54 protein-coding genes (2 of these 54 running past the window's edge) are annotated in these 54,975 nt (G+C 70.2%); 28 read left to right on the top strand and 26 right to left on the bottom strand.

Annotated features, from left to right (window positions below; all coding sequences use genetic code 11):
- A protein-coding gene (locus tag PQI07_RS33855) for a UDP-glucose dehydrogenase family protein (RefSeq protein ID WP_274929048.1) crosses the window boundary here: on the bottom strand, positions 1–1,061 show its 5' portion. 283 nt of this gene lie to the left of the window's left edge; only the first 1,061 of its 1,344 coding nucleotides appear in the window; the start codon lies at positions 1,059–1,061; its stop codon lies off the left edge, out of view.
- A 311-nt stretch (positions 1,062–1,372) separates the two neighbouring features.
- Between PQI07_RS33855 and argB the strand changes: the two genes are divergently transcribed.
- From argB to rplS, 3 genes are all read left to right on the top strand, one after another.
- On the top strand, positions 1,373–2,266 hold the full coding sequence (argB, locus tag PQI07_RS33850; protein ID WP_043351054.1) for an acetylglutamate kinase: 894 nt from the start codon (positions 1,373–1,375) through the stop codon (positions 2,264–2,266).
- Positions 2,267–2,454: 188 nt separating this feature from the next.
- Positions 2,455–3,216 (top strand): pyrimidine 5'-nucleotidase, encoded by a 762-nt coding sequence (locus tag PQI07_RS33845; protein WP_043756067.1) that lies wholly within the window; start codon positions 2,455–2,457, stop codon positions 3,214–3,216.
- 131 nt (positions 3,217–3,347) lie between these two features.
- Positions 3,348–3,749 (top strand): 50S ribosomal protein L19, encoded by a 402-nt coding sequence (gene rplS / locus PQI07_RS33840; RefSeq protein WP_043351057.1) that lies wholly within the window; start codon positions 3,348–3,350, stop codon positions 3,747–3,749.
- Positions 3,750–3,864: 115 nt separating this feature from the next.
- On the opposite strand, the gene PQI07_RS33835 is transcribed toward rplS, so the two are convergent.
- The 3 genes from PQI07_RS33835 to PQI07_RS33825 form a co-directional block, all read right to left on the bottom strand.
- Positions 3,865–5,457: a methyl-accepting chemotaxis protein gene (locus PQI07_RS33835; protein WP_274929047.1), complete on the bottom strand. Its 1,593-nt coding sequence runs from the start codon at positions 5,455–5,457 to the stop codon at positions 3,865–3,867.
- 490 nt (positions 5,458–5,947) lie between these two features.
- Positions 5,948–6,331, bottom strand: coding sequence for a RidA family protein (locus PQI07_RS33830; protein WP_043353789.1), 384 nt, complete (start codon positions 6,329–6,331; stop codon positions 5,948–5,950).
- Complete coding sequence (locus PQI07_RS33825) at positions 6,328–7,542, bottom strand: lytic murein transglycosylase (protein ID WP_091955384.1); 1,215 nt, start codon at positions 7,540–7,542, stop codon at positions 6,328–6,330. Before PQI07_RS33825 ends, PQI07_RS33830 begins: the two co-directional genes overlap by 4 nt.
- A gap of 171 nt (positions 7,543–7,713) precedes the next feature.
- Between PQI07_RS33825 and PQI07_RS33820 the strand changes: the two genes are divergently transcribed.
- Positions 7,714–8,055, top strand: a complete 342-nt coding sequence (locus tag PQI07_RS33820; RefSeq protein WP_078947260.1) for a carboxymuconolactone decarboxylase family protein — start codon at positions 7,714–7,716, stop codon at positions 8,053–8,055.
- Between the two features lie 50 nt (positions 8,056–8,105).
- On the opposite strand, the gene PQI07_RS33815 is transcribed toward PQI07_RS33820, so the two are convergent.
- Complete coding sequence (locus tag PQI07_RS33815; protein WP_274929046.1) at positions 8,106–8,759, bottom strand: TetR/AcrR family transcriptional regulator; 654 nt, start codon at positions 8,757–8,759, stop codon at positions 8,106–8,108.
- A gap of 95 nt (positions 8,760–8,854) precedes the next feature.
- On the opposite strand from PQI07_RS33815, the gene PQI07_RS33810 reads away from it, so the two are divergent.
- Positions 8,855–9,526, top strand: a complete 672-nt coding sequence (locus PQI07_RS33810) for an O-methyltransferase (RefSeq protein ID WP_274929045.1) — start codon at positions 8,855–8,857, stop codon at positions 9,524–9,526.
- A gap of 73 nt (positions 9,527–9,599) precedes the next feature.
- On the opposite strand, the gene leuD is transcribed toward PQI07_RS33810, so the two are convergent.
- Both leuD and PQI07_RS33800 read right to left on the bottom strand, forming a co-directional pair.
- A complete protein-coding gene (leuD, locus tag PQI07_RS33805; protein WP_043350546.1) occupies positions 9,600–10,202 on the bottom strand; it encodes a 3-isopropylmalate dehydratase small subunit in 603 nt (200 codons plus the stop codon).
- A 69-nt stretch (positions 10,203–10,271) separates the two neighbouring features.
- Complete coding sequence (locus PQI07_RS33800) at positions 10,272–11,003, bottom strand: HisA/HisF-related TIM barrel protein (RefSeq protein ID WP_274929044.1); 732 nt, start codon at positions 11,001–11,003, stop codon at positions 10,272–10,274.
- 9 nt (positions 11,004–11,012) lie between these two features.
- On the opposite strand from PQI07_RS33800, the gene PQI07_RS33795 reads away from it, so the two are divergent.
- Genes PQI07_RS33795 through PQI07_RS33780 form a run of 4 tightly spaced genes read left to right on the top strand, consistent with a single transcriptional unit; the run spans position 11,013 to position 13,720 of the window.
- Entirely contained in the window at positions 11,013–12,062 is a 1,050-nt protein-coding gene (locus PQI07_RS33795) for a hydantoinase/oxoprolinase family protein (RefSeq protein ID WP_274929043.1), read from the top strand.
- Positions 12,059–12,259, top strand: a complete 201-nt coding sequence (locus PQI07_RS33790) for a hypothetical protein (protein ID WP_043350558.1) — start codon at positions 12,059–12,061, stop codon at positions 12,257–12,259. The genes PQI07_RS33795 and PQI07_RS33790 overlap by 4 nt, the downstream gene beginning before the upstream one ends.
- A 23-nt stretch (positions 12,260–12,282) precedes the next feature.
- Positions 12,283–13,065, top strand: a complete 783-nt coding sequence (locus PQI07_RS33785) for a hypothetical protein (protein WP_274929042.1) — start codon at positions 12,283–12,285, stop codon at positions 13,063–13,065.
- A gap of 34 nt (positions 13,066–13,099) precedes the next feature.
- The gene (locus tag PQI07_RS33780; protein WP_053610576.1) at positions 13,100–13,720 is read left to right on the top strand and encodes a GNAT family N-acetyltransferase; all 621 of its coding nucleotides are present in this window, start codon (positions 13,100–13,102) and stop codon (positions 13,718–13,720) included.
- A gap of 78 nt (positions 13,721–13,798) precedes the next feature.
- Here the strand turns inward: PQI07_RS33780 and hpnH are convergent, their stop codons facing one another.
- Positions 13,799–14,962 carry an adenosyl-hopene transferase HpnH gene (hpnH, locus tag PQI07_RS33775; RefSeq protein ID WP_043386340.1) on the bottom strand — a complete coding sequence of 388 codons (1,164 nt, stop codon included), beginning with the start codon at positions 14,960–14,962 and terminating at the stop codon, positions 13,799–13,801.
- 620 nt (positions 14,963–15,582) lie between these two features.
- Here hpnH and PQI07_RS33770 point away from each other — a divergent pair.
- On the top strand, positions 15,583–18,249 hold the full coding sequence (locus PQI07_RS33770) for an MMPL family transporter (protein WP_043386381.1): 2,667 nt from the start codon (positions 15,583–15,585) through the stop codon (positions 18,247–18,249).
- Positions 18,250–18,297: 48 nt separating this feature from the next.
- On the opposite strand, the gene PQI07_RS33765 is transcribed toward PQI07_RS33770, so the two are convergent.
- The 6 genes from PQI07_RS33765 to PQI07_RS33740 all read right to left on the bottom strand — a co-directional run bounded on the left by PQI07_RS33765 (position 18,298) and on the right by PQI07_RS33740 (position 24,712).
- A complete protein-coding gene (locus PQI07_RS33765; RefSeq protein WP_274929041.1) occupies positions 18,298–19,173 on the bottom strand; it encodes a bifunctional helix-turn-helix transcriptional regulator/GNAT family N-acetyltransferase in 876 nt (291 codons plus the stop codon).
- Positions 19,174–19,205: 32 nt separating this feature from the next.
- A complete protein-coding gene (gene hpnK / locus PQI07_RS33760) occupies positions 19,206–20,048 on the bottom strand; it encodes a hopanoid biosynthesis-associated protein HpnK (RefSeq protein ID WP_274929040.1) in 843 nt (280 codons plus the stop codon).
- Between the two features lie 120 nt (positions 20,049–20,168).
- Positions 20,169–21,602 (bottom strand): hopanoid biosynthesis associated radical SAM protein HpnJ, encoded by a 1,434-nt coding sequence (hpnJ, locus tag PQI07_RS33755; protein ID WP_043386333.1) that lies wholly within the window; start codon positions 21,600–21,602, stop codon positions 20,169–20,171.
- A 57-nt stretch (positions 21,603–21,659) separates the two neighbouring features.
- Positions 21,660–22,868: a bacteriohopanetetrol glucosamine biosynthesis glycosyltransferase HpnI gene (gene hpnI, locus PQI07_RS33750; RefSeq protein ID WP_274929039.1), complete on the bottom strand. Its 1,209-nt coding sequence runs from the start codon at positions 22,866–22,868 to the stop codon at positions 21,660–21,662.
- An 87-nt stretch (positions 22,869–22,955) separates the two neighbouring features.
- Positions 22,956–23,609 carry an MlaC/ttg2D family ABC transporter substrate-binding protein gene (locus PQI07_RS33745; protein WP_043350575.1) on the bottom strand — a complete coding sequence of 218 codons (654 nt, stop codon included), beginning with the start codon at positions 23,607–23,609 and terminating at the stop codon, positions 22,956–22,958.
- The gene (locus tag PQI07_RS33740) at positions 23,600–24,712 is read right to left on the bottom strand and encodes a flippase-like domain-containing protein (protein WP_043350577.1); all 1,113 of its coding nucleotides are present in this window, start codon (positions 24,710–24,712) and stop codon (positions 23,600–23,602) included. The genes PQI07_RS33745 and PQI07_RS33740 overlap by 10 nt, the downstream gene beginning before the upstream one ends.
- A gap of 209 nt (positions 24,713–24,921) precedes the next feature.
- On the opposite strand from PQI07_RS33740, the gene PQI07_RS33735 reads away from it, so the two are divergent.
- Positions 24,922–26,097 (top strand): amidinotransferase, encoded by a 1,176-nt coding sequence (locus PQI07_RS33735; protein ID WP_043350578.1) that lies wholly within the window; start codon positions 24,922–24,924, stop codon positions 26,095–26,097.
- Positions 26,098–26,285: 188 nt separating this feature from the next.
- Here the strand turns inward: PQI07_RS33735 and PQI07_RS33730 are convergent, their stop codons facing one another.
- Complete coding sequence (locus tag PQI07_RS33730; RefSeq protein WP_274929038.1) at positions 26,286–27,296, bottom strand: alpha/beta fold hydrolase; 1,011 nt, start codon at positions 27,294–27,296, stop codon at positions 26,286–26,288.
- A 173-nt stretch (positions 27,297–27,469) separates the two neighbouring features.
- Between PQI07_RS33730 and PQI07_RS33725 the strand changes: the two genes are divergently transcribed.
- A complete protein-coding gene (locus tag PQI07_RS33725; protein ID WP_274929037.1) occupies positions 27,470–27,958 on the top strand; it encodes a hypothetical protein in 489 nt (162 codons plus the stop codon).
- Between the two features lie 10 nt (positions 27,959–27,968).
- Positions 27,969–28,823 (top strand): 3-deoxy-8-phosphooctulonate synthase, encoded by an 855-nt coding sequence (gene kdsA / locus PQI07_RS33720; protein WP_274929036.1) that lies wholly within the window; start codon positions 27,969–27,971, stop codon positions 28,821–28,823.
- Between the two features lie 5 nt (positions 28,824–28,828).
- Here kdsA and PQI07_RS33715 read toward each other — a convergent pair whose 3' ends face one another.
- Entirely contained in the window at positions 28,829–29,503 is a 675-nt protein-coding gene (locus tag PQI07_RS33715) for a class I SAM-dependent methyltransferase (protein WP_274929035.1), read from the bottom strand.
- A gap of 327 nt (positions 29,504–29,830) precedes the next feature.
- On the opposite strand from PQI07_RS33715, the gene PQI07_RS33710 reads away from it, so the two are divergent.
- The gene (locus PQI07_RS33710) at positions 29,831–30,172 is read left to right on the top strand and encodes a hypothetical protein (RefSeq protein ID WP_043386320.1); all 342 of its coding nucleotides are present in this window, start codon (positions 29,831–29,833) and stop codon (positions 30,170–30,172) included.
- A 64-nt stretch (positions 30,173–30,236) separates the two neighbouring features.
- Here PQI07_RS33710 and queF read toward each other — a convergent pair whose 3' ends face one another.
- Positions 30,237–30,689: a preQ(1) synthase gene (gene queF / locus PQI07_RS33705; RefSeq protein ID WP_043386379.1), complete on the bottom strand. Its 453-nt coding sequence runs from the start codon at positions 30,687–30,689 to the stop codon at positions 30,237–30,239.
- 194 nt (positions 30,690–30,883) lie between these two features.
- Here queF and eno point away from each other — a divergent pair, with 194 nt between their 5' ends.
- Together eno and PQI07_RS33695 are read left to right on the top strand one after the other, a co-directional pair.
- Complete coding sequence (gene eno, locus PQI07_RS33700) at positions 30,884–32,173, top strand: phosphopyruvate hydratase (protein ID WP_043356273.1); 1,290 nt, start codon at positions 30,884–30,886, stop codon at positions 32,171–32,173.
- The gene (locus PQI07_RS33695; protein WP_274929154.1) at positions 32,170–32,574 is read left to right on the top strand and encodes a DUF3574 domain-containing protein; all 405 of its coding nucleotides are present in this window, start codon (positions 32,170–32,172) and stop codon (positions 32,572–32,574) included. Before eno ends, PQI07_RS33695 begins: the two co-directional genes overlap by 4 nt.
- Positions 32,575–32,630: 56 nt before the next feature.
- Here the strand turns inward: PQI07_RS33695 and PQI07_RS33690 are convergent, their stop codons facing one another.
- Positions 32,631–33,833, bottom strand: a complete 1,203-nt coding sequence (locus PQI07_RS33690; protein WP_274929034.1) for an adenylate/guanylate cyclase domain-containing protein — start codon at positions 33,831–33,833, stop codon at positions 32,631–32,633.
- Positions 33,834–33,928: 95 nt separating this feature from the next.
- On the opposite strand from PQI07_RS33690, the gene PQI07_RS33685 reads away from it, so the two are divergent.
- The 7 genes from PQI07_RS33685 (at position 33,929) to lpdA (ending at position 40,807) form a co-directional block, all read left to right on the top strand.
- A complete protein-coding gene (locus tag PQI07_RS33685) occupies positions 33,929–34,240 on the top strand; it encodes an FtsB family cell division protein (RefSeq protein WP_043356265.1) in 312 nt (103 codons plus the stop codon).
- 137 nt (positions 34,241–34,377) lie between these two features.
- Positions 34,378–35,451, top strand: coding sequence for a pyruvate dehydrogenase (acetyl-transferring) E1 component subunit alpha (pdhA, locus tag PQI07_RS33680; RefSeq protein ID WP_043356263.1), 1,074 nt, complete (start codon positions 34,378–34,380; stop codon positions 35,449–35,451).
- Between the two features lie 58 nt (positions 35,452–35,509).
- The gene (locus PQI07_RS33675; RefSeq protein WP_043356260.1) at positions 35,510–36,952 is read left to right on the top strand and encodes a pyruvate dehydrogenase complex E1 component subunit beta; all 1,443 of its coding nucleotides are present in this window, start codon (positions 35,510–35,512) and stop codon (positions 36,950–36,952) included.
- Positions 36,953–37,022: 70 nt separating this feature from the next.
- Positions 37,023–37,310 (top strand): DUF5076 domain-containing protein, encoded by a 288-nt coding sequence (locus PQI07_RS33670; protein ID WP_043356258.1) that lies wholly within the window; start codon positions 37,023–37,025, stop codon positions 37,308–37,310.
- A 15-nt stretch (positions 37,311–37,325) separates the two neighbouring features.
- Entirely contained in the window at positions 37,326–37,919 is a 594-nt protein-coding gene (locus tag PQI07_RS33665) for a Uma2 family endonuclease (protein ID WP_274929033.1), read from the top strand.
- A 4-nt stretch (positions 37,920–37,923) separates the two neighbouring features.
- On the top strand, positions 37,924–39,354 hold the full coding sequence (locus PQI07_RS33660) for a pyruvate dehydrogenase complex dihydrolipoamide acetyltransferase (RefSeq protein ID WP_274929032.1): 1,431 nt from the start codon (positions 37,924–37,926) through the stop codon (positions 39,352–39,354).
- Between the two features lie 13 nt (positions 39,355–39,367).
- On the top strand, positions 39,368–40,807 hold the full coding sequence (lpdA, locus tag PQI07_RS33655; protein WP_043756104.1) for a dihydrolipoyl dehydrogenase: 1,440 nt from the start codon (positions 39,368–39,370) through the stop codon (positions 40,805–40,807).
- Positions 40,808–40,879: 72 nt separating this feature from the next.
- Here the strand turns inward: lpdA and PQI07_RS33650 are convergent, their stop codons facing one another.
- Positions 40,880–41,083 (bottom strand): hypothetical protein, encoded by a 204-nt coding sequence (locus PQI07_RS33650; protein ID WP_043356243.1) that lies wholly within the window; start codon positions 41,081–41,083, stop codon positions 40,880–40,882.
- A gap of 133 nt (positions 41,084–41,216) precedes the next feature.
- A complete protein-coding gene (locus PQI07_RS33645) occupies positions 41,217–41,435 on the bottom strand; it encodes a hypothetical protein (protein ID WP_274929031.1) in 219 nt (72 codons plus the stop codon).
- Between the two features lie 209 nt (positions 41,436–41,644).
- Here PQI07_RS33645 and PQI07_RS33640 point away from each other — a divergent pair, with 209 nt between their 5' ends.
- Together PQI07_RS33640 and PQI07_RS33635 are read left to right on the top strand one after the other, a co-directional pair.
- Positions 41,645–42,661 (top strand): threo-3-hydroxy-L-aspartate ammonia-lyase, encoded by a 1,017-nt coding sequence (locus PQI07_RS33640; protein ID WP_043386375.1) that lies wholly within the window; start codon positions 41,645–41,647, stop codon positions 42,659–42,661.
- A gap of 122 nt (positions 42,662–42,783) precedes the next feature.
- Positions 42,784–43,161: a HesB/IscA family protein gene (locus PQI07_RS33635; RefSeq protein WP_043356239.1), complete on the top strand. Its 378-nt coding sequence runs from the start codon at positions 42,784–42,786 to the stop codon at positions 43,159–43,161.
- A 112-nt stretch (positions 43,162–43,273) separates the two neighbouring features.
- Here the strand turns inward: PQI07_RS33635 and PQI07_RS33630 are convergent, their stop codons facing one another.
- From PQI07_RS33630 to PQI07_RS33620, 3 genes are all read right to left on the bottom strand, one after another.
- Positions 43,274–44,332 carry a GGDEF domain-containing protein gene (locus tag PQI07_RS33630; protein WP_043356236.1) on the bottom strand — a complete coding sequence of 353 codons (1,059 nt, stop codon included), beginning with the start codon at positions 44,330–44,332 and terminating at the stop codon, positions 43,274–43,276.
- Positions 44,333–44,433: 101 nt separating this feature from the next.
- The gene (locus PQI07_RS33625) at positions 44,434–46,014 is read right to left on the bottom strand and encodes a DEAD/DEAH box helicase (RefSeq protein WP_274929030.1); all 1,581 of its coding nucleotides are present in this window, start codon (positions 46,012–46,014) and stop codon (positions 44,434–44,436) included.
- Between the two features lie 209 nt (positions 46,015–46,223).
- Entirely contained in the window at positions 46,224–46,451 is a 228-nt protein-coding gene (locus tag PQI07_RS33620; protein WP_274929029.1) for a hypothetical protein, read from the bottom strand.
- Positions 46,452–47,074: 623 nt separating this feature from the next.
- Here PQI07_RS33620 and PQI07_RS33615 point away from each other — a divergent pair.
- Positions 47,075–47,941, top strand: a complete 867-nt coding sequence (locus PQI07_RS33615) for an outer membrane protein (protein WP_043349412.1) — start codon at positions 47,075–47,077, stop codon at positions 47,939–47,941.
- Positions 47,942–48,169: 228 nt separating this feature from the next.
- A complete protein-coding gene (locus tag PQI07_RS33610; RefSeq protein WP_043349409.1) occupies positions 48,170–48,661 on the top strand; it encodes a PRC-barrel domain-containing protein in 492 nt (163 codons plus the stop codon).
- Positions 48,662–48,706: 45 nt separating this feature from the next.
- Here the strand turns inward: PQI07_RS33610 and parE are convergent, their stop codons facing one another.
- Complete coding sequence (gene parE / locus PQI07_RS33605; protein ID WP_043349421.1) at positions 48,707–50,779, bottom strand: DNA topoisomerase IV subunit B; 2,073 nt, start codon at positions 50,777–50,779, stop codon at positions 48,707–48,709.
- Positions 50,780–51,135: 356 nt separating this feature from the next.
- Here parE and PQI07_RS33600 point away from each other — a divergent pair, with 356 nt between their 5' ends.
- Entirely contained in the window at positions 51,136–51,324 is a 189-nt protein-coding gene (locus PQI07_RS33600) for a hypothetical protein (protein ID WP_043349406.1), read from the top strand.
- A 180-nt stretch (positions 51,325–51,504) separates the two neighbouring features.
- On the opposite strand, the gene topA is transcribed toward PQI07_RS33600, so the two are convergent.
- Together topA and PQI07_RS33590 are read right to left on the bottom strand one after the other, a co-directional pair.
- Entirely contained in the window at positions 51,505–54,189 is a 2,685-nt protein-coding gene (gene topA, locus PQI07_RS33595; protein ID WP_043387664.1) for a type I DNA topoisomerase, read from the bottom strand.
- A gap of 205 nt (positions 54,190–54,394) precedes the next feature.
- Positions 54,395–54,975, bottom strand: the 3' portion of a protein-coding gene (locus PQI07_RS33590; RefSeq protein WP_274929028.1) for a molybdopterin-dependent oxidoreductase. The gene runs 367 nt beyond the window's last position; only the last 581 of its 948 coding nucleotides appear in the window; the start codon falls outside the window, past its right edge — the gene reads right to left on this strand; its stop codon occupies positions 54,395–54,397.

Raw genomic sequence — 54,975 nt, 5'->3', positions numbered from 1 at the left:
GGATCGTAGGCGCGCACCTTCGCCCCCGCATCCTGAAGCCCGGCGACGATCGCCAGCGAGGGCGCATCGCGCATGTCGTCGGTGTTCGGCTTGAAGGTCAGGCCGAGCAGCGCCACCGTCTTGCCCCGCACGCTGCCGCCGCAGGCCTTGATCACCTTGCGGGCCATGGCGCGCTTGCGCTGGTCGTTGACCGCCACCACCGTCTCGACCATCCGCAGCGGCGTGCCGGCATCCTGGGCGGTCTTGACCAGCGCCAGCGTGTCCTTGGGAAAGCACGAGCCGCCGTAGCCCGGCCCGGCATGCAGGAACTTCGACCCGATCCGGTTGTCCAACCCGATGCCGCGGGCCACCGCCTGAACGTCGGCGCCGACCGCTTCGCACAGGTCCGCGATCTCGTTGATGAAGGTGATCTTGGCCGCCAGGAACGCGTTCGCCGCGTATTTGGTCAGTTCGGCGGTGCGCCGCGCGGTGACCATGATCGGGGCCTGATTGAGATAGAGCGGCCGGTAGACCTCGCGCATCACGGCCTCTGCCCGCGCCTCCTCGGCGCCGACCACGATGCGGTCGGGACGCTTGAAGTCGGCGATGGCCGCGCCCTCGCGCAGGAACTCGGGATTGGACACCACCGCGACGTCCGCGTCGGCATTGGTCTCGCGGATGATGCGCTCGACCTCGTCGCCGGTGCCCACCGGCACGGTCGACTTCGTCACCACCACGGTGAAGCCCGACAGCGCCCCGGCGATCTCCCGGGCGGCATCGAACACGAAGCTCAGGTCGGCGAAACCGTCGCCGCGGCGGGACGGCGTGCCCACCGCGATGAACACCGCGTCGGCCTCGGCCACGGCCTCCCGCATCGATGTGCTGAATGCGAGCCGGCCCTGGCGGACATTCTCGGTCACCAGCGCGTCGAGGCCGGGCTCGTAGATCGGCATGCGGCCGGCATTCAGGCTCGCGATCTTGTCGGGATCCCGGTCGATGCAGACGACCGCGTGGCCGAAATCGGCAAGGCATGCTCCGGAGACCAGGCCGACATACCCGGCCCCAATCATCGCAATCCGCATCGGGCCCTCCCGGCAGCTCGCCCAGCGGCTTGCTGCGATGCAACATGATCCCGGCCGCCAGACGATGCAAGCCGGGCCAGCCTGGATCCGGTCCAGTCTGTCACGGGAATGCAACACCCGCGAAGGATGACTGTAGTTTGACAGCCACCGGGGCGCCGTGCGCCGGCGGCCGGGCCGCGCGCCGCCGATCCGCGAATGGAGGCGGGGCGGCTTCGCAGCGCGGACGGCTTCCTGTAGAAGCGCCACCGCCCGAAGGGGAGGCCGCAGATCCGCCCCCGAGGACCCGACCCAAGGATCGGCGAAGGACCGCGATGACCGAATTGCCCAACGTGCACGTGCGTGCCGAGGTCCTGGCTCAGGCGCTGCCCCACATGCAGCGCTACGACCAGGAGATCGTGGTCATCAAGTACGGCGGCCATGCCATGGGCGACCGGGCCGCGGCCGAGGATTTCGCCGAGGACATCGTCCTCCTGGAACAGTCCGGGCTGAAGCCGATCGTCGTGCACGGCGGCGGGCCGCAGATCGGCAAGATGCTCGACCGGCTCGGCATCCAGTCTGAGTTCCGCGGCGGCCTGCGCGTCACCGACGAGGCCACCGTCGAGGTGGTCGAGATGGTCCTGGCGGGCCTGATCAACAAGCAGATCGTCGGCTGGATCTCCGCCGAGGGCGGCCGGGCGGTCGGCCTGTGCGGCAAGGACGGCAACATGGTCCGGGCCAAGCGGGCCATGAAGACCGTCGTCGATCCCGAGAGCCACGTGGAGCAGACCGTCGATCTAGGCCTCGTCGGCGAGCCGGATCACGTCGAGCGCGGCGTCCTCGACGCGGTGCTGAAGGCCGAGCTGATCCCGGTCCTGGCGCCCGTCGCCTACGGCGCTGACGGCCAGACCTACAACGTCAACGCCGACACCTTCGCGGGGGCGATCGCCGGGGCGCTTCGGGCCAAGCGCCTGCTGCTGCTCACGGACGTGCCGGGCGTGCTCGACAAGGACAAGAAGCTGATCCCGGAACTCACCGTCGAGGATTGCCGGCGCCTGATCGCGGACGGCACCATCACGGGCGGGATGATCCCGAAGATCGAGACCTGCATGTATGCGCTCGAGCGCGGTGTCGAGGCGGTGGTCATCCTCGACGGCAAGGTCAACCATGCGGTGCTCCTTGAGCTGTTCACCGATTACGGCGCCGGCACCCTGATCCGTCGGGGCTAAGAATCGGACCGACCCGCACCGCGCCGCCTCCCGGCGCGGTGCCGCCCGCATCGGTGGCGGCAACATCTGCGCCCGCCGCGCATTGTCGTACCCCGCCCACAGGACCAGCCCCGGACAAGCATCAAACTTGCGAGCTTGACCGTTCCGGTCCACAGATTCCGTGGGTATCAGCAACCTGAGGGGTTCCGGTGCACCACCCCGGCAAAGCCCAGTTCACCACCCCCGCGGCGCGCGGCTTCGCCGACGTCGACACCTGGGTGTTCGACCTCGACAATACCCTTTACCCGAGCGATGCCGCGGTCTGGCCTAAGGTCGACGAGCGCATCACCCTTTACGTGATGCAGCTCTACGGACTCGACGGGATCTCGGCGCGCGCGCTGCAGAAGCATTTCTATCACCGCTACGGCACGACGCTGTCGGCGCTGATGGTGGAGGCGGGCGTCGATCCCCACGATTTCCTCGACTTCGCCCACGACATCGACCACTCGTCGATCAAGCTCGACAAGAGCCTCGGCGACGCGATCGAGCGGCTGCCCGGGCGGAAGCTGATCCTGACCAACGGGTCGCGCCGGCACGCCGAGACCGTCGCCGCCAAGCTCGGCATCCTCGATCATTTCGAGGACGTGTTCGACATCGCCGCCGCCGACTTCGTCCCGAAGCCAGAACGCACGACTTACGAGCGGTTCCTGGAGAAGCACGCCGTCGAGCCGACCCGCGCGGCCCTGTTCGAGGACATCGCCCGGAACCTCGCGGTGCCGCACGACCTCGGCATGGCCACCGTGCTGGTGGTGCCGAGGGTCACCGATCCCTACCGCGAGGCCTTCGAGCAGGAGGCCGTGCGCGAGCCGCATATCGATCACATCACGGACGACCTCGCCGCCTTCCTGGCCGCCTGCGTGCTGCCCGAGGCCAAGGCGGAGCGAGAGCCGGTCGACCGGGACCGTCGCTGAACCGCGTCCAACGGCAATCGACAAGCCGGCAACGATCCTGTAGAGAGCCGCCCAACTCACAACAGGATCGCCGAAATCCTGGCGCCGATCGCCCATGAGGGGCGAAGCGGCGCGACGGCCGGAGCTATGCCATGAACATCATCGAGCAGCTGGAGCGCGAGGAAGTCGCGCGCCTCGCCAAGACCATCCCGGATTTCGAGCCGGGCGATACGCTGATCGTCAACGTCCGCGTGAAGGAAGGCGAGCGCACCCGCGTTCAGGCCTACGAGGGCGTCTGCATCGCCCGCTCGGGCGGCGGCCTCAACGAGAGCTTCACGGTCCGCAAGATCTCCTACGGCGAGGGCGTGGAGCGCGTGTTCCCGGTGCACTCCCCGATGATCGATTCGATCAAGGTGGCCCGTCGCGGCAAGGTGCGTCGCGCCAAGCTGTACTACCTGCGCGACCGCCGCGGGAAGTCGGCCCGTATCGTCGAGCGCACCGACCGCTACAAGACCAAGGACGCCCCGGCCGCCGCGCCCACCGCCGCCGAGTAAGCTGTCCGAATCGCTCCGCAGGCCGGAGCGATCGCCCGGTTTCAGACCGGCCCGGCTCAGCCGGGCCGGTTTTTTCTTGGCCGGCCGCCCCGTCCCGGCCGCCGATACGATCCGCTCAGGCGGCCCGGATCCCGTCCAGGAACCGGCGGATCTCGGCGGCGAGTTGCTCGGACCTGCGCGACATGTCGATCGCGGCGTCCAGAACGCGCTCGGCCGCCCCGCCCGTCTCCTCGGCGCCCTGCGAGACGTCGGCGATGTTGCCGGTGACCGCCTCGGTGGCCGCCGCGGCGCGCCCGACGCTGCGCACGATCTCTTCGGTTGTCGCGCCCTGCTGCTCGATCGCCGCAGCGACCGTGGCGGCGAGGGTGCTGACCTCCCCCATGGTGCGGCCGATCCCCTGGATCGCCTCCACGGCCTGGCAGGTCGACGCCTGGACCGCGCCGATCCGTAGGGCGATCTCCTCGGTGGCGCTGGCCGTCTGCTCAGCCAGCGCCTTGACCTCGGCCGCCACGACGGCGAAGCCCCGGCCCGCCTCGCCGGCCCGGGCCGCCTCGATCGTGGCGTTGAGGGCCAGGAGGTTGGTCTGACGGGCGATGCCGGCAATCATGCTGGCGACGGCACCGATCTGCTCGGCCCCGTTCGCGAGGTCGCCCACGAGGGCGTCGGTGCGCTGCGCCTCGGTCGCGGCCTGCGCCGTCTTGGCCGAGGATTGCGCCATATGTCCGGAGATGTCCTGGATGGTGACCGCCATCTCCTCGGTGGCGGCGGCGACGCTCTGCACGCTCCCGGCGGTCTCCTGCGCGGCCCCCGCCACATGCGTGGCCCGGACACTCGTGCGGGAGGCCCGCCGTGCCATGGCCTCGGCGGTCGCCTGCATCTGCGCAGCGGCCGCGGAGACGCCCGTCATGAGGGCTCCGGCATCGGCCTCGAACGCCCGGGTGAGCACGTCGAGCCTCTGCACGTGCTGGGCCTTGGCCGCCGCTTCCTGCGCCGCCGTCCGATCCATCTCGGCCTTGACGATCAGCGCTTGGCGGAAGACCTCCACGGTTCGGGCCATCTGCCCGATCTCATCCGTCCGATCGAGCCCGGGAATCGAGCCCGTCACGTCGCCCTGGGCGAGGGCCTGCATCCGGCGGCCGAGCCGGTCGAGCGGACGCGTGATGCCGCGCCCGATCAGGACCGAGCCGAGCACGCCGAGGGCGCCGACCCCGAGAAGCAGGCCGCTTGCCGCCAGAGCGAGCGACAGGAAAGCGTCCTTGATGTCGTCGGTATAGGTCCCGGCCGCGATCATGATGTTCCAGGGCGTGAACCTGACGGCGCGTGTGGTCTTCAGGTACAGACCCTCGCGGCCGGGTCGCGGATACTGATACGTCGTCAGGGCCGTGTCGGAGGTCTTCAGCAGATCGATCAGCGTCCCGGCCACGCGCACCCCGTTGACCCGGGCGTCCAGCTGGTTGCTGCCGACAAGCCTGCGGTCGGGAACCGCCAGAGCCGTACCGTCCATCGCGTAGATGGCGACGTAGTTCGTGCCGTTGTCGAAGCGCATGGCCATGGCCGTCTCGGCAAGTTCCGCCAGGGCGGCTTCGCGGGTCAGGGCGCCGCTTCTGACCCGGGACTCAAGGTTTTGTGCGTAGGTGGTGAACAGCTCCGTGATCGCGCGCAGGGATTGAAGCCGCTCGGACAGCATTTCCTCGTAATACAGTCGCAATCCGCCAGCGCCAATGGCTGAAACGATCAATACGGTGAGTACAATTTGCGCTATCATACGACGAAACAGACTTACGCTGAAAAATCGAATGCGCATAATAAATTCCCGCAGATCGCCAAATCCAGCGATACCGCGGCATGATCTGATAAATTCGATTGCTCATGTCAACAGAAGCGCGCAGATCAAGATCATGGCCTACAAGTTGAACGACCGAGATCTGCAGATGAGGCGACGATGCCGTTGCTTTTGACATGGCGCATGCCGGCCGCACGGATGGGCTGCCGCCAGCGACGACAGAACCTGAGATCGCCCCGGCGAACCGCACCTGCACCCCAGCAATGGACGGGTCGAATGCCCCCGGCACCCGGGACGGGCGCGGCCGCAATGCGGGCGCGGCGGAGATGATCGGGTCGGAGGATCGGATGGCGCTGCGGCCCGGCGGAACGGCATGCGGGGGCCGCTCGCCGTCGTCGGCGCGATCGGGGCGCCGCTACCGGGTCCGCGCGGTGACCTCGATCTCGACGCGCATCTCGGGGCGTAGAAGACCCGCCACGACCAGGATCGTGGCGGCCGGCCGGACATCGGCCAGCACCCGGCCGCAGACCGCCAGCACGGCCTCGGCGTCGTCCCGGTCGATGACGTAATAGGTGGCGCGCACGATGCCGGCGAGATCTGTTCCGGCCTCCGCGAGCACCGAGCGGATCGTGCGCCAGCAGGCCTCGGCCTGCGCGGCGGCCCCCTCGGGCATGGTCATCGTGGCGTAGTCGTAGCCGGTCGTCCCGGACAGGTAGACGGTGTCCCCGTCGACCACCGCCCGGGAGTAGCCGTAGTCCCGCTCGAACGGGGAGCCCGACGTGATCAGCCGCCGTCTCACCCGCCGCGCAGCGCCTCCAGCACCTTGCCGCCGGGACGGCCCGTGGGCGTCATCCCGAGCCGGCGCTCCACGTCCTTGATGGCATCGCGCGTCTTCTGGCCGACCTTGCCGTCCGGCTCACCGACATCGTAGCCGCGGGCGGCCAGCCGGGTCTGGAGATCGCGCCGCTCGGCCCGGGACAGGGGCGGGTCGTCGGTCGGCCACGCGGCCTGGACGCCGGGCTTGCCGCGCAGCCGGTCGGAGAGGACCGCGATGGCGAGACCGTACGACTCGGCGGCGTTGTAGGAGTAGATCGCGTCGAAGTTCTTGGTCACCAGGAAGGCCGGGCCGTCGATGCCGGCGGGTGCGATGATCCCGGCCGGGCCCTCGCCCGAGAGCGGGCGCCCGTCCACGCGGGTCACGCCGAGCGAGGCCCAGTGGGCGACCGGTTTCTTGTTCTTGCGTCCGGCGGCTCCGACGTTGAAGCCCCGGGGCAGCTTCACCTCGTAACCCCAGACCTGGCCGTTCTGCCACTTCGCGACGTGCAGGAAGTTGGCGGTGGACCCGACGGCGTCGGCGACCGAATCGACCACGTCGCGCCGTCCGTCGCCATCGCCGTCCACGGCGAGGCGGTGATAGGTGGTCGGCATGAACTGGGTCTGGCCGAAGGCGCCCGCCCAGGAGCCGGTGAGCCGCTCCGGCGCGATGTCGCCGCGCTCGATGATGCGGAGCGTGGCGATCAGCTCGCCGCGGAAGAAGTCCCGGCGGCGGTTGTTCGAGCAGGCCAGCGTCGCCAGCGACTGGACCAGCGGCATCTTGCCGAGGTTCTTGCCGAAATTCGACTCGACGCCCCAGACCGCCGCGATCGTGTAGCGGTCGACCCCGTAGCGCGCCTCGGCCTGGGCCAGGGCCGCCGCGTGCTGGCGCATGGCGGCCCGCCCGTCCTCGACCCGCTCGTCGTCGACCAGCGCCGCCATGTAGTCCCAGATCGGCGTCTTGAACTCGGGCTGCGCCTGAGACAGCTCGATCACCTTGTCGTCGTAACTGATGCCGCTCGTGGCGGACCGGAAGGTCTGCGCCGAGACGCCCGCCGCGGCGGCCTGCCCTTGGATGCCGGCGAGGCAGCTGTCGAAATCGGCCCGTGCGGGCAGGACTGCCAGCGGCACGACCGCGATCCCGGCGAGCAGCCCGAGCGCGCGCGCTTTCCTCGGTCCCGTCGGGTGCTTCGGCATGCTGGCGATCCTCACGATGCGGGGCGGAGTCTGGGCGCGGATTCAGGCGACATGTGGGTTAACGAAGGGTGAGGAAATCCGCGTCGTCTTGACCACCGCGCCTACCAATCGATAGGTTGGCTCGGAGCCCGCCAGCGAGCGGCGGGCCCTCCAAGGCGGGAGACGAAACGCATGATGAAGGATTGGAATCAGTACGGCGCCGAGTTGGTGAGCACGCTCGGGCGCATCGGCGCGGTGAGCCCGGACCTGCTCAAGGCTCATGACCAGCTCGCCGCGGCGGCGCCGACCGAGCGCAAGCTCGACGCGAAGACCCGCGAGCTAATCGCCCTCGCGGTGGCGGTGACGACCCGGTGCGACGGCTGTATCGCCGTCCATTCCGAGGCCGCCCGTAAGGCCGGGGCGAGCAAGGAGGAGGTCGTGGAGGCGCTGGGCGTCGCGGTGGCGCTGAATGCCGGTGCCGCCCTGGTCTACACCGCCCGGGCTTTCGAGGCCTTCACCGGCGAGAACGGCTGAGGCGGCGAACCGCGTCGATCCCGGGCCCTCGCGCGGGCCCGGTGCCGGCTTCAAGACGAGGCGCCCGCCCGGCCCAGGCTCCGCAGGCGGTCCAGGTAGGCGCACAGCATGTCGGCCAGCGCGCCGGCGGAGGCTTCCATGGCGGCCTGCGTCCGCGCCGCCTCCGAGATGCGCTCGCCGACCTCGCCGAGGGTCATCGCGATGATCGCGCCCGCGACCTGCAGATCCGCCTCGGGAACCGCCGGAAGCGCCTCGCGCAGGAAGTCGCGAAACGCCTGCGTGCCGGCCAGCTGCGGCTCCGCGGCCTCGGGCGCATCGCGATAGGCCGGGGCGGCTGCGTCGAGGGCCCGTCGCATCGCCGCCTCCACGCATTCCGAGCGCACGAAGGCGTGGACCGCGGCGCGCAGCCGATCGCCCGGCATCATCGTGCGATCCTGCAGGATGCCGGCGAGGAGGGCCGTCGTGTCCCGCCATTCGTCGCTCTGCAGCTGGAACAGGATCGCCGCCTTGTTGGGGAAGTACTGGTAGAGCGAGCCGATGCTGACGCCGGCGCGCTCGGCGACCCGCGCCGTCGTGAACCGCTCCGCGCCGACCTCCGCCAGAACCTGAGTGGCCGCCTCAAGGATGGCCGCGACGAGGTCGCTGGACCGCGCCTGCCGGGGCTGCTTTCGCTTGGAAATTCCGAGGCTTGGCCGATCGGGCATGACGTGTGGCTCGGAATGCGAATAGGCGCGGGCAGGGGGGGGCCGGTATTCTGCGTCGTGTTCAGTCGAGCACGCAAGACGGAAAGCAAATCGCCATGTCACGCTCAGCTTCTACTCTCGCCGAGCCGCGTATCGCGTCCTTGTTGGACAGTCTCTTCACGCAATCAGAGGCCTCCTCACCCGTGAGCGCCATCGGCGATCTCTCGGCGGACGAGCGGACGCGCCTCATGGGCAGCCGAACCGGCTACCGAGACTTTTACAGCCGGCTCAAGGACATGCCCCTCGCGGTCTCACGGGAGACCGGCCGGCTGCTCTACATGCTCGCCCGGACCCGCCGTGCGCGGACGATCGTCGAGTTCGGCACCTCCTTCGGCCTCTCGACCCTGCACCTCGCCGCGGCCCTGCGCGACAATGGCGGCGGCCGGCTGATCACCTGCGAGTTCGAGCCGTCCAAGGTGCTGCGGGCACGGGCGAACCTGATGGAGGCCGGGCTGGCGGATCTCGTGGAGTTCCGCGAGGGCGATGCCCTGCAGACCCTCGGCCTCGACCTGCCCGACTCGGTCGACCTGCTGCTCCTCGACGGGGCGAAGGGGCTCTATCCGGAGGTTCTCAGCCTCGTGGAGAGCCGCCTCGGACCGGGCGCCCTGGTGGTCGCCGACAACGCGGACCACAGTCCGGACTACCTGGCGCGCGTGCGCGCGCCGAGCCGCGGCTACCTATCGGTGCCGTTCGCCGAGGACGTCGAGCTGTCGATGCGGCTCAGGTGAGGCAGGGCCCGGTATCCGGGCCGGACCGGCGGCCGCCTCAGCGCGACCGCCGTCGGGACACTCAGCGGGCCGCTCAGGCCCATTCGCGCTGGGCGAGCTTCTGCTCGTAGGCATCGATCGACGCGGCGCGCGCCAGCGTCAGGCCGATCTCGTCGAGGCCGTTCAGCAGGTTGTGCTTGCGGCCCTCGTCGATGTCGAAATGCAGGGTGCCGCCGTCAGGCCCCCGGATGGTCTGCGCCGCCAGATCGATCGACAGGGTGGCGTTCGCGCCGCGCTCGGCATCCTCGAACAGCTTCTCCAGGTCCTCCGGGGACACGACGATCGCCAGGATGCCGTTCTTGGCGCAGTTGTTGAAGAAGATGTCCGCGAAGCTCGTGGAGATCACGCAGCGGATGCCGAAATCGGCCAGCGCCCAGGGCGCGTGCTCCCGGGACGAGCCGCAGCCGAAATTGTCCCCGCACACCAGGATCTTGCTGTTCCGGTAGGCGGGCTGGTTGAGGATGAAGTCCGGGTTCTCGGATCCGTCCTCGCGGTAGCGCATCTCGGCGAACAGGCTCTTGCCGAGCCCGGTCCGCCGGATCGTCTTCAGGTACTTGGCCGGGATGATCCGGTCGGTATCGACGTTGATCGTCCGCAGGGGCGCCGCGACGCCCTCCAGGGTCGTGAACTTTTCCATCGTCTGACGGCTCGTGTCGGTGGTCTCTCTGTCGCGCGGTTTAGCAGCCGCAGGCCCGGGCCGGAAGCATCACGCGAGGTCGGGTGCCGTCGCCCGGGACAGGGTGCCGTCGTGGAGGGCGGAGGCGACCAACGCCCCGGCGATCCCGGCCGCCCGCAGCGCCCGCAGGTCGTCCGGGCCGCGCACGCCGCCCGCCGCGTAGAGGCGGCGATCCGGCGCCCGCACCCGCAGGGCTCCCAGGGCCGCGAGGTCCGGGCCGGCCCCGGCCCCGACCTGCGCCAGCGTCATGGCGATCACCTCCGGCGGCCAGAGCGACGGATCGTCGTGGAGGGCCGCCGGGCCGAGCCGCTCCGCCCCGCGGGTGTCGAGGGAGAACACCGCCCGGTCGCCGAGCCGCGTCACGAGGCCGGCATCCGCCTGGCTCTCGCTGCCGATCACCGGGCGCCCGAGGCCGGCGGCCAGGAACGCCGCGACGCCCGCAGGCTCGGCGAAGCCGGCATCGATCCACAGGGCGATTCCCGGGCAGGCACGGGCGATCGCCTCCAGGGCGCGGAGGTCGGGCGCGGCGCGATCGATGATCGCGTCGAGGTCGGCGACGTAGAGGATCCCGGCGGGCCACGCATCGACCAGCCCGCGGGCCACCGCGTCCGGCGCCGAGCCCTTTGCCAAGGGCGTCTCGATCGGGGCATAGGAGGAGCGCTCGCCCCGGCGCGCCCGCACCACGCGGCCGCCCCGGAGATCGAGCACCGGGATCACCGCGAAGCCGGGGCGCCCGATCCTGTGGTCCATCGAGGCGCTCATCGCGGTCCCATGCGCTCATCAAACCCAATGACGATCGGGTGGGACCTCGGCGGGGTCCACGTCAAGGTCGCCCTGGTGGAGGACGGCCGCGTCGTGGCCGCCGCCCAGGTGCCGTGCCCGCTCTGGCAGGGCCTGCCGGCCCTCGACCGGGCGCTGGAGGCCGCCCCCGACTGGGCCCGCGGCGCGGCCCTGCACGCCGTGACCATGACGGGCGAACTGACCGATTGCTTCGCCGACCGGCGCGACGGCGTCGCGGCCCTGTCCGGATGGGCCGAATCGCACCTTGCCGGAACCGTGCGGATCTATGCCGGCCGCTCCGGCTTCGTCGTTCCGGAGGCGGCCGCCTCCCTGTCGGCGGACGTGGCTTCGGCCAACTGGCACGCCACCGCGGCCCTCGCCGGCCGGGTCGTCCCGGACGCGCTCCTGATCGATATCGGCTCGACCACCGCCGACCTGATTCCCATCGTGGGCGGGCGGCCGGCCGCGACCGGCTACAGCGATGCCGAGCGGCTGGAGACCGGCGAGCTCGTCTATACCGGCGCGGTACGCACGCCGGTGATCGCGCTGTCCAGCCACGCCCCCTTCGCGGGCCGCCGGACCCGGCTGATGACCGAGACCTTCGCCCACATGGCGGACGTCTACCGCATCCTCGGCCTGCTCCCCGAAGGCGCCGACCAGCAGCCGAGCGGCGACCGCAAGGGCAAGACGGTCGCCGAGAGCGAGACCCGGCTCGCCCGGATCGTCGGGCGCGACCGGGCGGAGGCGCCCGCCTCGGCCTGGACGGCGCTCGCCGCCCACTTCGCCGAGGCGCAGCTGCGCCTGCTCCACGACGCGGCGGCGGACCTCCTCAGCCGGCCCGATCTCGGCGCGGACGCGCCCCTCGTCCTGTGCGGCGCCGGCGCCTTCGTGGGCGCCCGCCTCGCGGAGCGGCTCGGCCGGCCGGCGACGCCGCTGGTGGCGCTGCTTGCGGACCGGATCGCCGGCGCGCGCGACGGGATCTCGACCTGTGGACCGGCGGTGGCGGTCGGCCTCATCGCCGCGGAGGAGGCAGTCGCATGAGTGCAATCAAGATCCTGGCCCGGATCCTGACGGCCCGGGTGGGGCCGCATATCGAATTGGCCGTGGAGACGGAATCCGGGGAGGTTCTGAAGGTGCTCGCCACCGAGGACCAGATCGACCGGCTGGTCGACGAGCTGGACGACATCCTCAACTCGCCGGCCGACCCGGAGGATGACGGGCCGCCCCAGGCGGCCTGACGCCGCGGGCCGTTCGGATCGCCATGAGCCTGATCGCCGCCAAGATCATCGTCACGCCGACGCTGATGTGGGCCGTCTCGGCGGCGGCGCGGCGGTGGGGCAGCCTCGTCGGCGGCCTGCTCTCGGGGCTGCCGCTCACCTCGGCGCCGATCTCGATCTACCTCGCCGCCGAGCAGGGCGAGCGTTTCGCCGCCGACGCCGCGATCGGCTCGGTGGAGGGGCTGGGCGCGGTCACGGCCAGCTATCTCGCCTACGCCGTCTCCGCGCCACGGATGGGGATCCTCGCCGCCATCCTCCTCGCTCTGGCGGCCTTCATCCTCGGCGGCGCCCTGCTGCACGGACTCCTCCAGCCCGACCTGTGGCTCGCCACGGCGATCGACCTACCGGCGATGGCGCTGGTGGTCGCCCTGTGCCGGCCGCGCACGGGGACCGAGGCGCCGGTCCGCCGGTCGCGCCCGCCGCGCTGGGACATGCCGGCCCGGCTCGCCGCCGCCACGGCCCTTGTCCTGCTGGTCTCGACGCTGGCGCCGCATCTCGGCTCCGGCCTGAGCGGCGTCCTGGCGCCGATCCCGATCATCTCCTGGCCGCTGATCGTCTTCGCCCGGGTTCAGGACGGTGTCGGCGCCGCCCTCGACGTGGTGCGCGGCAGCGCCCAGGGCGCGTTCGGCGTGCTCGCCTTCTATGTCTGCGTCCACCTGCTGCTCGGGCGAATCGACCCGGTCGCGGCCTACGCCGTGTCCATCGCGGTCTCGGCGCTCTGCGTGCTGCCGTGGCTCGTCGCGCGGCGCCGCCCGCGGGCCGCGTGACCGAGCCGCGCCGACGCGACAGCGGAGGAGATTCATGCTGCCGGATACGGGGATCCCGACCCTCACCCCGGGCTACGCGGCGGTGCCGCCGGGCCATCTCGCCACCATCGTCACCAGCCTGGAGATGCTCCGCCCGCCGCCCCCGCGTCCCGGACGGCCGTTCCCGCCGGGGCTCGCCCTCGAGCCCCTGGCGCGTACCGACCCGGAGACCTACCGGACCCTGTTCCGGGAGGTCGGCGCCGACTGGCTCTGGTTCTCGCGGCTCACACTGGCGGACGGGGCGCTGGCGGCGATCCTGGCCGACGGGGACGTCGAGATCTTCGCGCTCCGGCGGGACGGGCGGAACGTCGGCATGCTGGAACTCGATTTCCGCAGGCCCGGCACCTGCGAGCTGGTCTTTCTCGGACTGACCGGGGACGCGGTCGGAACCGGGATCGGCCGCACGCTGATGAACGCGGCGATCGGCCGGGCCTGGGCGCGTCCGATCACGCGGTTCTGGGTGCATACCTGCACCCTGGACCATCCCGGCGCGCTCGCCTTCTACCGGCGCTCCGGCTTCGTCCCCTTCGCGGTCCATGTCGAGGTCGCGCCCGATCCGCGGCTCGACGGGACCCTGCCGCGCGCCTGCGCCCCGCACGTGCCGCGGCTCGGCTGACGCGACACGGAGATGCGGAAACCAAAAGACCCGCGGCTTCGCGGCCGTGGGTCTCGTGTCGTCAATCGTTCGGGCCGGTCAGGCGGCGGTGCGCTTGCGGGCTTCCTGCTTCGTGTCGACGCCGGCCGCTTTGATCTCGGACAGCTTCTGCGCGACGTTGCGCGAGAACACGAACTCGGCCGGGCGCTGGTTCTCCAGGCTGACCTCGGGGGCCATCGCACCGTCGGTCTTGATGCCGCGGATCGCGTGCACCAGCGGCTTCCAGGGCTTGCGGACCGAATCGACCACCGAAGAGGCCTCGTAGCCCGAGTGGACCATGCAGTCGGCGCACTTCTCGTAATTGCCGGTGCCGTAGGAATCCCAGTCGGTGGTCTCCATCAGCTCCTTGAAGGTCGCCGCGTAGCCCTCGCCGAGCAGGTAGCAGGGCTTCTGCCAGCCGAACACGGTGCGGGTCGGGTTGCCCCACGGGGTGCAGTGGTAGGTCTGGTTGCCGGCCAGGAAGTCGAGGAACAGGCCCGACTGCTGGAAGGTCCACTTCTCGCGGCCCTTCTCCTTGCCGTGCCGGAACACGCCGCGGAACAGGTCCTTCGTCGCCTTGCGGTTCAGGAAGTGCTTCTGGTCGGGGGCGCGCTCGTAGGCGTAGCCGGGGGAGACGGTGATGCCGTCGATGCCCATCCGGGTCACGCTGTCGAAGAAGTCGGCGATCTTCTCCGGCTGGGAATTGTTGAAGAAGGTGCAGTTGATGGTGACGCGGAAGCCCATCTCCTTGGCCTTCGCGATCGCCGCCACGGCCTTGTCGTAGACGCCGCGCTGGCACACCGACTGGTCGTGCATCTCCTTGTCGCCGTCCAGATGGATCGACCACGTGAAGTACGGGCTCGGCTTGTACTCCTTGATCTTCTTCTCGAGGAGCAGCGCGTTCGTGCAGACGATCGCGAACTTCTTCTGGGCGATGATGCCCTCGACGATCTGCGGCAGATCCTTGTGCAGGAGCGGCTCGCCGCCGGCGATCACCACCACCGGAGCGCCACACTCGCGCACCGATTCGAGGGCGTCGGCGACCGGCAGGCGCTTGTTCAGGATCTCGTCCGGATAGTCGATCTTGCCGCAGCCGGCGCAGGCCAGGTTACAGCGGAACAGCGGTTCCATCATCATCACAAGCGGGTAGCGCTTGCGGCCCGTGAGGTGCTGCTTCAGGATGTAGCCGCCGATCTTCGCGACGTACCGGAGGGGGATACCCAAGATTGCGGCTCCTTACTTCGTCGACCCCGGGGCATTGGGGTGCTTAACGCGAAAAAATCTCGAATTCCAGCGATCTAGCTTGGAACTAATCTGAAACGACCCCGTTTCGGCGAGGTCATGACATCTTATCCTGCTCCTGACGCAACGGCGCCACACGCACCGCTCCCGCGGGATCCGTGGGCGGAGACGTCCGATCGTTGAGGACAGCACGTGCATTGCGTCGGCAATACGACCGGAATCCCAAGATTCTGGTGGCCGCGCCAGGATCGCCGTGCGCTAGCGCACACGGACAGGCGCGGGACGCGCGCCACAGCGGCCGCGTTGCAATCTGGCATCGCCCTCTTTACTGAGCCTCGTGGCCGCGATGCAAGTCCCGGCCCGCGGCGGGTGACCCGACCGCGGACCGCATCATCGGGCGGAGTCGGGTCCTGGACGCGCACGGCGTGGCCAGAACGGGCAGTGCGGCGTTCCTCGAACCCGATGCGCACCCGACCGGATCGCGGCGCGATCGGCCGGCGGAGACCGGGGCCCGTCCGTGTCGGTGGGCGGGGTCTGGACCGGACGAATGACAGGAGCCGGTCGCGCATGGGGCGCGTCCGATGCGAACAGGCAGGGTGCTCGTGATCGAAAGTCTCGTCGCGTTCTCGGTGCGGTATCGGTGGATCGTGATCGCCTTCACGGCGTTCGTCACGGTCGCGAGCCTCGGGGTCGCGGCACACCTGTTCCGAATCAACACGGATGTCGAGCGGCTGATCGACCCGAAGGAGCCGTGGCGGCAGGACGAGATCAATTTCGAGAAGGCGTTCCCGCAGCGCAGCAACACGATCGTCGCGGTGATCAACGGCGAGACGCCCGAGGAGACCGAGGAGGCGGCCGCCAACCTCGCCAAGGCGCTGACCGCCCACAAGAACCTGATCGAGACGGTCTACCGGCCCGATGGCGGCCCGTTCTTCAACAAGAACGGCCTGCTGCTGATGTCGCAGGCGGACCTCGACAAGACCCTCGAAGCGCTGACCCAGCAGCAGGGCCTGCTCGGGCCGCTCGCCGCCGATCCGTCCCTGCGGGGCGTGATGCGGGTGCTGACGCTGGGCGCCCGCGGCGTGAAGACCGGCGACGCCAAGCTCGAAGATCTCGAGAAGCCCATGGGGCAGATCGACGACACGCTGCAGAAGGTGCTGGCCGGCAAGCCGGCGCGGATGTCGTGGCAGGAGCTGCTGTCGGGGGGCCAGACCAGCGTCACCGACAAGATGAAGTTCGTGGTGATCCAGCCGGTCCTCGACTTCAACGCCCTGGAGCCCGGCTACCAGGCGACCAAGCTGATCCGCAACGTCGCGAAGGATCTCGGGATCGACGGGCAGAACGGCCTGCGCATGCGTCTGACCGGCACGGTGGCGGTGGCGGACGAGGAGTTCGCGACGCTGTCGGAGGATGCGGGCCTCAACAACAGCATCATCGTCGGCGCGATCGTGCTGTTCCTGTGGCTGGCCCTGCGCTCGGGCAAGCTCGTCGGCGCGGTGATCATCACCACCTTCGCGGGTCTCGTGGTCACGGCCGCCCTGGGCCTCGTCATGGTCAAGGAGCTGAACCCGATCTCGGTGGCCTTCGCGGCCCTGTTCGTCGGGCTCGGCATCGATTTCGGCATCCAGTTCTCGGTGCGCTACCGGGCGGACCGCTACGAGCAGCCGACCCTGGAGAGCGCGATCCGCGCCGCCGCGCGCGGGGTCGGCTGGTCGCTGACGCTCGCCGCGGTGTCGCTGGTCGCGGGCTTCTTCGCCTTCCTGCCCACGGCCTTCCGGGGCGTGTCTGAGCTCGGCCTGATCGCCGGCGTTGGCATGGTCGTGGCCTTCCTGTTCTCCCTGACGCTGCTGCCCGCGCTGATCGCGGTGTTCAAGCCCGTGGGCGAGAAGGCGGCGGTGCAGACCAACTGGCTCGTCGGCGTCGATCCGTGGATCATCCAGCACCGCAAGCCGATCCTGATCGGCGTAGGCCTCGTGACCCTGGCCGGGGCGCCGCTGCTCTGGCACCTGCCGTTCGACTCGAACCCGATGCACCTGCGCAGCCCCAAGACGCAGTCCATCGCGACCTATCTGGACCTGATCAAGAATCCCGAGACCAGCCCGAACTTCATCGACGTGCTGGCGCCGAGCGTCGACGCAGTCCCGGCGCTGTCGAAGACGCTTCTGGCCCTTCCGGTCACCGCCTCGGTCAACAGCATCGACACGTTCGTCCCGCGCGACCAGGACAAGAAGCTGGCCCAGGTCGCCGATACGGCCCAGCTCCTCGACCCGGTGCTCAATCCCGGCCGCAGGCCGCCGCCGCCGACCGACGCCGACAACGTCAAGGCGCTCAAGGACGCCGCCGCGGCGCTCAACGGCCTCTCGACCGACGCCAAGGGCGACGCGAAGGGCGCCCAGGAGGCCAAGCGCCTCGCCGGCACCCTCGACAAGCTCGCCGCCGGCCCGGTGCAGATGCGCGAGGCGGCTTCGGTGGCGCTGACCAAGGACCTCGTGCCGCTGCTGGCGCGCCTGCGCGACCTGCTGCATCCCGAGAAGATCACGCTGGAGAATCTGCCGCCGCAGCTCAAGGCCGACTGGGTGGCGGCGGACGGGCGTGCGCGCATCGAGGTCCACCCCAAGGGTGATTCGAACGACGACACGGTGCTGCGCCGCTTCTCGGACGAGGTCCTGAAGGTCGCCCCGCACGCCACCGGTGCGCCCGTGGCCACGACGCAGTCGAGCTACACGATTCTGGGCGCCTTCGTGCAGGCGGCGGTGACGGCCTTCGTGCTGATCTTCGTCATCCTGTCGGTCGCCCTGCGGAAACCCTGGGACGTGGCGATGACCCTCGGCCCGCTGGTGATCGCGACCCTCTGGACGCTCATGGCGATGCGCATCGTCGGCATGCCGCTGAACTTCGCCAACATCATCGCCCTGCCGCTGATGCTCGCGGTCGGCGTGGCGTTCCACATCTACTACGTGATCGCGTGGCGGGCGGGCGTGACCGACATGCTCGCCTCCAGCCTGACCCGGGCGATCTTCTTCTCCGCGCTGACCACCGGCAGCGCCTTCGGATCGCTGGTCTTGTCGAGCCATCCGGGCACGGCGAGCATGGGCAAGCTGCTGGCGCTGTCGCTGTTCTTCACCCTGGTGGCGGCGTTCTTCGTCGTGCCGGCAACCCTCGGTGAGCCGCCGGCGCAGCCCGACGATGACCGTCCGGAAGCCGAGAAGGCGGCCGGCGCGGCCCTGCGCAAGACCGCCCCGCACCAGGATCCGGTGCCGGCCAAATAGGACGGGCCGAGTCGCGCCGGCCGGTCGCGGCCGGCGCTACGGAAGGCCTCAGAGGGCCTTCTCGAAGAAATGGTCCGGGTAGGGGTCGTCATTGAACCGGTCGATCTCCACCCAGCCCGATCGCCGGTAGAGCGTCAGGGCCTCGGGGAGGGCACTGTTGGTGTCGAGCCGCAGCGTCCGAATCCCGAGGTCGCGGGCGGCCACCTCGGCCGCCTGCATCAGCCGCTTGGCAAGGCCCAGCCCGCGGGCCGCGGGATCGATCCAGAGCCGCTTGATCTCCGCGACCGCGCCGCCGTTCCCCTTGAGCCCGACGCATCCGACCGGCAGGCCGTCGCCGCTCGCGAGCAGGAACACGCCGCGTGGGCGCACCATGGCGGCGGCCTCTGGGTCGCGCGACCGGGCGACGTCGAACCCGCCGGCGAATCGGCTGGCCAGCTCGGCGTAGTAGGCGTCGAGGCAGGCGCGGGACGCCGCGCCGGTCGGATCAGTCTCCGTGATGGCGATGGCGTCGTGGCCGAGAACCAGGGCGACCCGGTCCATGGCGTGCAGGAGCGCGTCCACCTGCGGCGCGCGCTCCAGCAGGGCGACGGCGCGGGCATCCGACAGCGCCTCGTAGGCCGCGAACTCGCTCCGCCCGGCCTCGGTCAGCGACGCGATCCGGCGACGGGCATCCGCGGGATGCGGCGCCGTCGCGACCAGTCCCTCCTCCTCCAGGCCCCGCAGGAGACGGCTCATCAGGCCGGAATCGAGGCCGAGATAGGTGCGGATCGCGCCGACCTCCGTGCGCCCGGCCCCGATCGCGTTCAGGACGCGTGCGGCCCCCAGGGGACGGCCCCGGCCGAGGAACGAGGAGTCGAGCGCACCGACCTCGGCGGTGACGGCACGGGCGAACCGGCGGACACGGGCGATCTCGGCGGACGTCATTTTATCTGACTAAAGTCAGATATCGGCGCTGGTCAAGTGAGGAAGTCGGAGAAGCCGCCGCGGATCGCGCCCGAGGCTTCGGCTGCCGCGCGGGAGGCGGGGGCGGTCAGCGCATCGCGCTCGTCGGCATAGCGGTAGCCCGGCGCCTCGCCCGGGAAGCCGCCGCCGGTGGCCGGATGGGTGTAGAGTTCGGTCAGGCCGTCGGGGAGCTGGGCCAGCAGCGCCGCGACGCGCACCGGTGTCATGGCGCCGGACCAGGCCAGGCCGAGGGTGCGGTCGGGGATCAGCAGCCCGGCCTGACGGGCGCGCACGGCGAGCAGCGCCGCCCAGGGGGCGATGTCGAGGGCGGCCCGCGGCCGCGCTCCGGGCTCGGCGCGGCGCAGGATCTCCCGCGGCTCCCGGGGCACCCGCAGGGCGCGCATGCCGAAGTCGCGGCCGATGCGTAGCACCGCGCCCGCGATCAGCGGATGGACGTGGAAATGCTTGTGGGCGTTGACATGGTCCAGCGGCAGGCCGGTCGCCCGGTAGGCCTCGAATTGGGCGCGGATCTCGGCCACGAGCTGCCGCCGGGCGGCGGGCTTGCGGGCGAAGTCGAGGCCGAGGCGCCCCATGTCGGCGCGCATCAGGCCGGCCGCGTCGGTCAGGTCGGGCAGGTCCACGGCGGGGAGGGTGGGCCACGCCTCGACGAGGACGAGGTGCAGCCCGACCCGCAGGGACGGCATCCGCCGGGCCCGCGCCACCGCGTCGGCGGCGGCCGGCGCCGAGACCATCAGGCTCGCCGCCGTGAGGATCCCGTCGCGATGGGCCTGCTCGACGGCCTCGTTGACCTCGGGGCTCAGCCCGAAATCGTCCGCGGTGACGACCAGACGCTTCACGCAAACCTCGTAACGGGTGTCGAGAGGGCGTGCCCTCTCGCGGGTCCAGGGCGGAGCCCTGGGTAGGGGACGGGGCTCTGCCCCGCTCCCCGCCGGGGCCGTAGGCCCCGGACCCCTGACTTAAGCCGCCTTGGCGGTGCCCTGACGCTCCTTGAGGAAGCGGTAGAACTCGACGCCCTCGCGCAGGCGGCGCTTCATCATGTCGGGCGAGCGCACCATCTCGCTCACGATCGAGGCGATCTTCGGCGCCCGGAAGTAGAACTTCTTGTAGAACTCCTCGACCGAGGTGAAGATCTCGGTGTGCGAGAGGTGCGGGTAGTGCAGCGGCGCGACCTGCACGCCGTTCTCGTCGACGAGTTCGGCGTTCTCGATGTCGAGCCAGCCGTTCTCCACCGCCTGCTTGTACAGGAACGTGCCCGGGTAGGGCGCGGCCAGGGAGACCTGGATCGTGTGCGGGTTGATCCGCTTGGCGAAGGCGATCGTCTCCTGGATCGTCTCCTTGGTCTCGCCCGGCAGGCCGAGGATGAAGGTGCCGTGGATGGCGATGCCCAGGTCGTGGCAATCCTTGGTGAACTTCTCGGCGACCTCGACCCGCATGCCCTTCTTGATGTTGTGCAGGATGGTCTGGTTGCCGGACTCGTAGCCGACCAGCAGCAGGCGCAGGCCGTTCTCCTTGAGCACCTTCAGGGTCTCGCGCGGCACGTTCGCCTTGGCGTTGCACGACCACGTGACGCCGAGCTTGCCGAGCTCGCGGGCGATCTCCTCGGCGCGCGGGAGGTTGTCGGTGAAGGTGTCGTCGTCGAAGAAGAACTCCTTGGTCTGCGGGAACTCCTTCAGGCAGTACTTGATCTCTTCGATCACGTGGGCGACCGAGCGGGTGCGGTAGGTGTGGCCGCCGACCGTCTGCGGCCAGAGGCAGAAGGTGCAGCGGCTCTTGCAGCCCCGGCCGGAGTAGAACGAGATGTAGGGGTGCTTCAGGTAGCCGATGAAGTACTTCTCCATCTCCAGGTCGCGCTTGTAGACGCTGGTGACGAAGGGCAGCTGGTCCATGTCGGTCATGATCTCGCGGTCCTCGTTATGGACCACGACACCGTTGGCGTCGCGATAGGACAGGCCCTTGATCTCCGACATCGGGACGCCCTCGGCGACTTCCTTGACGGTGAAGTCGAACTCGTTGCGGGCGCAGAAATCGACCACCGGGGCCTGGGCCATAGCGCCGGCGGCGTCGACCGCGACCTTGGCGCCGATCAGGCCGGCGATCAGCTTCGGGTTGGCGGCCTTCAGCGCCTCGATCGTCTTCACGTCGGACTTGAACGACGGCACCGAGGTGTGGAGCACGACGAGGTCGAAATCGTTGGCCTGGGCCACGATCTCGGGAAGCTTGATGTTGTGCGGCGGCGCGTCGATCAGCTTCGAGTTCGGCACCAGGGCGGCCGGCTGGGCCAGCCAGGTCGGGTACCAGAACGACTTGATCTCGCGCTTGGCTTGATAGCGGGAGCCGGCACCGCCGTCGAAACCGTCGAAGGTGGGGGCCTGGAGGAAGAGCGTGCGCATGGGGTTCAAGGCCTCAGGGCAATGCCGGGGGGAGGGGGAAGGAAGCGAAAGCCGGGATCAGCGGGTGGGCGCGCCGGCATCGCGGCCGAGTTCGGCGTCCGGGATCAGGGTGCCATCCGCAACCACGTGATAATCGTGACCTTTCCATGTCACCGCCCCCGACACGAAGGCCCAGGAGAAGTTCAGGAAGGAGAGGATGTCGCGCATCGGCAACAGTCCGTAGGGGTGCGGAGCCAAGCCGAAGGCACGCTCCAGTTGCCGACAGAGCAGGACCCGACTCGCCAGCGCCGCAGCGGCGACCCAGAGCGCGCCGGTGCCGGCGCCGGGCAGGAGGGCGCCCAGCAGGGCGAGGGGGAAGGCGTGGGTGACGATCGAGCCGGCATAGCCGGCCGGATCGACGGTGCGGATGGTGCGGTTCCAGCGCAGCTCGTGCCGCCACAGGCCGGCGAGGTCGGTGTCGACGCTGGTATGGCCGATAGTGAAGCTGGGGATCGCCACACGGCCCCCGAGGCCGCGCAGGGCGGCGCCGATGGCGTAATCGTCCGCGAGATCGTTGCGGAAGGTGCGGAAGCCCCCCACCGCCTCAAGGCTCGCCCGGGTGAAGGCCACGGTGGAGCCGAAGCAGGGCTTCGCCAATCCGAGGCTCAGGCCCATCACCACGTTGGGCAGGAACTGCGTGTCGATCGCGAGCGTCGAGAGCTGGTCGTAGAGGCCGCGATAAGCGGGCACGCCGTGATACAGGCAGGTGACGCCGGTGACGCCGTCCTGCGACAGCTCCGCCACGAGGCGCTCCAGATAGTCGGGGCCGACCACCATGTCGCTGTCGGCCAACACCACCACGTCGTGGGCGATGGCCTCGGCCATGTTGATCAGGTTCGAGACCTTCCGGTTCGAGCCGTGCTGGCGACTGTCGATCACGAGGTCGATGCGGGCATCGGGATAGGCCTGCTGCAGCCGCTCCACCACGCCGATCGCCGGATCGGTGGTCCTCTGGACGCCGAACAGGATCTGGACCGGTCCGGCATAGTCCTGGCGCAGCACGGTCTCGAGATTCGCGTAGAGGTTCGGCTCGAGACCGCAGAGCGGCTTGAGGACGGTCACGGAAGGCCGGGCCGCACCGCCGGCAAGCACCGGGGGGCGGCGCGCCGCGTAGCGGCCGGCGCAGACGGCGGCGGCCAAGCCGTAGACGCAGCCCGCCGCCGCCAGGATCAGGCAGAGCAGCGAAAGCCACGAGAGGCCGAGCAGCGCCAGCGAAGAGACATCCATCCGGTCGGATCCGTGCGGTCGTCCGGCCGCCTCAGGCGGCGAAGGCCGCGAACGGCCGGTTCAGGTCGGCACTGGCGGAGACGACGCTCACGGCGTCGGCTTCGCGGCGAGCATGCCGTCGGCCCGCGCCCGGAGGAACTTCACGACGCCGTCGGCCCCCCCGGATTTCAGCGGCGCCGACAGGGCGTTGCGCTGCGCGGCGATCTCGCTGACATCGCCGTTGAGCAGCACGTCCTGGATGCGGTTGTCGGCGTTGACCACGAAGTCCACGGCGGAATCGTCGCCATCCGCTGCGGTGACGCGGGTCGGCACCACGCGCTGGGCGCCGCGCTCCTCGATCTTCGGGGTCACCTCGAACTTGCCGCCGGCGGCGCGGGCCAGCCGGTTGGCGTAGGTGACGGTCAGGCTGCGCTTGAAGGCGTCGATCACCGCCGCCTGCTGCTCCGGGGTGAAGCTCGACCATTTCGAGCCCACGGCGATGCGGGTCATGGCGGGAAAATCGAACGCCTTCTCGATCGCCGGCCCGACGGCCTCGACCCGCGCCGGCAGGGGGCTCGGGCCATCCTTCAGCGCCGCCGCGAAGGCGGCGTAGAGGTCGCGCACGGTCTGAACGGCGGCCTCGTCGGCAGCCCAGGCGGGACCCGCGGCGAGCAGGGGCAGGGCCAAGGGAACGGTGATCGAGGGAACGGTGCTCAAGGGAGCGGCGACGAGGGCGGCCGCGAGCCGGCGGGTCAGGCGCACTTCTTCAACTCCTCGCCGTCACCGAGCCGCGATCCCATGCGCGGCGGGGCGTAGCTGTAGAACGGCCCCAGCGTCGCGGGCGGCGCGATCCTCTTGGCCTTGCGTCCGGCCTCCGGCACCGGCTCGCGCTCCTCCTCCTCGGGCGCCTCGGACCGGAGCTTGGACTCGATCCGGTGCCAGAGCAGGAGGCTCGGGAGCCCGACGCCGAGATCGGCGAAGCGCTTGACCAGGGAGAGGGCGAGCGCCGCCTCGGCCGGGATATCGAACAGGCCGCACAGGGCGATCAGGCCGCCCTCCTGCGCGCCGAGGGCACCGGGCACCGCGAAGGCCGCGCCGCGCACCGCCTGGGCGAGGCTCTCGATCATCAGCGCCTGCGCGAAATCGATGGGATAGCCCATGAAGCGCAGGCAGACGTAGACCTCCAGCGTTCCGATCACCCAGCCGGCGAGGTGCACCGCCAGAGCCAGCGCGAAACGCCCGTGGTTGCCGTAGAGCCGGCGCAGGCTGTCGTACAGCTGGTCGATCGCGCCGAAGGCGCGCCATTCGCGCCCCGAGGCGAAGCGGCTGAGCAGCCCCTGGATCAGGCGGTGCCCGGCCCGCCGCTGGATCAGGTAGAAGGCGCCGAGGGCCGGGACCGCCAGGGCCAGGCCGCCCTCGACCGTGTGGGCGATCGGGCCGTCGCCGGAGATCAGGACCAGCAGGGCGAGGCCGACCACGGTGAACAGGAGCTGTGTCAGCGCCTGGGTCATCAGATCGACGAACATGCTGGCGCCCGCGAGCGCGCCAGGGACGTTGCGCTTCGACAGGAGGCGCGCGCCGACGAAGTCGCCGCCGACGGTGGCAACGGGCAGCAGCGTGTTGATGCCCTCACGGACGAAGCGGAGGGACACGCAGTCGGCGAGCTTGGCCGCGGCCCGCGGAAAGACCACGTACCAGCCGAGCCCCGCCCAGGCGACGGCCACGATGCGGGCGAGCACCACCAGGGCGGCGCCCCAGCCGGCGCTCACGACGGCGGCCGACACATCCTCCAGTCCGGAGGACATGAACAGGCCGACGACCGTGCACAGACCGGCGATCGAGGCCAGGGTCGTGAGGCGCTTCATTGTCGTCTTTCAAGCTCGCAAAAGGCTTGATGCGGGAAATCGGTCACGGTCGCGGCAGAAATAGGTCCGTCGGCCCGGGAACGTTTCTGTCACGTTGCAGCACGGATTAGCGGTGTCTATCACCCGTTTGACACACCGGGTGCCAAAGCGGCGCGGGGCTTGAGCGCCTACGCAGAAGGCCGCGGCACGTCGCAGAAGGGGCACACGTCATGGAGCGCGAATCACCGATCACGGCCCTCGAGGCCGTGACCGACGAAACGCATGCCGGCGGCCTTACGGGCAGAATGGAACCGGGTGTCCCGGCCCCCCAGTCCCCGGTCATGGCCTGGAACGAGTGGGATCCGCTGGAGGAGGTGATCGTCGGCTCCCTCGACGGCGCCACGATCCCGACCCATCACCTCACGGTGATCTTCAACCTGCCGCGCGCCGCGCAGCCGTTCTACCGGCTGGCGAGCGGGTGGAAGTATCCGAAGTTCATGAAGAAGCTCGCCCAGGCCGAGCTCGACAACTTCATCACCATCCTGGCCGGCGAGGGCGTGAAGGTCCGCCGCCCGGACGCGGTGGACTTCTCCAAGAAGTTCAAGGCCCCGCGCTGGTCCTCCCGGGGCTTCTGCGTGGCCTGCCCGCGCGACCCGTATCTCGTCATCGGCGACGAGATCATCGAGAGCCCGATGTGCTGGCGCTCGCGCTACTTCGAGGGCGACGCCTACCGGTCGCTGTTCAAGGAATACTTCCGCGCCGGCGCCCGCTGGACCTCGGCCCCGCGGCCGCAGCTCACGGACGACCTCTACAACTACGATTACCGGGTGCCGAACCTGAAGGCCGGCGAGCCCATGCAGTTCACGGTGAACGAGTTCGAGCCGGTCTTCGACGCCGCCGACTTCGTCCGCTGCGGCCGCGACCTGTTCGTCACCCGCTCCAACGTGACGAACCTGATGGGCATCGAGTGGCTGCGCCGCCACCTCGGCCCGGGCTTCCGCATCCACGAGATCGAGAGCCGCTGCCCGCAGCCGATGCACATCGACTCGTCGTTCATGCCGCTGGCCCCCGGCAAGGTGCTGGTGAACCCGGACTACGTCGACGTCGAGAAGCTGCCGGCCGTGCTCAAGAAGTGGGACGTGCTGATCGCCCCGCGCCCCGACCCGGTCGAGGGCTTCATGAGCAAGATCTCGATGTGCTCGCCCTGGACCTCGATCAACGTCCTGGCGATCACCGAGAAGAAGATCGTCGTCGACCAGAGCCAGCCGACGCTGATCAAGGCTCTGAAGGATTGGGGCTTCGACCCGATCCCGGCGCCGTTCCTCAGCTACGGCCCGTTCGGCGGCTCGTTCCACTGCGCGACCCTCGACGTCCGCCGCCGCGGCGTGCTGAAGTCGTACTTCTAGGACCGGTCCACGCCGACGACCGTCATCGCCGGTCGTCGGCGATCGCCGGAGATCCGAACCACGCCCCGCATCCTGAGGCGGCGGGCGATCAACGATCGCTCGGCACCCCAGGATGAGATCGAGGACGGGATTGGCCGGTCGAGCACGCCGTCAGATGCATCCGCGCCGGCACGCAGACGACCGGACTTTCACGGCGCGGACATCCCCTTGATCAGCGCCGCGTTGAATCCCTCGGGGTCGGACATCTGCGGCGCGTGGCCCAGGGCCGGGAACTCCACGAGCCTGGCCCCCGGGATCGCCTGGGCGGCCGCCTTGCCGAGCTCCGGGTAGTTCCCGAGCCGGCCCCGCACCTCCGGCGGGGCGAGGTCCTTGCCGATCGCCGTGTTGTCCTTCTGGCCGATCATCAGCAGGGTCGGAACCGCGATCTGCGGGAACCGGTAGACCACCGGCTCGGTGACGATCATGTCGTAGAGGAGCGCCGAGTCCCAGGCGACCGCCTCCTTGCCGGTGCCGCCGTTGAGACCCGCCAGCATCGTCACCCACGGCTCGTAGCGGGGCTCCCACTGGCCGGCATAGTAGGTCGCCGTCTCGTAGGCCCGGATCGAATCCGCCGTCACCTTCAGCTCGCGCTCGTACCAGTGCTCCACCGAGGTCGGCGGCACGCCCTTGGCGGCCCAGTCCTCCAGGCCGATCGGGTTGACCAGCACGAGCTGCTCCACCGCCTTGGGGTAGAGCAGGGCGTAATGGGCGGCCAGCATGCCGCCCGTGGAATGGCCGACCAGGACCGGGCGCTCGATCCCGAGCTTGGCCAGGAGGGCGTGGGTGTTCTCGGCGAGCTGCCGGAAGGTGAACTGGTAGGCCGCCGGCTTGCTCGACTTGCAGAAGCCGATCTGGTCCGGCGCGATCACCCGGTACCCGGCGGCGCTGAGCGCGCGGATCTGGCTCTCCCAGGTGGCCGCGCAGAAGTTCTTGCCGTGCAGCAGCACGGCGGTGCGGCCGTTCGGCGTCGCCGGTCGGACGTCGAGATAGGCCATCTGCAGCGGCTGGCGCTGCGAGGTGAACAGGAACCGCTCCACCGGAAACGGGTAGGCGAAGCCCTCGAGTTCAGACCCATAGGTCGGCTGCGGTTGCGGCTCCGCGGAGACGACGCCGGGCAGCGCCAGGGCCAGGAGGGCGGAGGCGAGGACGGTTCGAAGCATGGCCGCGACGGAGCCTGATCTGCGAGCGGCGTGCGGCGCCGCGCCGCCCGCTCAGATCGGACATCCGGGATGCCCTGTCCATGCGCAGTCGGCATTTGTCGCGCCGCGGCTACGCGGCTCGGGCAACCCGCGCTATCTGCTGCATGCCGATCTGTCCTGCCGCGGATTTCCCCATGCTGCGCCTCTCCGCTCTCATTGTCCTCGTCGGCGTGTTCAGTCTCGGATCCGCACCAGCCCGCGCCGCCGACGCCTGCGACACGCTCGCCGCGACGGTGATCCGCGCGACCGGAGCCTCCCTGGCCGGTCGGACGGGCCCCGTCGCGGTATTCCGGGCGCAGGATGCCGAGCGGATGAGCCTCGATTGCCGCGCCCCCGCCAGGCTCACCGTGGCGTCCCTCGATCGCGAGCCGCCCCCGGGCTACTTCATCCTGATCGGCCGCGCGGCGCGGGCGCTGGCCGGGGCTGACGCCGCCTCGGCCGAGGTTCTGGCGCTCAACCTCCACCAGGCCAGCCTTCTGGCGCAGGCCCCGCGCCGGGGCGGCATCGGCCCGATCCTGATGCTGTGCGAGACCGGGCCCCGGACCGATGGCCTGAGGGACGACCTCACCGTCTGCCGGATGGCCCACAGGCCCGGGCTTTCGCGGATCCGCCGCGCGGGCTAGACCGGCCCGCATGTCGCAGATCGAGACACCCGGCCCCGTCGTCCAAGTCGGCGGCGTCCGCTTCGCCAACCACCTGCCGCTGACGCTGATCGCCGGCCCATGCCAGCTCGAAGGGCGCCAGCACGCCCTGGAGATCGCCGCCGCCCTCAAGGAGATGGCCGCGGGCCTCGGCGTCGGTCTCGTGTTCAAGACCTCCTTCGACAAGGCCAACCGCACCTCCGGCAGCGCCGCCCGGGGCATCGGCCTCGACGGGGCGCTCCCGGTCTTCGCCGAGATCCGCGAAACCCTCGGGCTGCCGGTGCTGACCGACGTGCACGCCGCCGAGCAATGCGCCCCCGCCGCCGAGGCGGTGGACGTGCTCCAGATCCCCGCCTTCCTGTGCCGCCAGACCGATCTGCTGCTGGCCGCGGCCGCGACCGGCCGGGCGGTCAACATCAAGAAGGGTCAGTTCCTGGCGCCCTGGGACATGAAGCACGTCGCCGCCAAGGTGACGGAGGCCGGCAATCCCAACGTCATCGTCACCGAGCGCGGCGCCTCCTTCGGCTACAACACCCTGGTCTCGGACATGCGCAGCCTGCCGATCATGGCGCAGGTCACGCAGGGCGCGCCGGTGGTGTTCGACGCCACCCACTCGGTGCAGCAGCCCGGCGGCCAGGGGGCGAGTTCCGGCGGCCAGCGGGAATTCGTCGCCGTCCTCGCCCGCGCCGCCGTGGCGGTGGGCGTGGCGGGCGTGTTCATCGAGACGCATCCCGACCCGGACCGGGCCCCCTCGGACGGCCCCAACATGGTGGCGCTGAAGGACCTGCCGGCGCTGCTCGAGGAACTCCTCGCCTTCGACCGCCTCGCCAAGCGCGGGACCGCCTGAGCGGCTCAGGCGGCCTCCGGCTCCAGCACGTGGATCCGCAGGGGCTGGACGAGGCCGAACCGCCCGTCCGCCTCGCGCGCGGCCGCCTTGTGGAAAGCCTCCGCGATCACGGGGCGCCGGTCCCGGATGGTCGCGGCGCGGGCCGGGTCCACGGCGCTGACGCGGGCGAGGAAGGCGTCGAGGGACTCGAAGTGCTCCCGCCGCTCGACGGTCACGTCGCGGCGGCACGCGTAGGCGCGGCGGGCCAGGGCGTCGGCGATGGCCGCCTGGGCCGCGGCCCGGACCGCCGTCTCGTCCTCGATCGGCCGCAGGGCGTCGAAGAAGCTGCCCTCCGCCAGGGGCTCCACCACGACGAGCCGGCCGCCCGGGACCAGCACGCGCGCCGCCTCGGCGAGGGCGGCCGCCGGGTCCGGCACGTGGTGCAGGGCGTTCAGCATCACGACGCCGTCGAAGCCGGCATCGGGGAAGGGCAGGGCCTCGCCGGTCGCGGATTCGAAGCGCGCCTCCGGCACGGTCTCCCGCGCCCGGGCGAGCGCCGCCCCACCGGGGTCGATGCCGGTGACCGCCGCGCCGGCGTCAACCAGCCGGCGCGCGAGCGCCCCGGGCCCGCAGCCGATGTCGAGGATCCGCTTGCCGGGCAGGGGCGCGAAGCTGTCGCGGATCAGGGTCCAGGCATCCATCGTCGGTCCTCCGAACGGAGCCGTAGCACGACCGCCCCGGAGAAGGGCGGATTTCCGCCGCCAGGCCCGGCCGATCGCCAATGCGCCGCCCTCGGGCCCCAGCGGCCACCGTCGCCGGCCGCGCCAGGCTCTTCGCAAGAGTTCGGGCGTGCTCCACAGGCGAACGCTCAAGCTTGACCGCAATCACGGCGGCGCGAGCGCCGATGAACAACGGTTCAGGATCCCGACTGTGTGCGCATACGCACCAAAACTCCGGGCGAGATCTGGAACGGTATCGGGGCGACAACGTTATCGGGCATGTTCGATCGAGGATCGAGAAGGAACACTATGCGCAAGATCGGTATCATCGCCACCGCCGCCGCCATGGCCATTGGCAGCGTTGCCGCCACGACGGGCGCCGAGGCGCGTCCGTGGGGCTACCATGGCGGTTACGGCGGCTACGGCCACGGCTACTACCGCGGCCGCCGCGGCATCGGCACCGGTGCCGCCATCGGCCTAGGCATCGCCGGCCTCGCCGCCGGTGCGATCGCCGCGGGCGCGGCCCGCGACAGCTACTACGGCGGTGGCTACGGCTACGCCCCGTCCTACGGCTACGGCTACGCCCCGGTCTACGGCGGCGGCTACGGCTACGCGGCTCCGGGCTACGGCTACTACGGCTACGGCTACTGAGATCTGAGATCCGGATGGATCGGGGGCGACCGGCGCGAGCCGGTCGCCCTTTTCGTTTGGCCGGTCAGCGTCCGCGGTAGGGCGGCACACCCGGATCCGGCAGCCACGCGTTCTTCGGCAGCTCGCCCGTCTGCCAGAACACGTCGATCGGGATGCCGCCGCGGGGATACCAGAAGCCGCCGATGCGCAGGTAGCGCGGCTCCAGGAGGTCGCGCAGCCGCTTGCCGATCGCCACGGTGCAATCCTCGTGGAACGCGCCGTGGTTGCGGAATGAGCCGAGGTAGAGCTTCAGCGACTTCGACTCCACGAGCCAGTCGCCGGGCACGTAGTCGATCACCAGGATCGCGAAATCCGGCTGCCCGGTGACCGGGCAGATCGAGGTGAATTCGGGCGCGGTGAACCGGGCGACGTAGTCGGTGTCCGCGTGCGGGTTCGGGACCCGGTCGAGTCGCGCCTCCTCGGGGGAGGTGGGGAAGGGCGTCGGCTGGCCGAGCTGGAGGTCGTTGGCGGAGGTCATGGCGGGCATATAAAGCCTGTCGGCGCCGCGCGCATCTGTCTGATCCGCGACGCTTTCCCGGGTGGACCGGGCTGTGCGCCGCCCGTCCCGACGCTTGCCGCCGGCCGCCGCTTGACGGATAAGCCGCCGCGATGCGCCGCACCCTCTGATTTGGGCGCGGCCACCGACCCGCGGCCCCCGCGAGAGGACGTTCCATGACCGCGATCACCAATATCAGCGCCCGCGAGATTCTCGACAGCCGCGGCAACCCCACGGTCGAAGTCGACGTCATCCTGGAGGACGGCTCCTTCGGCCGCGCCGCGGTGCCGTCGGGCGCCTCCACCGGCGCCCACGAGGCCGTGGAGCTGCGCGACGGCGACAAGAACCGGTTCCTCGGCAAGGGCGTCCTCAAGGCGGTCGAGGCGGCGCAGACCGAGATCCTCGACGCGATCGGCGGCATGGAGGCCGAGGATCAGGTCGCGGTCGACGAGGCGATGATCGAGCTCGACGGCACGCCCAACAAGGCGCGGCTCGGTGCCAACGCGATCCTGGGCGTCTCGCTGGCGGTGGCGAAGGCCGCGGCCGAGGCGTCCGGCCTGCCGCTCTACCGCTACGTCGGCGGCGTGCAGGGCCGGGTGCTGCCGGTGCCGATGATGAACATCATCAACGGCGGGGCGCATGCCGACAACCCGATCGACTTCCAGGAATTCATGATCATGCCGGTGGGCGCCGATTCGCTCGCCGAGGCCGTGCGCATGGGCTCCGAGGTGTTCCACACCCTCAAGGGCAAGCTGAAGAAGGCCGGCCACAACACTAATGTCGGCGACGAAGGCGGCTTCGCTCCGAACCTGCCATCCGCCGAAGCCGCTCTCGACTTCGTGATGGAGGCGATCAGCGCCGCCGGCTTCAAGCCCGGCCAGGACATGGCCCTGGCGCTCGACTGCGCCGCCACCGAGTTCTTCAAGGACGGCGCCTACGCCTACGAGGGCGAGGGGAAGACCCGCACCATCGAGGCGCAGGTCGATTACCTCGCGCAGCTCGTCGCCACCTATCCGATCGTCTCCATCGAGGATGGCATGTCGGAGGACGACTGGGCCGGCTGGAAGCTCCTGACCGACAAGATCGGCGCGCAGTGCCAGCTCGTGGGCGACGACCTGTTCGTCACCAACGTCGAGCGCCTGTCCCGCGGCATCGCAGAGGGCACGGCCAACTCGATCCTGATCAAGGTCAACCAGATCGGCTCGCTCACCGAGACCCTGGCGGCGGTCGATATGGCCCAGCGCGCCGGCTACACCGCGGTGATGTCGCACCGTTCCGGCGAGACCGAGGATTCGACCATCGCCGACCTCGCGGTCGCCACCAATTGCGGGCAGATCAAGACCGGCTCGCTCGCCCGCTCGGACAGACTGGCCAAGTACAACCAGCTGATCCGCATCGAGGAAGGCCTGGGCCCGCAGGCGCTCTATGCCGGCCCGGCGGCGCTCAAGCAGCTCGCCCGGCGCTGATCCGGCGGATCCTGCTGACCGGCCTGCTCACCCTCGGAGCGGCCGGCCCAGCCTGTGCCGACCCGCTCTGCGACGGCGCACGTCCGACGCTCAGCGCGCAACTGCTGTTCGGCCTGTCGCGGCCGGATGGCGGCCTCATCCCGCAGCGGGCCTTCGACCGGTTCCTGGCCGAGCGGATCACCCCCCGCTTCCCGGACGGGCTGACGGTGTTCTCCGGCCGGGGCCAGTGGCGCGGGCCGGACGGACGGCGCGTGCATGAGGCTGCCCGCATCGTCCTCATCGTCACCGGGGCGACGCCCGAGGCGGTCGCGGCCCTGCGCAGCATCCAGGAAGAGTACCGGGAGCACTTCGCCCAGGGCGCCGTCGGGCTGGTGCTGCAGCGGAGCTGTGCGCTGTTCTGAGGGCGGCGGCAGGACGGGGGGAGGCCGGTCTTCCGGGCCCCGCAGCCTGCGCCGCCTCAGGCCGACGCGGCATCGGACGGCTCCGCCGGCACGGTCCAGACCCGCATCGGCCGCGACAGGCCCCGCAACTCGATCGTCCCGACAGGCTCCAGCCGCCGGGCGCACCGCTCGGCGAAGGAATCCGAGACCAGGAGCGCATGGCCGAGGGCCGCGCACTGGCTCTCGATCCGGCTGGCCTCGTTGACCGCCGGCCCGATGATCGTGAAGTCGAGGCGCCGCTCGGTCCCGACATTGCCGTAGATGACCGTCCCGAAATGCACCACGCACTCGGCCGGCAGCTCCGGCAGACCCGCGGCGCGGCGGCGGTCGTTGAGCGCCGCGTTGGCGGCGAGCCCCTCGGTCGCGGCATCCAGGGCGCCGCCGCAGACCGGGCAGGGGAGGGTGTCGGCGTCCGGCACCGGGAAGATGGCCAGGAACCCGTCACCCAGGAATTTCAGGATCTCGCCGCCGTGCCGCGCCACCGGGTCGCCCAGCGCGTCGAAATGCTCGTTGAGCCACGTGACCATGTCGGCCGGATCGACCCGGTCGGCCAGCGCCGTGAAGCCGCGCAGGTCCGTCAGCAGGATGGCGGCCGGAATGGCCCGCCCCTCGCCGCGCCGGATCTGGCCGTCGAGCACCCGCTCGGCGGTGGAACGGCCGAGATAGGTCGCCGACACCTCGCGGAACGTGTGGGCCAAGCTCATCTTGGCGATTGCCAGCGTCAGGAACGGCAGGACGTCGGCGATGGCCGACAGGTGCGCCTCGGTGAAGCCGCCGGCGCCGCGGGTGCAGAACGACACCGCGATGCCGCGCAGCGCGGTGCCGGGCGCAAACTCGACGATGTGCAGCACGTAATCGACGCCGCCCTGTGCCCCGAGGGCCTTCAGGACCGGAAAGTCCGTCTCCAGCTCGGGCGCGTCGAGGCGCCAGCGGCCGAAGGTCTCGCCCTTCTCCACCAGCGCGTAGACGGGGCTCAGGAGCCAGTCGCTCTCCTCGTCGGCACCGTGGGCGTTGGCCACGAAGGACAGCCCCTCGCCCGCGTGCCAGTTCAGGCTGACGCCGCGCAGGGTCGGATCGAGGGCCGGGGCCATGACGCTGACCCGCCAGACGGGGATGCCCGCGCCGACCAGCGCCTCGCAGAATCCGGAGAGCAGGCTGTCGTGGTCGTCGGTCGCCGTTGCGTGCGCGGCGACCCAGCGTCCCAGATGCGTCAGGTCCATCCCTCAGCCTCGCCCCTGTCCGTGCCGATCACGCCCCGAACCTGTCGCGGCACGATCGCAAAGAACCATTAACCTTTCCGCGCGAGGGTCGCGCCATGGTCGTGCGCCGCCGAGTCAGAATGGTTGTGTTGCCGCTGGGTCTCTGGACCCTGTCGGCGCTCGTGGTCGGCTATTTCGTGTGGCAGGCCGAGAGCGGCAACCGCGGACTCGAAGCCAAGAAGGCGCTGAAAATCCGCGCCTACGGCCTCAATCAGGAACTCGCCGCCGTGCGGGCCGAGCGCGCCACCTGGGAGCACCGGGTCGCGCTGCTGAAGAGCGACCAGATCGACCGCGACCTCCTGGAGGAACGGGCGCGGATCGTGCTCGGCCGGGTCCACGCCAACGACGTGGTTATCATCACGCCCTGATCGCCGCCGGGCCCCGTGAGTCCGCCCCGAAAGTCCTCTGACAAGAGCGGCTTCCTGTCAGAGCGGCAGCCCTCGCTTTCCAATCCTCGCTGTCCTACACCCCCACCACGTCGCGTGGAATCACGGGGAGAGCGCCGATGGACGCCGCCAAGGAGCCTGCCAAGGACGCTTCGTCCTCCCAATCGCAGGCCGCGAGCCCTCAGGCGGCCGAGGCGCACAAGCCGGCGCCCAACATGCCGCAATTCACCCGGGACGAGGATCTCCACGCCTACCACGAGATGCTGCTGATCCGGCGCTTCGAGGAGAAGGCCGGCCAGCTCTACGGCATGGGCCTGATCGGCGGCTTCTGCCACCTCTATATCGGCCAGGAGGCCGTGGTGATCGGCATGCAGATGGCCTCGGTCGAGGGCGACCAGGTCATCACCGGCTACCGCGACCACGGCCACATGCTGGCCTGCGGCATGGACCCGAAGGGCGTCATGGCCGAGCTGACCGGCCGCCGCGGCGGCTACAGCCGCGGCAAGGGCGGCTCGATGCACATGTTCAGCCGCGAGAAGCAGTTTTTCGGCGGTCACGGGATCGTCGGCGCACAGGTCTCGCTGGGCACGGGCCTCGCCTTCGCCGACCATTACCGGGAGAACGGCAAGGTCAGCCTGACCTATATGGGCGACGGCGCGGCCAACCAGGGCCAGGTCTACGAGAGCTTTAACATGGCGGCGCTCTGGAAGCTGCCGGTCGTCTACGTCATCGAGAACAACCGCTACGCCATGGGCACCTCGGTGGCCCGGGCCTCGGCGCAGACGGACTTCTCGAAGCGCGGCCTCTCCTTCGGCATCCCCGGCGAGCAGGTCGACGGCATGGACGTGCGCACCGTCCGCGAGGCCGCCACCCGGGCGATCGAGCACGCCCGCAGTGGCCAGGGGCCCTACATCCTGGAGATGCAGACCTACCGCTATCGCGGCCACTCCATGTCCGATCCGGCCAAGTACCGGACCAAGGACGAGGTCTCGAAGATGCGCGACGAGCACGATCCGATCGAGATGGTGCGCAAGCGCCTGCTCGAGCTGCACGGCGTGCCCGAAGCCGAGCTGAAGGCCACCGACGCCAAGGTCCGCGAGACGGTGAACGCCTCGGCCGAGTTCGCCACCAACGATCCCGAGCCGGATCCGTCCGAGCTGTGGACCGACATCCTGCTGGACGCGCACGCCTGAGCGCGTCGCCGACGACGCTGGCCGCCCCCCGAACGAGACGACGACCGCAGAGCTGAGCATGGCGACCGACATCCTGATGCCCGCCCTCTCGCCCACCATGGAGGAGGGCAAGCTCGCCAAGTGGCTGAAGAAGGAGGGCGACCCGATCAAGTCCGGCGACGTGCTGGCCGAGATCGAGACCGACAAGGCCACCATGGAGGTGGAGGCGATCGACGAGGGCGTGCTCGCCAAGATCCTGATCGCGGAGGGCACCGAGGGCGTCGCGGTCAACACGCCGATCGCCGTCATCGCCGGCGAGGGCGAGGATCCGGCGAGCGTCCAGTCCGGCGGCGGGGCGAAGCCCAACGGCGCCGGCGGCCATCCGGCGCCGACGCCCGACATGCAGGCCGAGGGCATGGCCGACAAGCCCGCGCCCGCCGCCAAGACCGGCGACGACGCCCCGAAGGCGCCGGCGGCACCCGCCGTCATCACCAACAAGGCCCGAGAGCCGGTGATGGAGGAGTTCCCGGCCGACACGCCGATGGTCACCCAGACGGTCCGCGAGGCCCTGCGCGACGCCATGGCCGAGGAGATGCGCCGCGACGGCGACGTCTTCGTCATGGGCGAGGAGGTCGCCGAGTATCAGGGCGCCTACAAGGTCACCCAGAACCTGCTGCAGGAATTCGGACCGAAGCGCGTGGTCGACACCCCGATCACCGAGCACGGCTTCGCCGGCATCGGCGTCGGCGCGGCGCTCGCCGGGCTGAAGCCGATCGTGGAGTTCATGACCTTCAACTTCGCCATGCAGGCGATCGACCAGATCATCAACTCGGCGGCCAAGACCCTGTACATGTCCGGCGGCCAGCTCGGCTGCCCGATCGTGTTCCGCGGCCCGAACGGCGCGGCCGCCCGCGTCGCCGCCCAGCACAGCCACGACTACGCCGCGTGGTACTCCAACGTGCCGGGCCTCAAGGTGATCGCGCCCTACACGGCCTCCGACGCCAAGGGCCTGCTCAAGGCCGCGATCCGCGACCCGAACCCGGTGATCTTCCTCGAGAACGAGATCCTGTACGGGCAGTCCTTCCCGGTGCCGCAGCTCGACGACTTCGTGCTGCCGATCGGCAAGGCGCGGATCCACCGGACCGGCAGCGACGTGACCATCGTGTCCTTCGCGATCGGCATGACCTACGCCCTCAAGGCCGCGCAGGCCCTGGCCGAGCAGGGCATCGAGGCGGAGGTGATCGACCTGCGCACGATCCGCCCGATGGACACCGAGACGGTGGTGGAATCGGTGAAGAAGACCGGCCGCTGCATTACCGTCGAGGAGGGCTTCCCGCAATCCGGCGTCGGCGCCGAGATCGTGGCGCGCCTGATGGTCGACGCCTTCGATTTCCTGGACGCTCCGGTCCTGCGCATCACCGGCAAGGACGTGCCGATGCCCTACGCGGCCAATTTGGAGAAGCTGGCGCTGCCGAATGTGGCGGAGGTGGTCGAGGCCGCCAAGAGCGTCTGCTACAAGTGACGGGCGCGCGGGCGGGGCGCATGTCCCCGCCTCCGTCCCGGCAGGGGGCCCAAGGAACAGCCGGCGCGCCATGAGCCAAGATTCCAGCAGCGACTTCGCCGAACTCGCCATCCCGCCCGACGCTCTCGAACAGGGCGGCATCGAGGTGCTGCGCGCCGCCGTGGTCGACGGCGCGGTGAGCGTGGCCCTCCGCCGCTCCTTCGACGACCCGGCCACCTGGGGCCGGCTCCTGGCCGATCTCGCCCGGCAGGCAGCCCGCGCCTACGCGCTGGAGACCGACATGTCGGAGGAGGAGGCGGTCGAGCGCATCCGCGCGGGCTGGGAGGCCGAGGGGCTCGACCCCGGCGGCCTCAACTAGCGATGGCTGCCGACCATGGCTGAGGCGGCTGTCCGGCAGGCGACCTACGCGGATCTGGAGGCTGTCCCCGCGCATCTCGTCGCCGAGATCATCGACGGTGTGCTGGAGACGCATCCGCGGCCGCGGCCCCGGCACGCGATGGCCGCGTCCGATTTGTCCACCTTGCTGGGCACCCCGTTCCGTTATGGACGCGGCGGACCCGGCGGCTGGATTTTCATGATTGAACCGGAACTCCACCTGGGTGCCCATGTCGTGGTGCCGGATCTGGCGGCTTGGCGCCGGGAGCGGGTGCCGACCGACTTGGAAGCGGCCCACATCGAGATCGCGCCGGACTCGGTCTGCGAGATCCTCTCGCCCTCCACGGTCCGCCTCGATCGCGGGCGCAAGCGCCGCATCTATGCGGAGGCCAAGATCGGTCACCTCTGGCTGCTCGATCCAGCCGCGGGCGTGCTCGAAGGCTTCGCCCTCGCGGACGGGCGCTGGGTGCTCCTCGCTACGGTCCAGCGCGGCGAGGCCGTGGCCCTGCCGCCCTTCGACGCCGTCCCGTTCCCCCTCGACGACCTCTTTCCCTTCGACGATCCGGCCGCCCCGGCCTTGCCCGAGACCTGATGCCATGCCGATCAACGTGCTGATGCCCGCGCTCTCCCCGACCATGGAGAAGGGCAACCTCGCCAAGTGGCTCAAGAAGGAGGGCGACGCGGTCAAGTCCGGCGACGTGCTGGCCGAGATCGAGACCGACAAGGCCACCATGGAGGTGGAGGCCATCGACGAGGGCGTGCTCGCCAAGATCCTCGTGCCCGAGGGCACCGCGGACGTGCCGGTCAACGACCTGATCGCCATCATCGCCGCCGAGGGCGAGGACGTGTCGGCGGCCGCCGCCGGCGGTGCGCCGAAGGCGGCCTCCAACGGAGCGGCCAAGCCTGACGCCAAGCCTGACGCCAAGCCTGAGCCGAAGGCCGACGCCTCGGCGGCCAACCAGAACACCACGCCCGGCGGCGGCCACATGGGGTACGAGCGGGTGAACGCGGCGCCGGAAGGCGCGCAGCCCGGCGGGGCGCCGCAGGCCAGCACGGGCGGACGGGTCTTCGCTTCGCCGCTCGCCCGGCGGATCGCCAAGCAGGAGGGTGTCGATCTCGGCGCCGTCCAGGGCAGCGGCCCGCACGGCCGCATCATCGCCCGGGACGTCCAGGCCGCGAAGGCCTCCGGGGCCACCCAGGCGCCCGCCGCCCCCCAGGCCGCCGAGGCGCCGAAGGCGGCCACCCCCGCCCCGAAGGCCGCCGCCGCGGGCGGCGCGCCGGCCGGCCTCACGACCGATCAGGTCAAGGGCTTCTACGCCAAGGATGCCTACGAGGAGGTGCCCCTCGACGGCATGCGCAAGACCATCGCCAAGCGCCTCACCGAGGCGATGCAGGTCGCCCCGCACTTCTACCTGACGGTGGATTGCGAGCTCGACGCGCTGATGAAGCTGCGGGAGACGCTCAACGGCTCCGCGGCCAAGGACAAGGACGGGAAGCCCGCCTTCAAGCTCTCGGTGAACGACTTCGTCATCAAGGCGATGGGCCTCGCGCTCACCCGCGTGCCGGCCGCCAACGCGGTCTGGGCCGAGGACCGGATCCTGCGCTTCAAGCACGCCGAGGTCGGCGTCGCGGTCGCCATCGACGGCGGGTTGTTCACCCCGGTGATCCGCCGGGCGGACGAGAAGACGCTCTCGACCATCTCCAACGAGATGAAGGACTTCGCCGCCCGGGCCCGCGCCAAGAAGCTGAAGCCCGAGGAGTACCAGGGCGGCGTCACCTCGGTGTCGAACCTCGGCATGTTCGGCATCAAGCACTTCACCGCGGTGATCAACCCGCCGCAATCGAGCATCCTGGCGGTGGGCGCCGGCGAGAAGCGCGTCGTCGTGAAGGACGGGGCGCCGGCCGTGGTCCAGGTCATGACCTGCACCCTGTCCTGCGACCACCGCGTCCTCGACGGTGCGCTCGGCGCGGAGCTGGTCTCGGCCTTCAAGGGGCTGATCGAGAACCCGATGGGCATGCTGGTCTGAGCCGGAGCACACGATGTCCGACACCTACGACGTCCTCATCATCGGCGCCGGGCCCGGCGGCTACGTCACGGCGATCCGCGCGGCGCAGCTCGGGTTCAAGACCGCCGTGGTCGATCGCGAGCACCTAGGCGGCATCTGCCTGAATTGGGGCTGCATCCCCACCAAGGCGCTGCTCCGTTCGGCCGAGATCTACCACTACTTCCAGCACGCCGGCGATTACGGGCTGACCGCGGAGAAGGTCGGGTTCGACACCGCGGCCATCGTGAAGCGCTCCCGCGGCGTCTCGGGCCGGCTCAACGGCGGCGTCGGCATGCTGCTCAAGAAGAACAAGGTCGACGTGATCTGGGGCGAGGCCGCGGTCGACAGCGCCGCACAGGGCAACCAGCCCGGCCAGGTCACCGTGACGGAGACCAAGCGCGCCGAGGCGCCGAAGGGCGCCAAGGGGGCCGGCACCTACAAAGCCAAGCACATCATCGTGGCGACCGGCGCCCGGCCCCGGGCGATCCCCGGGATCGAGCCCGACAAGAAGCTGATCTGGACTTACTATGAGGCCATGGTCCCCGAGACGATGCCCAAGAGCCTGCTGGTCATGGGCTCGGGCGCGATCGGCATCGAGTTCGCCTCGTTCTACCGCACCATGGGCGCCGAGGTGACCGTGGTGGAGCTGCTGCCGCAGATCCTGCCCGTGGAGGATGCCGAGATCGCAGGCCTCGCCCGCAAGCGCTTCGAGAAGCAGGGGATCAAGATTCTCACCGGCGCGAAGGTCACGAAGGTCGAGAAGGGCGCCGATTCCATCACGGCGACCATCGAGGGCGGCGACGGAAAGTCACAAACGATCACGGCTGAAAAACTGATCTCGGCGGTGGGCGTCGTCGGCAACATCGAGAAGATCGGCCTGGAAAAGCTCGGGGTGAAGATCGACCGCGGGATCGTGGTGACCGACGGGCTCGGCCGCACCAACGTGCCCGGTCTCTACGCGATCGGCGACGTCGCCGGCCCGCCGATGCTCGCCCACAAGGCGGAGCACGAGGGCGTCATCTGCATCGAGACGATCAAGGGCCTGCACACCCACCCGATGGACAAGGCCAAGATCCCGGGCTGCACCTATTGCCAGCCGCAGATCGCCAGCGTCGGCCTGACCGAGGCCAAGGCCAAGGAGCAGGGTTTTGCGGTGAAGGTCGGCCGGTTCCCCTTCGCGGGCAACGGCAAGGCGATCGCGCTCGGTGAGCCGGACGGGCTGATCAAGACCGTGTTCGACGCCAAGACCGGCCAGCTGCTCGGCGCCCACATGGTCGGCGCCGAGGTGACCGAGCTGATCCAGGGCTACGTGGTGGCGATGAACCTGGAGAGCACCGAGGAGGAGCTGATGCACACGGTGTTCCCGCACCCGACGCTCAGCGAGATGATGCACGAGAGCGTGCTCGACGCCTACGGCAAGGTGATCCACACCTGATCCGGCAGTGGGAAGCCGGGCTCGGGTCGGGCTCCGGTCCGGCCCAGGCCGGGCCGGGCCGGCACGGGTCCGTCAGTCCGAACCGGGCGCCGCCGCGCGCGTCAGGCTCACCAGCTGAAACAGGAGGATCACCGCGACCGTCGCCGTACTGCCGCCGACGGGGATCAGGAGCAGCGCCGCGATGGGATCGAGCCCCCGGACGAGCAGCAGCGTGATGCAGCTGCCGAGCACGGACGCGAGGGTCATCCGGAAGATGCAGCATTCGGAAGGTTGCATGGTCCCTCCAGTCGAGCGTCCACGGGAATGTGGGAGCGCGCGGCGGTTCGGCAACCATAAATAGATAAAACTCAAAAACAAATGCTGAGGTTGCGCAAGGCGATGGCGATCCGCGCCGACACCGGAACGCCCGTCAGCGGCGCAGCCGATCCACCGGCTCGGCCTGATCCGGCGAGGGGACGTAAGCGCACCACTCGCAGATGCCGCGCTCGGCGCCGCGCTGTGCGTTGCGCTGCGAACAGAGCGGGCAGACGAGCAGGATCAGCCGCCGACCGGATTGCAGGGCCAGCCCGCGGCCCCGGAATGTGACCTCGGTCGCCGCATCGCCGGAGGTCTGATTCCGGGCGCTCATGACGCCACCCCGCCGACCGCCGGCCGGATCGCAGGTCTGCACATGGTCTCGATCCGCATGGCGATGCCGCCCCCCAGCGTTCCTGCCAAGACGTCGCTGCGGGGATAAGCGGCGAAGGGCCGAATGGCTCCGCTTCCGCATGTGGACCGGGCCGGATGCGCACGGACCGAAACGGCCCTATGACGTCCGGCACGACCGGCGCAGGAGCGATGCGAAACGCGATGCAGGACACGATGCAGGGCGACCCCATCGACGCGGCCGGCGGCCTTCCCACCTTCGCCGACGTGGCCCGCGCCGCGGAGCGGATCGCCGGGGCCGCCCATCGCACGCCGGTCCTGACCTCGCGCACCGCGGACGCGATGACCGGCGGCCGGCTGTTCTTCAAGGCGGAGAACCTGCAACGGGCCGGCGCCTTCAAGTTCCGCGGGGCCTACAACGCGATCAGCGCCCTTCCGGAGGCGGCCCGCGCCCGCGGGGTGATCACGTATTCCTCCGGCAACCACGCCCAGGCGATCGCGCTGGCGAGCCGGTTGCTCGGCGCCCCCGCCACCATCATCATGCCGGGCGACGCCCCCGCCGCGAAGATCGCCGCCACGCGTGGCTACGGCGCCGAGGTGGTCCTGTACGACCGCTACAGCCAGGATCGCGAGGCGCTCGGCCGGGAGATCGCGCAGGCCCGCGGCCTGACGCTGATCCCCCCCTTCAATCATCCCGACGTCATCGCCGGGCAGGGGACCCTGGCTCAGGAGCTGATCGAGACGGTCGGCCCCCTCGACATGCTGGTGGCCTGCCTGGGCGGCGGCGGCCAGCTCGCGGGCTGCGCGCTGGCCGCGGCGGAGCTGTCGCCGGGCTGCCGGGTGATCGGCGTCGAGCCGGAGGCGGGCAATGACGGGCAGCGCTCGTTCCGCGAGGGCCGGATCGTCACGATTCCCGTGCCCCGCACCATCGCCGACGGGGCGCAGTCGACGGCGCTGGGCGACCTCACTTTCGCGATCATCCGCGCGGGGGTGTCCGACATCCTCACCGTCACCGACGCGCAGCTCGTCGAGACCATGCGGTTCTTCGCCAGTCGGATGAAGCTCGTGGTCGAGCCGACCGGCTGCCTCGCGGCGGCGGCGGTGCTCCACGGGCTCGTGGACGTGACGGACAAGCGCGTCGGCGTGGTGATCAGCGGCGGCAACGTCGATCTGGCGGCCTTCGCGCGGCTCACCGGCGAGTCGGCCTGAGGCGTCGATTGCCGGGCCGGTGTGCTCCCGCCGCGGTGGACCGGCCCCGACCCAATGCTTATCTTGTGGCTGCCAGAATGCGCGTCCCCGGGCCTTGAACCCGGATGGGCGGGAGGATGACAATGTCCACGAGCTTCAAGGTTCTGTCGCTGACCGATCGGGCTGCCGATCGGATCAAGGCGATCATGGCGGAGGCCGACCGGCCGATCGCCGGTCTGCGCGTCGGTGTCCGGAACGGCGGCTGCGCCGGGATGTCGTACACGATGGAATATGCCGAGGCGGTCAAGCCCGGCGAGGACGTGGTCGAGGATCGCGGCGTGCGCGTCTTCGTCGATCCGAAGGCGGTGCTGTTCCTGCTCGGCACGGAGATGGACTTCACCACCACCAAGCTGGCGTCGCAGTTCGTGTTCAACAACCCGAACCAGACCTCGGCCTGCGGTTGCGGAGAATCCGTGGCGATCACGCCGGTCTCGGCGGACCGCCTGTCCGCGCCGGCCTGAGGCTCCCGCTCACCGTCGGCGCGGGGAGCGCGGCGGCCCGGCCGCGCCCCCGGCGCGGAAGGTCTCCCGCTCCCGAAGCGCTCCGCCGCGGGCGGGCGCCGTCGCGGCGCCCCTAGGCCACCTGCGACAGCGACTCGGCCGCATCGTCCAGGAAGCGGTTCCGGCCCGCGCGCTTGGCCGCGAACATGCACAGGTCGGCCCGCTCCATCAGCGAGGCCGGCGTATCCCCCGGGCACAGCACCGCGACCCCCAGGGAGATGGTGATCTTGCCGAGCGACTCGCCGGTCGAGCGCTTGACCAGTTCGCGCCCCATCACGCTGGTGCGGACTGTCTCGGCCACCCGCTTGGCCACGGTGCGGTCGGCTCCGGGGAGGATGATACCGAACTCCTCGCCGCCGAACCGGGCGAGCTGCGCCTGCTTCCCGGCATTCTCGCGCATCACGATCGCCACGAGCCGCAGGACCTGGTCGCCCGTGAGGTGACCGTACAGGTCGTTGAAGCGCTTGAAGAAATCGATGTCGAGGATGATCAGGCTCATGGGATCGGTGCGCGCCCGCGCCGAATCCATGGCCGCCTTCAGCGTCTCCTCGAAATGCTTGCGGTTCGCCAGCCCGGTCAGGGCGTCGGTCAGGCTCTCGCGCCGGCTCGCATCGAGCTTCTCGCGCAGCGTCTCGATCTCGCTGCGCGTCTCGCGCATGCGGGCCTCGAGGATCCGGTTGTTGGCGGCGACTTCCCGGGTCGTGGCGGCCAGGGTCGCCACGATCTCGCCGAACCGCGCCCGGCTCGGAAGGCCCTGGGAGAGATCCTGGGCGACGCCGCGCAGCGATTCGCTGTACTGCGCCGTCGAGCCCAGGGAGAGGTCCAGGATCTCGGTGACCGCCGCGATCTCGCTCAGGACCACGCGGCTGACGTCGTCGGTGGTGCTCGCGAGGCGCCGCCCGTCGAGATAGGTCTCGTGCAGATCGTCGATGTCGCTCTCGGTGAGGCAGCCGTTCTGGGTGGTGAGGCGCTTCACGGCATCGGCGAGGAGCGGCAGCTCGCCCGACACGTAGGCATACCAGACCGCGTAGGCGCGCGGCGTCGCGGAGGGGCCGTAGTCGCGGATCAGGTCATGGCTGCGCTTCGCCAATGCGAAGCTGCGATCGCGGTCCGAATAGGTCTCCTGGCTCATCCGTATCCCGTGGTCCCGGGCGATCGGCGCGCATGCGCCGCGACCCTGACTTGATATACGGCAGTCTGGTAGCCGGACTGTTAAGCTCGAAAAGACCCTTGTTACCTTTCTTTCTTCGCCAACACTGGTCGAAGCAGAAATGCCGGGACGTGGGAACCCAAACCGACGGGCGTATCACCATCCGCATCGTTCCGGCGCCCGCGCTCCTCGCGCCCGGCCGCGCCGGCGCGCGCCGTCGTGCGTCCCGCAGCACGGCTCTCCGGGCGAGCCTCTTGGCGCCCCTCCTGCCGACTCTCCTGGCGTGCCTCCGGACGCTGCGCGGCCGCCGCACCGCGACCGGTGCGTGCCCGCGGACGCTCCTCCCGGGCCTCCTCGGCCTCGCCGGCGCTCCGGATCTCCTTGGCGTCGCCGCGACTGGCGTCGCCGCTCCTCGCGCGACCGCCCCGGGCAGCACCGCCCTTGTCGCCAGCCTTCGCGGAGCGCGCGCCGCGGCGGCCCTCGCCCGACCGGCCGCGGTGACGCGTCCCGGTGTCGCCGGACGGCTCGGCCACCGTCGAAAGATCGCCGTCCAGCCAGGGGATCGGCTGGCCGATCAGCGCCTCGATGGCGCCGAGGGAGCGCGTGTCCTCGGGGGCGACCAGCGTATAGGCCGTGCCGCTCCGGCCCGCGCGGCCGGTGCGGCCGATCCGGTGGACGTAATCCTCGGGGTGATGCGGCACGTCGAAGTTGAAGACGTGGCTCACGGCGGGGATATCGAGGCCGCGCGCCGCCACGTCGCTGGCGACGAGCAGGGCGGTCTCGCCGTTGCGGAACGCGTCCAGGGCGGTGGTCCGCGCCCGCTGATCCATGTCACCGTGGAGGGCGGCGGCGTCGAAGCCGTGGCTGACCAGGGACTTCTGGAGCAGGGCGACGTCGCGCTTGCGGTTGCAGAAGATGATCCCGTTCTTGAGTTCCGCCTCGCCGCGGATCAGGTCGCGCAAGCGCTCGCGCTTGGCATGCCCCTCGGCGCCGGTTGCGACCAGGCGCTGGGTGATCGTCGTGGCCGTGGAGGCGGGACGGGCGACCTCGACCCGCTGGGGGTTGTGCAGGAACATGTCCGCCAGCCGCTCGATCTCCGGCGGCATGGTCGCGGAGAAGAACAGGGTCTGCCGGGTGAACGGCACCATCTTCACGATGCGCTCGATATCGGGGATGAACCCCATGTCGAGCATGCGGTCGGCCTCGTCGATGACGAGCAGCTCGACGCCGGTGAGCAGGAGCTTGCCGCGCTCGAAATGGTCCAGGAGGCGACCGGGTGTCGCGATCAGCACGTCCGTGCCGCGCATCAGCTTGGCGTCTTGGTCGGCGAAGGACACGCCGCCGATGATCAGGGCCACGTTGAGCTTGTGGTTGGTGCCGTAGCGGTCGAAATTCTCGACCACCTGGGCCGCCAGTTCGCGGGTCGGTTCCAGGATCAGGGTCCGGGGCATCCGGGCCCGGGCGCGTCCGTTCTCCAGAAGCGTCAGCATCGGCAGCGTGAACGCCGCCGTCTTGCCGGTTCCCGTCTGGGCGATGCCGAGGACGTCGCGACGCGCCAGCACGTGGGGAATGGCCTCGGCCTGGATCGGCGTCGGCTCGGTATAACCCGCCGCTTCGACGGCGTTCAGGACTTTGTCACTCAGTCCCAGGTCGGAAAAAGGCATCTGCGTTCAGGAACCGTTGCGCGCCCGGCCGGCGCGAAGGACACCGTCGCGGCAACGGCTGGGAAAGGCTCGCGCGGGGCGATCGGGCGCTCCCGGGGCCGCGGGGCGCATCACGCATGTCAGTTAGGGCCCTGGCGCGACTTGTCAATCTCGCAATGGTGATGGCGCCCGCCGACGCACAGGGGATCGGGCGCCAAAACGGGCCTCGATCAGGGCTGGAGACGGTCGGATGCGGGCACGAGGCAGGGATCCAGGCGGGTGGACCGGGCGAATTCCGATGCCGCGAGGGCGCCGGTCGTCTGCGGATCCGCGATCCCCGGATGGGCCGGTCCCGCCAGGGCGGCGACCGCGGCGGCCATCGGTGCCGCATCGGGCCGGCTGAGCCGCGCGAGCTGGTAGGCGCCAACCACCGTGAGGAGCCCGACGAGTCCCGCCATGCGCAGGGTCCAGGGCAGGGGCCCGGCGGCCCGCCTCGGCCGCGCAGGATGCGATGCCGGGCCGGGAAGGCTCGCCGGAAGACCGGCCATCCCCTCCGGAGTCCGGCGCCTGCCGAAGGTTCTCCGGCTCCGTTCGTCGTGGCTGAGCATGGATGGACGGCTGTCTCCACCGGGCGAGGCGGCCGGCCGCGACGCGGGAGCCGGCAGGAAGCCGGTCGCGGGCGCTCGAGAGGGTAGGCCCGCCCGCAGCGACGGACCATCGGCGGATACGGTTAACCAATCGCTTACGACCGCGCGCACCCTCTCGCCAAAGTTGTGCCGGAATAAAACGGCCGCCCTGCATGCAACCGGCGAGACGTCGGACGCTATCACGGCACCCGTTGAGGCGTGCCCGAATATGCACGTCGCGCAACACAGCTAGTCTTACGAGCCTTTTCAGCTGTCCGCGTACAGTCTCGACGGGCAAGCGAGCCGGCTGCTTGGGAGACGGTCGGTTAGTCTTCATCTTTCGTTGACGGGATGTCCCTAGTCTGAGGATGCTTGTTGCAGGAAAGCGACAGACCCGCCATCCGAGAGCGCCTAGAAGGCTGCCGGCTCAAGCTAACCCCAGGACCGACACCACCATGAAGAAGCTTCTCCTCGCATCCACCGTCCTCGCCGGCTTGACCGCAACGGCGTCTGCCGCCGACCTGCCGCGCCGCGCTGCGCCGCCGCCGGTGTTCACGCCGGTGCCGGTGTTCACCTGGACCGGCTTCTACGTCGGTGTGAACGCCGGCTACGGCTTCGACGCCAACAGCCGCAACACCACCAGCTACGCCCTGCCGGGCGGCTCGCTGATCAACTCCCCCGGCACCTCGGGCGTCGTCAGCGTCAACAACCGCAACAACAACGACGGCTTCTCGGGCGGCGCCCAGATCGGCTACAACTACCAGTTCACGCCGGGCTCGGGCGTGGTGATCGGCTTCGAGGCCGACGCCCAGTACGTCGACTTCGCCCGCCGCGCCAACGCCACCCAGAACTACAGCTTCCTGGGCTTCCCCGGCGTCGCCTTCTCCAACCCGCCCGCCTTCGTCGCCACCAGCGGCAACGGCCTCGACTACTTCGGCACCGTCCGCGGCCGCCTCGGCTACGCCTTCGACCGCACCCTCGTGTACGGCACCGGCGGCTTCGCCTACGGATCCGGCCAGGACGACCAGAACTTCTCCGGCAACCGCTTCCGCGACAGCTTCCGCACCGGCTGGGCCGCCGGCGGCGGCGTCGAGTACGCCCTGCCCACCGACTCCTTCCTGAACTTCTTCCGCTCCTCGGCCGTCACCCTGAAGGTCGAAGGCCTGTACGTCAGCCTCGACCGCCAGAAGAACTCCGCCGGCGGCGTCTTCTACGGCAACCTCCTGCCCCCGAACGGCACCGCCTACCTCAACGGCGCCGCCGCCAAGACCGAGTTCGCCGTCGTCCGCGCCGGCCTGAACTACAAGTTCGGCTCGTACTAAGATCGAACGTCGGAGCCGGCTCGACCGGCTCCGCGCAACGGAAGGGCTCGGCCGCAAGGCCGGGCCCTTTCGCGTTTCAGGGTCGTGCCGCCGGACCGGTCGGGTGCGACAGGGAGCGCCGGAACCGCGCGTGCCACCCGCGATTGAGACCGCGGCGCCTCATGGGGACCAAGCGGGGACCGGGACGGGAACCCCGCGACGGGTCCGGGCGCACCGGAGCGATCAGCCATGCGAAGCCGAATCCTTCTCCTGTCGCTCGCGGCCCTGGCTCTGGCGGGAGCGCCTGCACGTGCGCAGGATGCCTCCGTGATCGGCAAGGATACGGTCCTGCCGGGCACGGGGCCGGGGACCTCGACGGACGGCCAGGGCGTCGGGCGGCTGATGGCGGCGGCGAATGCCGAGGACGCCGCCAAGCGTCAGGGGCTCAAGCCTGTGGCCTTCCTGGCCTCCAAGATGATCGGCGTGACGGTGCGCAACGCGGCAGGCGACAGCGTCGGCAAGATCGACGACCTGCTGATCACCGATGGCGGGACCCTTAAGGCCGTTGTGATCGATGTCGGCGGCTTCCTCGGCCTCGGCAGCAAGGTGATCGCCGTGGAGCCTGGTGCCCTTGTGCTGCGGCCGGGAGGCGAGCGGTTCTCGGCGGTCCTCAACATGAGCACCGACACGGTGTCGGCGGCCCAGCCCTTCGACCCGGCCAAGGCGGTTACCAAGCCCTGACGGTCCGGGCGGCCGGCGCGGTGGAAACCGCGTCGGCGCAACGGTTCAGATGTCGAGGTCGGCCCCCTCGGCGAAGGCCGCACGCTCGCTGATGAAGGCGAAGCGGGCCTCGGGCTTGTTGCCCATCAGCCGCTCGACCGTATCGCCGGTCGATTCCCGGGCCTCGTCCAGGACCGCGACGCGTAGCAACGTGCGCTTCTTCGGGTCCATGGTGGTCTCCTTGAGCTGGGCCGGCATCATCTCACCGAGGCCCTTGAACCGCCCGATCTCGACCTTGCCGGCCTTGAACACCGTCTTGATGATCCGCTCCCGGTCGGCGTCGTCCCGGGCATAGGCCACCTTGGAGCCCTGCTGCAGCCGGTAGAGCGGCGGGATCGCGAGGTAGAGATGCCCGCGGTCGATGAGCTTGGGCATCTGGCGGTAGAAGAAGGTGATCAGCAGCGAGGCGATGTGGGCGCCGTCGACGTCGGCGTCCGTCATGATGATCACCTTGTCGTAGCGCAGGTCGGCCTCGCGGAAGGCCGCGCCGGTGCCGCAGCCGAGCGCCAGGGTGAGGTCGGAAATCAGCTGATTGGCGCCGAGCTTGTCCCGGCTCGCCGAGGCGACGTTGAGGATCTTGCCGCGCAGGGGCAGGATCGCCTGGGTCGCCCGGTCGCGGGCCTGCTTGGCGGAGCCGCCGGCGGAATCACCCTCGACGATGAAGATCTCCGAGCCCGCGGTGCCGGCGGCCGAGCAATCGGCGAGCTTGCCGGGCAGGCGGAGCTTGCGGGTGGCGCTCTTGCGGGCGACCTCCTTCTCCTGGCGGCGGCGCAGGCGCTCCTCGGCCCGGTCGATCACCCAGTCGAGCAGCTTGTTGGCCTGGGCCGGGGAGGCGGCGAGCCAATGGTCGAAGGCGTCGCGCACCGCCGTCTCGACGATGCGCTGGGCCTCCACGGTGGCGAGCTTGTCCTTGGTCTGGCCCTGGAACTCGGGCTCGCGGATGAAGACCGAGAGCATGGACGCGCAGGTCGCCATGACGTCGTCGGTGGTCACCGCGGTCATGCGCTTGGCCTGGTTCACGCGCTCGGCGTGCTCGCGCAGGCCCCGGAGCAGGGCGACCCGCAGGCCGGCCTCGTGGGTGCCGCCCTCGGGCGTCGGGATGGTGTTGCAGTAGGAATGCGAGAACCCGTCCTCGGCGACCATCCAGGCCACCGCCCATTCCAGCGACCCGTGCGAGCCCGGCTTGGTGATCTTGCCGGAGAACATCGCGTCGGTGACCAGCTCCTTGCCGTCGATGTCGCGGGCGAGATAGTCGCGCAGGCCGTCGGGGAAGCGGTGCACGGCTTCCGCAGGTACGCCCTCCAGCCCCTCGAGGAGGGCGGGGGCGCAGCGCCAGCGGATCTCGACGCCGCCGAACAGGTAGGCCTTCGAACGCGCCATCTTGAACAGGCGGCGTGGGTCGAATTTCAGCGAGCCGAAGATCTGCGCGTCCGGGTGGAAGCGGACCCGGGTGCCGCGCCGGTTCTGCACCCGGCCGATCAGCTCCAGCGCTCCCTGCGCGTGGCCCCGCGAGAAGGTCTGGCGATACAGGGTCTGGTTGCGCGCCACCTCGACCTCGAGGAGGTCGGAGAGCGCGTTCACCACCGAGATGCCGACGCCGTGCAGGCCGCCCGAGGTCTCGTAGACCTTCGAGTCGAACTTACCGCCGGCATGCAGCGTGGTCATGATGACCTCGAGCGCCGACTTGCCGGGAAATTTCGGATGCGGGTCGACCGGGATGCCGCGGCCGTTGTCGGTGACCACGAGGGCACCGGTCTCCTCCAGCTCCACCTCGATGAAGCTGGCATGGCCGGCCACCGCCTCGTCCATGGAGTTGTCGATCACCTCGGCGAAGAGGTGGTGCAGCGCCCGCTCGTCGGTGCCGCCGATATACATGCCGGGGCGGCGCCGGACCGGCTCCAGCCCCTCCAGCACCTCGATGTCGGAGGCGGTGTAGCCGGAATCGGGCTCGGCCGCTGCGAGCGCCGTCACGGAGGCCGTGGCGTCCAGGCGCCGCCGCGGCTCCGGCGCGCGAGAGGGGGCTGTCGAGGCGGCCGCCTTGCCGCCCGGTCCGAACAGGTCGCGGGCCGGATCGCTCACGCGCGGCCTCCGCGGGCGCGGCGCATCGGCCGGCTCGGATTCGCGCAGACGGGTCTTGGGTCGTGGAGCATGCGCCTTCATCCCCGCATGATAGCGGAACAAAACGTAAACATCAAAACCGTTCGCCCCCAGGCGACGCGGCCGCACCATCGCATGCTGCGGCGCCGCGAGCGAGGGCCGGAACCGCCCCGACCCCCGAGGGGGCCAGGCGGCCCGTCATCACGACGTTGCACAACGATGGGTTAAGGCTTTCCCGTGACCGGCCTGTTCGACCTCCGCAGGCCGCCGGAACAGACCGGGACGATCGACGTTGACGGCGGAGATAAATCTTGACCGTGGTCAGGGAGCCGCAGCCCATGAGCGATGCCGCGATCGAGGCCCGCCGCCTCACGTTGATCCGCTTCGAGCACGCGGCCGGCGCCGCCTTCGGCTGCGACGACGACGCGGCCGGCGTGCCGCCCGGCCGGGCGCTCATGAATTCCACCACGATCGCGCTGGCGACCTTCGCGACGGCGCTCGCGGCAACCATCACCTACCTCGTCTGAACCGGGCGGCCGGACCCGGAAACCGGGACGTGCATCCCGTTCTCCGCGTCGGTCTGCCCCTGTCCCCCACCGCTGCCGGGAGAGCAGCGCAGGACCGCGTGCCCGCCCTGGACACGGACCGGCGCGGCTGACGCGCCTTGCACCCGGCGAGCGGGTGAAGGCCGCCTGGACCTGTCTGCGTCAGCCGGCGCCCGTCTTCTTGGCCGCGGTCTTCTTGGCGGCGGGCTTCTTCGCTGCCGTCTTCTTGGCCGCCGGCTTGGCGCCGCTCGCCGCGCGCGTCGCGGTCTTCCGGACAGCGCCCCGTTTCGCCGGCTTGCCGCCGCCCGAGGCACGCTTGGCGTTGACCAGGGCGATCCCCTCGTCGAGCGTCAGCGCCTCGGCGCTCATGGTCTTCGGCAGCGTGGCGTTCACCTCGCCGTCGGTGACGTAGGGGCCGTACTTGCCGGCCTTCACCACGAGGTCGCGCCCGCTCGCCGCGTCCGTGCCGAGCGGGCGGCCGGGATCGGCAGCCGGACGGCCGCGGCCGCCGCCCTGCTCCTTGGCGACGATCAGGTCGATGGCGCGGTTGCCGCCGATCTCCAGCACGTCGTCGTCCTTGCCGAGATTGGCGTAGGTCTTCCCATGCTGCACGTAGGGCCCGAACCGGCCGAGATTGGCCAGGATCGGCTCGCCGGTCTCGGGGTGGCGCGCCACCTCGCGGGGCAGCGCCAGCAGCGCCAGCGCCTTCTGCAGGTCGACCGCCGAGGGACTCAGCCCCTTCGGCAGGGAGGAACGCTTCGGCTTCTCCGCCCCCTTCTCGGTGGAGGCCTCACCGAGCTGCAGGAACGGCCCGAATCGGCCGTCGCGCAGCGTCACCGGCAGACCGGTGGCGGGATCGTCGCCCAGCACCCGGACGCCCGGCTGGCCGCCCTCGGCCGAGGAGCCGTCCCCCTCGCCCTCGACGCCCGAGGCTGAGAGCTGGCGGGTGTACTTGCACTCGGGATAGTTCGAGCAGCCGATGAAGGCGCCGAACTTGCCGAGCTTCAGCGACAATTGTCCGGTCCCGCAGACCGTGCAGGTGCGCGGGTTCGAGCCGTCGCCCTTGTCGGGGAAGATGTGCGGCCCGAGGAGGCCGTTCAGCGCCTCCAGCACGTCGGTGACGCGCAGCTCCTTGGTCTCGCCGATCGCCGCGGAGAAATCGCGCCAGAAGTCGCGCAGCACCGCCCGCCAGTCGATCTCGGCATTGGAGACGCGGTCGAGCTGCTCCTCGAGGTCGGCGGTGAAATCGTACTCGACGTAGCGCCGGAAGAAGCTCTCCAGGAAGCCCGTGACGAGCCGCCCCTTGTCCTCCGGCTGCAGCCGCTTCTTCTCGATCTTGACGTATTCGCGGTCGCGCAGCGTCTGGAGCACCGCCGCGTAGGTCGACGGGCGGCCGATGCCGAGTTCCTCCATGCGCTTCACGAGGCTCGCCTCGGAATAGCGCGGCGGCGGCTCGGTGAAGTGCTGGGTCGAGCTGATCCGCTCGCGGGTGAGCGGGTCGCCGGCCTTCATGGGCGGCAGGCGGCGGCTCTCCTCGTCCTCCTCGTCGTCCTTGCCCTCCTGGTAGAGGGTCAGGAAGCCGTCGAACTTCACCACCTGGCCGGTGGCGCGCAGGTCGATCTGGCGGGGGCCGACCTTCGCCGTGACGTCCACGGTAGTCCGCTCCAGCTCGGCCGATTCCATCTGGCTCGCCATGGTGCGGGTCCAGATGAGATCGTAGAGCCGGGCCTGCTCGGGCTCGAGGTGGCGCGCGACCATCTTGGGCAGGCGGCTCATGTCGGTGGGACGCACCGCCTCGTGGGCCTCCTGGGCGTTCTTGGCCTTGACGCTGTACTTGCGCGGCACGTCGGGCACGTAGCGGTCGCCGAATTCCTTGCCGATGACCCGGCGGGCGTCCTGGATCGCCTCGGGCGCCATATCGACGCCGTCGGTCCGCATGTAGGTGATGATGCCGACGGTCTCGCCGCCGATATCGACGCCCTCGTAGAGACGCTGGGCGACCCGCATGGTCTGGGCCGGCGCCATCCCGAGTTTGCGCGAGGCCTCCTGCTGCAGGGTCGAGGTGGTGAAGGGCGGCTGCGGGTGGCGCTTGGCGGGCTTCGCCTCGACGCTCGCCACCTGGAAGGTCGCGAGTTCGAGGTCGCGCTTGAAGGCGGCGGCCTCGTCGCCGGTGCCGACGTCGAGGCGCTGGATGCGCTTGCCGTCGGCGCCGACGAGGCGGGCCTCGAAGGTCGCGCCGTCGGCGGTCGTCAGCGTGGCGATAAGCGTCCAGTACTCGCGCGGCTTGAACCGCTCGATCTCCATCTCGCGCTCGACGACGAGGCGCAGCGCCACGGACTGCACGCGCCCCGCCGAACGGGCGCCCGGGAGCTTGCGCCACAGGACCGGGGAGAGGTTGAAGCCGACGAGGTAGTCCAGCGCCCGGCGCGCCAGATAGGCGTCGACCAGGGCCTGGTCGATTTCCCGGGGCTTGCGCATCGCCGCCTCAACCGAGGCCTTGGTGATGGCGTTGAAGGTGACGCGTTCGACCGGGATGCCCTTGAGCGCCTTGCGGGCGGTCAAGGCCTCCAGCACGTGCCAGGAGATCGCCTCGCCCTCGCGATCCGGGTCGGTGGCCAGAATCAGCTTGTCGGCGCCCTTGACCGCCTTGGCGATCTCGGAGACCCGGCTCGCCCCGCGGTCGGCCAGTTCCCAGACCATGTGGAAATCCTGCTCGGGATCCACGGAGCCGTCCTTGGCCGGCAGGTCGCGGATGTGCCCGAACGAGGCGATCACTTCATAGTCGCGGCCGAGATACTTATTGATCGTCTTGGCTTTGGCCGGCGACTCGACGACGACGACTTTCATTCAGACCTCTGCCCCTGACGGGACCTGAGCGCGACGGACGAATTCTGATCGTAATTCGCGTGGGACATATGCCCGCCGTCGGGCCGGGGCCGCGCGCCGGGGACAAGTGGGTCACGGGCGGCGGGATGTCAAATGGCGGGCTGAGCCGCCGGTGTGGGGTCGAGCCGCTCCGTCGCGCATGCCCCGGCTGGCGCGGCGCTGAAACTCAAATCCCCGCGTACCATTCGTAGCCGCGGTCCTCCCAGTAGCCACCGCCGCCCTGGCCGATGCCGTTGAGCGATTCCACCATCTCGACGCGCATCACGTACTTGGCCTGCTTGTAGCCGAGCTGGCGCTCGACCCGCAGGCGCAGGGGCGCGCCGTTGGAGACGGGCAGCGGCTTGCCGTTGAGGTCGTAGGCCAGGATCGTCTGCGGGTTGAAGGCGTCGTAGAGGTCGATGCTCTCGTAGTAGCGGATCGGCGTACGCTTATCCTCGGGCTCCGCGGCCGGGCTGCCCTGGCCCCAATCGTCCTTGGGCGCGTCGGTGGCGGTGGGCGCACCGCCCCAATCCTCGGCGGCGGCGAGCTGGATGTAGGCGTCGCGCACCGCGCCCGGATGCCCGGGGCGCCCCAGGAAGGCGCCGTCGCCGCCTTCGAGGCCGCCGCCGGCATATTCCAGCGTGTCGGCGCAGTGGAACACCGCGTAGCGCGCCTGCGGCTTCAGCCCGGCCCGCTTCAGCACCTCGGCGAGCGGCACGCCGGCCCATTGCCCGATGCAGCTCCAGCCCTCCACGCAATCGTGACGGG

Origin of the sequence: Methylobacterium sp. 092160098-2 (assembly GCF_028920805.1) — a bacterium.
GTDB classification, from domain to species: Bacteria; Pseudomonadota; Alphaproteobacteria; order Rhizobiales; family Beijerinckiaceae; genus Methylobacterium; species Methylobacterium fujisawaense.
The sequence above is the reverse complement of the archived record's forward strand: the minus strand, read 5'-3'. Positions and strand labels throughout refer to the sequence as shown.

Excerpts from the sequence above, each read along its gene's own strand:
- PQI07_RS33660 (WP_274929032.1), top strand. The coding sequence starts at position 37,924 with ATGCCGATCAACGTGCTGATGCCCGCGCTCTCCCCGACCATGGAGAAG.
- rplS (WP_043351057.1), top strand. The coding sequence starts at position 3,348 with ATGAACATCATCGAGCAGCTGGAGCGCGAGGAAGTCGCGCGCCTCGCC.
- kdsA (WP_274929036.1), top strand. The coding sequence starts at position 27,969 with ATGTCGCAGATCGAGACACCCGGCCCCGTCGTCCAAGTCGGCGGCGTC.
- PQI07_RS33780 (WP_053610576.1), top strand. The coding sequence starts at position 13,100 with ATGCTGCCGGATACGGGGATCCCGACCCTCACCCCGGGCTACGCGGCG.
- PQI07_RS33690 (WP_274929034.1), bottom strand. The coding sequence starts at position 33,833 with ATGGACCTGACGCATCTGGGACGCTGGGTCGCCGCGCACGCAACGGCG.
- PQI07_RS33625 (WP_274929030.1), bottom strand. The coding sequence starts at position 46,014 with ATGCCTTTTTCCGACCTGGGACTGAGTGACAAAGTCCTGAACGCCGTC.
- PQI07_RS33735 (WP_043350578.1), top strand. The coding sequence starts at position 24,922 with ATGGAGCGCGAATCACCGATCACGGCCCTCGAGGCCGTGACCGACGAA.
- hpnI (WP_274929039.1), bottom strand. The coding sequence starts at position 22,868 with ATGGATGTCTCTTCGCTGGCGCTGCTCGGCCTCTCGTGGCTTTCGCTG.
- PQI07_RS33620 (WP_274929029.1), bottom strand. The coding sequence starts at position 46,451 with ATGGCGGGACTCGTCGGGCTCCTCACGGTGGTTGGCGCCTACCAGCTC.
- PQI07_RS33820 (WP_078947260.1), top strand. The coding sequence starts at position 7,714 with ATGATGAAGGATTGGAATCAGTACGGCGCCGAGTTGGTGAGCACGCTC.
- pdhA (WP_043356263.1), top strand. The coding sequence starts at position 34,378 with ATGGACGCCGCCAAGGAGCCTGCCAAGGACGCTTCGTCCTCCCAATCG.
- PQI07_RS33725 (WP_274929037.1), top strand. The coding sequence starts at position 27,470 with ATGCTGCGCCTCTCCGCTCTCATTGTCCTCGTCGGCGTGTTCAGTCTC.
- eno (WP_043356273.1), top strand. The coding sequence starts at position 30,884 with ATGACCGCGATCACCAATATCAGCGCCCGCGAGATTCTCGACAGCCGC.
- PQI07_RS33710 (WP_043386320.1), top strand. The coding sequence starts at position 29,831 with ATGCGCAAGATCGGTATCATCGCCACCGCCGCCGCCATGGCCATTGGC.
- argB (WP_043351054.1), top strand. The coding sequence starts at position 1,373 with ATGACCGAATTGCCCAACGTGCACGTGCGTGCCGAGGTCCTGGCTCAG.
- PQI07_RS33810 (WP_274929045.1), top strand. The coding sequence starts at position 8,855 with ATGTCACGCTCAGCTTCTACTCTCGCCGAGCCGCGTATCGCGTCCTTG.
- PQI07_RS33630 (WP_043356236.1), bottom strand. The coding sequence starts at position 44,332 with ATGAGCCAGGAGACCTATTCGGACCGCGATCGCAGCTTCGCATTGGCG.
- PQI07_RS33715 (WP_274929035.1), bottom strand. The coding sequence starts at position 29,503 with ATGGATGCCTGGACCCTGATCCGCGACAGCTTCGCGCCCCTGCCCGGC.
- PQI07_RS33825 (WP_091955384.1), bottom strand. The coding sequence starts at position 7,542 with ATGCCGAAGCACCCGACGGGACCGAGGAAAGCGCGCGCGCTCGGGCTG.
- PQI07_RS33665 (WP_274929033.1), top strand. The coding sequence starts at position 37,326 with ATGGCTGAGGCGGCTGTCCGGCAGGCGACCTACGCGGATCTGGAGGCT.
- PQI07_RS33615 (WP_043349412.1), top strand. The coding sequence starts at position 47,075 with ATGAAGAAGCTTCTCCTCGCATCCACCGTCCTCGCCGGCTTGACCGCA.
- PQI07_RS33740 (WP_043350577.1), bottom strand. The coding sequence starts at position 24,712 with ATGAAGCGCCTCACGACCCTGGCCTCGATCGCCGGTCTGTGCACGGTC.
- PQI07_RS33645 (WP_274929031.1), bottom strand. The coding sequence starts at position 41,435 with ATGAGCGCCCGGAATCAGACCTCCGGCGATGCGGCGACCGAGGTCACA.
- hpnJ (WP_043386333.1), bottom strand. The coding sequence starts at position 21,602 with ATGCGCACGCTCTTCCTCCAGGCCCCCACCTTCGACGGTTTCGACGGC.
- PQI07_RS33785 (WP_274929042.1), top strand. The coding sequence starts at position 12,283 with ATGAGCCTGATCGCCGCCAAGATCATCGTCACGCCGACGCTGATGTGG.
- PQI07_RS33670 (WP_043356258.1), top strand. The coding sequence starts at position 37,023 with ATGAGCCAAGATTCCAGCAGCGACTTCGCCGAACTCGCCATCCCGCCC.
- PQI07_RS33790 (WP_043350558.1), top strand. The coding sequence starts at position 12,059 with ATGAGTGCAATCAAGATCCTGGCCCGGATCCTGACGGCCCGGGTGGGG.
- PQI07_RS33765 (WP_274929041.1), bottom strand. The coding sequence starts at position 19,173 with ATGACGTCCGCCGAGATCGCCCGTGTCCGCCGGTTCGCCCGTGCCGTC.
- PQI07_RS33800 (WP_274929044.1), bottom strand. The coding sequence starts at position 11,003 with ATGAGCGCCTCGATGGACCACAGGATCGGGCGCCCCGGCTTCGCGGTG.
- PQI07_RS33650 (WP_043356243.1), bottom strand. The coding sequence starts at position 41,083 with ATGCAACCTTCCGAATGCTGCATCTTCCGGATGACCCTCGCGTCCGTG.
- PQI07_RS33600 (WP_043349406.1), top strand. The coding sequence starts at position 51,136 with ATGAGCGATGCCGCGATCGAGGCCCGCCGCCTCACGTTGATCCGCTTC.
- PQI07_RS33640 (WP_043386375.1), top strand. The coding sequence starts at position 41,645 with ATGCGAAACGCGATGCAGGACACGATGCAGGGCGACCCCATCGACGCG.
- leuD (WP_043350546.1), bottom strand. The coding sequence starts at position 10,202 with ATGGAAAAGTTCACGACCCTGGAGGGCGTCGCGGCGCCCCTGCGGACG.
- PQI07_RS33795 (WP_274929043.1), top strand. The coding sequence starts at position 11,013 with ATGCGCTCATCAAACCCAATGACGATCGGGTGGGACCTCGGCGGGGTC.
- PQI07_RS33610 (WP_043349409.1), top strand. The coding sequence starts at position 48,170 with ATGCGAAGCCGAATCCTTCTCCTGTCGCTCGCGGCCCTGGCTCTGGCG.
- lpdA (WP_043756104.1), top strand. The coding sequence starts at position 39,368 with ATGTCCGACACCTACGACGTCCTCATCATCGGCGCCGGGCCCGGCGGC.
- PQI07_RS33685 (WP_043356265.1), top strand. The coding sequence starts at position 33,929 with ATGGTCGTGCGCCGCCGAGTCAGAATGGTTGTGTTGCCGCTGGGTCTC.
- PQI07_RS33675 (WP_043356260.1), top strand. The coding sequence starts at position 35,510 with ATGGCGACCGACATCCTGATGCCCGCCCTCTCGCCCACCATGGAGGAG.
- PQI07_RS33815 (WP_274929046.1), bottom strand. The coding sequence starts at position 8,759 with ATGCCCGATCGGCCAAGCCTCGGAATTTCCAAGCGAAAGCAGCCCCGG.
- PQI07_RS33730 (WP_274929038.1), bottom strand. The coding sequence starts at position 27,296 with ATGCTTCGAACCGTCCTCGCCTCCGCCCTCCTGGCCCTGGCGCTGCCC.
- queF (WP_043386379.1), bottom strand. The coding sequence starts at position 30,689 with ATGACCTCCGCCAACGACCTCCAGCTCGGCCAGCCGACGCCCTTCCCC.
- topA (WP_043387664.1), bottom strand. The coding sequence starts at position 54,189 with ATGAAAGTCGTCGTCGTCGAGTCGCCGGCCAAAGCCAAGACGATCAAT.
- PQI07_RS33635 (WP_043356239.1), top strand. The coding sequence starts at position 42,784 with ATGTCCACGAGCTTCAAGGTTCTGTCGCTGACCGATCGGGCTGCCGAT.